We start from the raw sequence: 57,671 nt of genomic DNA on the forward strand, positions 1-57,671 counted from the left end.
CCCGGAATGTGCAGCCTGTTCATATCTTCTTCCATTATTCCATCCACGAAGGTAGTCAGACCCGCACTGTCATCAAGATTCCCTGGTGCTTCAATCTGATGCACCTCTGGCTTGGCTTGAGCCGTTTCAGCCGAGGCCAGTTTCCCGGATAACATCAGGGTTCCCCCTAACCCGGCACCTAGAACAGCCAAGAGGGCCAGACCAGCGATTAGCCTTTTTTTCATCATCGTAAACATCATTTATCCTCCGTATCATCATTTATTGGGATTGGATAAGCATCCGCCCTAACACTTATAGAGATTATCAAAGTATTATGAATGGAACGTTAACAAGCTATAAAAAAACAAACAAGACTGCTTTGCCGCCGCCAAGAGCGACAGAAAGCAGTCTATTTACAGTTACCGGGATTCAATTTATATGGCTAGCTATTTCAATACCGATGCGCTAAACATCTGTTACGGCTCAATCTTTAAAGAATAACGGTAAATAGTCCTTGTTCTTGAGCAGCATTTCTTCAAGCATCTGCTCCGCTACATTGACGGAATCTACCAAGGGATGGTTCGCCAAAGCCTGCAGAGCCAGCCCTCTGTCTCCAGTAACAGCAGCTTCAATCGTAAGCTGCTCATAGGTTTTCACCGCATGAATCAGCCCTTTGGCAGCCACAGGCACCCGGGATACAGGCAGTGGAATAGGCCCTTGGCTAGTGACGACGCAGTTCACTTCAATAGATGCATCCGCCGGGAGGAAATCCAATACTCCCTGATTGCGCACGTTGAGGGTCTGAATATCGCGAGTATCATTGTAAATGGATTTCATCAATAGTACTGCGGCTTCAGAGTAGTAAGCCCCGCCCCTTTTCTCCAGCTGCTTAGGTTTCTCCGACAGATTGGGGTCCAGATATAGCTCGAACAATTCATCCTCCAGCCGCTTAACCACCTCGGCCCGGGTTCCTTCATGCTCCAGGGCATGCTGCTGCTCCTCCAGCAGTTCCCTGGTCAGATAGAAATATTTTAAGTAATAGGATGGAATGGCCCGGAGCGATGAGATAAAGCTGGCGTTCCATTGGAATTGAGGCACGTTCTTGGCTGAATAACCGTCACGGTTATCCAGTAGCTCCTGCAGCTTATCCTCTCCTTTAATGTGTACCTGAGTAATCCAGTGCAGGTGGTTGAGGCCTACAAATTCGCAGTAAATGTCTCTGGCTGGCGTCTCATACAACTGCGACAGCCACTTATAAGCAGCAATCGGTGAATTGCATAGCCCGATGGATTTGACCTTGGTATGCTTCAGAATGGCTTCGGTAACCATCCCTGCCGGATTCGTAAAATTCAACATCCAGGCCTCCGGGCAAATCTCCTCAATATCCCGGCAAATGTCCAGCAGCACCGGAATTGTCCGCAGCGCCTTCATCATGCCACCCGGTCCGGTTGTCTCCTGGCCGATGATCCCGTACTTCAGCGGAGTGGTCTCATCCCAGATCCGTGCTTTGAGCAGACCTACCCGCATCTGGGTGGTCACAAAGTCCGCTCCCACCAAAGCTTCGCGTCTGTTCAGCGTCTGCTCCACCGTAATGGGCAGACCCGACTTCTCAATCATCCGCTTCGCCAGATTGCCAACAATTTTTAACTTCCCCTCTCCTTCGGGGATATCCACCAGCACAATTTCGCGGACAGGAAAGCTCTCAAAATTGAGAATAAACCCTTCGATAATCTCCGGCGTATAGGAAGAACCGCCGCCAATCACAACGACCTTTAAGCTTTTATCCATGCTGTATTCGCTCCTTCTATGGAAAGCTGCTGTTCAAGCGCTTCATATACTTTATCCGCTATGGTCAATCCCGATTTCTCCATCGCGCGCAGGATCGCACCGCCCACAGGCTCCATCCTTAATACACGTATCGTGCAGCCTTCTGTCAGCTGCCCCGTGATGGCCGGTGCCATGTATTTCCCGCCGTTGCGGGTCAGCACACTGCCGACCAATACTACATCAAGTGTAGCTTCCTCCATTCCAAGCTTCTCAATGACGGCTCTCGCCGAAAGACCCAACTCAAGCCCTTGCTGCTGAAGGATCCGAAGCGCCACGCGGTCACCTTGATCCGCCGCTGGAAAGAGAAGCTTGGTCAGATCCACAGGAATATGTCTGCCATGATCGAGATAATCATGAAAGAGGCTTTCTACAGAGTCATATCCGAGCGTACCCAGCACCGCTTCCGTCAGCAGTGTCCGTTCCTCTCTGCCTTCCCAGGAGCGGATCACTGAACGGAATACCTCGACAGCCAGCTCGCTTCCGCCGCCAAAATCTCCGAATGCATAACCAAAGCCACCGCACTGCAGTTCTTGTCCCTCAGGACTAATTCCGAGGCAGTTGGTTCCCGTTCCGCAGATCAACACCACACCATACGGCTGTCTTGTACCCGCCCGCAGGCCGATAACGGTATCGCAGACAATCTCATAATTGGTGAAGCCCAGCGCTTTAATCATCGGGCGCAAAACAACATAATCTGCTTCCCGGTCCGCTCCGGCCAGTCCAAATGACGCGAACGCAATATCGCTGCGGCTTAGCCGCGCGCCTTGCAGCGCCTGATCGACCGATTCGGTAATGCTGGTCCGGGCCAGCTCCACATTGACTTGATGATTACCGCATCCACTCATTCCACTGCTTACAATCGTTCCTGACTCATCTGTAATTACAGCAATGGTCTTGCTTCCACCTGCATCTATCCCCAGATAATAGTTCAATCCCTAGTCACCCCTGACTAATGTCGCCTTTATATTTTGATGTAGATTTCCTGTAAACCAGTTCAGGCTTTAGCTGCACCCTGGTATGGCTGACCTCGCTGCCATTGATCATGTCCAGCAGGATCTTCACTGCATGCTGTCCCATCAGATCCGCCGGTTGACGGATGGTCGTGAGTGCAGGATGAACTTCCTGGGCAAAAGACTGGTCGTCATACCCGATGACCGATACATCATCCGGCACGTTGTAGCCCGCTTCCTTCAATGCCCGGATGACGCCAAGTGCAATGACATCATCGGCGGCGAAAATGGCAGACGGGATGTTGCCGCGGGCAATCATGTCCTGCATGAGGCCATAGCCACAATTGGTGCCGAACCCCCCTTCAATAATCATGAACGGAGACAGTCCGGCTTCGTTCATTGCATCTATGAAGCCCTCTTTCCGCTGACGGGCGCTGAGGAACACGCTTTGTCCGGTAATATGGGCAATACGCGTATGTCCAAGCGCAATCAGATGTTTGGTCGCTTCATACCCGCCCAAATAGTTGTCAACGTTGATCGTCGTAACATTACTGTGCTCCCCATGACTGTCAATCATCACAAAGGGGATTCGCTTGCGCTCCAGCTCAGTGACATAGGCCTCTTCTTCTAATGAAGAAAGTACGATGATTCCGTCTACACGATCTTCCTGGAACAAGAAATTACTTGCTTCTGAGAAGCCATTCACAGGCTCGGAATCAATGGATAGCGCCAGAAAGTAGCCGCTTAGCTTGAGACTTTCAAAGACCGATTTCACGACACTGTCGAACACCGTATCATTCAGGGCCGTCAGCGTTAATCCGATCACCCCCGTCTTCCCTCTGACCAGGGTTCGCGCTGCTGAGTTCGGGCTATAGTTCAATTCTTTAATGGCTTCGAGCACCTTTTGTCTGTTTTTCTCCCGCACCGATGAGACATTGTTAAGCACACGGGAGACTGTCACGACAGACAATCCGGACTTTCTGGCTACATCGAATATATTAACTTTCATAGGTAAACTCCTAATCTGATTTGGTTCTTTTTAGTATATCATGAGTGTCGCCGGACTCGATGTAGGAGTTTGCTTGCATTATTTGTTCAAATTCTTCAGGTTTTCCTGCCATCTTTCTGTCTTGTACTTCAGCAGCTTGGCATATCCATTCTTCTGGGCATCCACTTCAGCCTGATCGAGAATTGCCAGCACTTCTTCATCATTCTTGGCACTCAGGATGGCTTTGGATTTGGCCTTGTCGAATACATCCTTCACACTCTGAGCAATGATTCCCTCTTCACTGTCGCCTGGCGGGTCCAGATTAACGAATTCCGTCGTATTAAACTGTGTCTTCCAGGTGATTTCGAGCTGCCAGCGTGTCTCCCAGCTACGTTTGTCCTCCGGTAGCGTCTGTTCAAATTTACTCTTCGACTTATCCACATAGACTGTGTTTCCTGTCCATTGGAAGTCCACGGTGGAGTTCATCAATTTGCTTAGGCCTTCAACATCACTTGTATATTTATCTGTGAAAATCGGAGAGTCCTCATCATCCGTTCCGTCCCAATACAAACCTTCCGGACCCCACATCGTTACACGCTGTCCTTCTGGTCCTGTCATCCAATCCAGGAAGGCAAAAACCGCCTCGGGATCTTTTGCAGCTTGTGTAATGACATTTACGTTCCAGCCCAGCTGATTGTAATCGCCCGGGAAGATTTTGTTACGATCCAGACCCGCTTTATGTATAGGCCAGACCATAATATACCCTGCCTTCGGATCTGCCGCCTTCAGCAGAGCATCCCCAGCAGCCCCGAATTCGGTTGGACTCGATGATGCGAACACGGCAATACGTCCGGTGGTCACCTTCTCCGATACCTGCTCCCGCTTCTGTGTGAACGCATCTTGCGTCATCAGCCTTTCACGCATTAATTTACTCGAATATTGCATGGATTCACGGTATACCGGATCTTTAAAGATGGACGTCAGCTCATTGCCTTGCGGTACGGCCATAATCGAATTAAAGCGATAAGGACGGTTCTCCGCAAATGCCGAGGTTAAAATCTCAATTCCATCGGCCTGCCCGACTTCCAGCGGGATGACGTTCGGATACTTTTCCTTCACTTGCTTCAAATATTGATATAGATCCTCGGTAGTCTCTAATGAAGGCGAGCCCAACTCCTCATAGATTTTCTTGTTGACCATATATCCGGCATTGCCGTTAGGCTGCGAGGTATACCAGTTCGGGAATTGATACAGCTTGCCATCCGAGGAGCGCAGCATATTGAGCGTCGATTCTCCGGCCCATTTTTTCAAGTTAGGGTATTTGTCCAGATAATCGTCCAAGGGCACCAGCAAGCCGTTCGCACGCAGCTTCTCAATATCGGAGCCTCGTTCCATCCACATCACATCCGGTAAATCGCCTGAGGCAATCATGGTGTTCAGCTTCTGCTTGGCATTCCCCCCGGAGTTGATAGGAACGACATTGACTTTCTTAGTATTCTTTATCCATTTCGTAGCCGGATCTTCTCCCCAGGCTGGCATGGAGTACCAATCGTAATGCCCATAGAATGAGAACTCCAGAGGCTTATCGCCAAGGGCAAATCCCCCTTCCTTGTTGTTCCCGGTTGACGTTTCTCCTGAAGGCTTGTGGGTTGAGTTCGTGTTGTTGCTGCTACAGGCGGCCAGCATCGGCATCACCATCAGTGCAGTGGTCAGAAGCATAAACATGGATCTCCTCAGTTTTACCATCTTAAAAACTCCCTTCAATATTCTATCTATTGGTCAAGCATGACGCTTTGAACCCGGAAGCAAAGACCAGAGGGCCACTGGGCAACAGACTACTCTTTTAACGAGCCTACCAGCACACCCTTCACAAAATACTTCTGAACGAAGGGATACACACACATGATCGGGACGGTTGCAACCATCATCGTCGCCATGGACAAGGATTTGCTCGTGACGGTCTTCATTTGTTCCATGTGGCTTTTGGCCGCTGAATCCATCTGGCTCATCTGCTCGCTCATAATATTGGAATTGAGGATTTGCTGGAGCTTGGTCTGAATCGGCAGCAAATCAACATTGTTGATATAAATGCTAGGCATGAACCAGTCATTCCAATGATAAATGGCTGTGAACAGTGACAATGTCGCGAGCACGGGACCAGATAACGGAAACACGATGCGGAACAATACTCCCCAGTTACTGCATCCGTCTATTTTCGCGGATTCTTCCAGGCCCCCGGGAAGCCCCAGGAAAAAGGTTCGGAAGATAATCATGTTCCACACGCTGATGATCCCGGGAATGACCAGAACCCAGAACGTATTCATTAGTCCCAGTTCCCGAACCAGCAGGAACGAAGGAATCAGACCGCCGCTGAAATACATCGTAACGATGCACATAATCATGTAATACTTGCGCCCTATCAACTCTTGCTTCGTCATGCCGTATGCCAGAATAGCCGTAGCCAGTATAGATAGCAACGTTCCGACTCCTGTCCGAAGCAGCGTGATCACAAAGCCGTTCACAAGCCTTGAATCCTCGAACACAATTTTATAATTGTCCAGTGTGAAGTCGCGGGGCCAGAAGGTAACCCCTCCCATAACCGTATCCATTCCGTTGTTAAATGAAATAACTGCCGCATTCCAGAAGGGATAAAGAGTCACAAACGCCAATACCGATAGCAGAAAATAGATACTCCAGCTCAATATCTTATCTCCAAAACTCATCCTGTGCATGATGCAGCCGCCTCCTTCAAGTCATATCCCCGGATTACCATAAGCTGTTTCCCGATCTTCGTGCGAAGAGATTGGCCATAGTCAGCATGCCTACGCTTATGATCGCCTTGAACAGTCCAGCCGCCGTCGCATAGGAGAATCTTGAATTCTCTATCCCTATCCGGTACACATACGTGTCCAGAACTTCGGAGACATCACGCAATACCGGGTTGGAGCCCAAGAGCAAAATGTCCTCAAATCCCGCACTTAGCAAGTTGCCGATAGCCAGGATCATAAATATGGTAATGACAGGTAGAATGGAAGGAATGGTAATGTGGAAAATCTGCTTAAATCTGCTAGCTCCGTCAATGGAGGCTGCCTCGTAGATATGAGGGTCCACACCCGCAATCGCAGCCAGATACACGATGGACGCAAAGCCGATTTCTTTCCAGACATCTGTCGTTACGAGAATCGTCCAGAAATATTCTGGTATTGATAGGAAGTTAATAGGCTCATCGATCAGATGCACACTTTGCAGAAGAATGTTAATGCTGCCGTTATCGGTCGACAGGAGGGAAATGACAAACCCCGAGACAATGACCCAGGACAGAAAATGCGGCAAATAACTGATTGTCTGAACGACCCGCTTGAATGCAGCCTTTTTGACTTCATTTAGCATGAGCGCCAGAAGGATCGGAGCCGGAAAACCAACGAAAAACTTGAGCAGGCTGATCACCAGCGTATTACGCATCACGGTCCAGAATTCAGGAGCATTGAAGAACATCTCAAAATGCTTGAATCCGACCCAGGGACTATGTAGAAAACCTTTATAAATGCTGTAATCCTGAAATGCCATCAGCACCCCATACATCGGAATGTAACTGAAAACAAAAACGAACAACAATGCGGGAATCACCATCAGTTGAATATCCCATTGCTTGAAAAACCTTCGTGCCAGTGAATCCTGCTTTATCTTATGTTCTTTAGTAACTGAGACTGGAATCATTAACATCCCTCGCTCCCATGTGCTGTAAAATTAAAACCTTTTAACTTTAGTCCTAAAAAAATATCCACATAATTAAAACCTTTTAACTTTCGTCCTAAAAATAAAAGCCTCCTTCCATGCCCGTGAACATTTCATACAGTGAGAGGACCTTTCCTTAAGGGGATTGTAAGCGCTTTTATCGCGTGTGTCAATACCATAAATTTGTATCTGCTATAAATATTAAAACTTCCTCCCCTCTTTAATAATGTTAGTTTATATCACACAATAGACGACTTGTTAGTAGGATTATAAAACATTGATATGAGATTGTCGATACTTTTTGATGTTTTTAATTAAATTCTAGAAAAAAGTGAGTGTTAAACCAATGAAACCAGAACATTCGCCTAACTGACGTTATGTATTATTACATATAACTTATAACTGAGGAGTATAGCAAATATCCATTGACGTTTCGAATTTCCGCGTAGAGCTTTCTGCCGCTGTCATTGCAGGATATTGGTTAGATAATTGATATAATATTATATTTGTCCAAAATGCGTGTAATCAACCTTTGAACATGCCAAGCTTAAGATGATGAACGCATCCTAAGCTTGCTTCAGTTACCGGCAGCCCAGCACCTTCCCGGTGCGGGATCGTGCTGGGCTTCAGAGCATCGCACGCTAAGCCGAGTATTCCTCAGCCTCATCCCTGGACGGGGCTTCGCCCGACATTTGCTTCAGCAGCTTTTTCATCATGACCGAGGCCTTGACCTTGGTGTGCAGGCAGGGAGAAACTTCTATGGAATAATAGCCCTTGCGCACTGCTTCTCTCAATTCCTTCACCGTGGAGCAGGTGCACTCGAGCTTGTTCACTACGCTGCCATATTGCAGGCATTGATGGCTGTCGCTTCCGGCAATGACCGGAACACCCAGCTTGGCAGCAAAAGGAGTAATCAATGCACGGTATACCTCCGCTCCCTGCATGTAAATATCCTTGGCATTGAAATCAAAAGCATCCAGCCGGGCCAGCTGCTCCGGGTCCAGATGATGCAGCGGAGTGGAGCTCCGGAACGGGTGGCCTCCGATTTTCCACAAGTCCCGGGAATCAGCCAGATCCAGCAGCTGACGGAACGGTATGAAATGCCCCTCTTTGGTGTAGCCCTCAAGACTGAAACGGACATCCAGAATATGCTCCTTAAGCCCGATCAGCAGAATATGGCCCGTCTCGGCAATATCCACTTCCATTCCCGGGAAAATCTTTAGGCCGTCCGCCTCGTAATAATGGCCGTTATAAGGATACATACGGTCCAGCGTCTCATACATAGCGAAGAAATTCGAAGTGTTAAAATGTTCAGTCAGGGCGATGGCATCCAGACCGTTCGCTATAGCTTCCCTGACCATCTCCCGGAAGTAATCCGGGGAGAAGCTTGATTTCTTGGACAGCTTGCCATGGGTATGCAGATCTATATTCATAAATGGATTTCTCTCCTTTGTGCTTGAGGGTGAGATTAATAGAGCAAATTCGGATAGGCAGAACCCGCGAGAAACAGCAAACCTATATACACGGCAGAGCCTGCAATAAAAGCCCAGTCGGTTCGTTTCATAGCCAGATATGATAGCTTCATCTTTCGCACCTGCGGATTCTTCACTGCATAAGTATACCCTCTGGTCTCCAGCGCTTCGACGGTTGTCCGGGAACGCTTAGCTGTATTCAGCATCAATGGATAGAAGACCAGCACGATAATCCGCAAATAATAAGCGGCAGTGTGCCAGTACAGGATTCCATGCTTCAGCGGCCTTTGGCCTCTTAATCTGAACGAGAGCAGGATCTGGTGAAACTCTTCCAGCAGTGTGGGCAGAATCCGGTAACCGTAAGACAAGCTGAAGGCAAAAGCATCCGGTACCCCTAGAGAAGACAGTCCGTCACTCAACCGCTCCGGGTCCAGACTGGAGAAGACAGTAATGCTCGCCAGTGAAATGACGGAGAGCTTGAGCGTCAGCGTCAGCATGGGCAGCAGCGATTCCGCCCCGCCCCCGAAAAACAGTGACACCAGGAACATCCAGCCGATCTGGCTGATCAGCCCCAGGCAGAGAATAAATATGATATAGGGACTCACCCGGGACAGGATCGTCGTGATGACCATCAGCACAAACATACCGAGCAAAATCGTCCGGTTGTACACAAACCAGGGCGCAATCGCGAAGAATACATACCAGATCAGCAGCGTGCGCGGGTCCAGCCTTCCGAGGAAAGTACTGCTGCTGTTGTAAGCATTGCCAAGCAGCTCCAGCTTGATCTGCTCGACTGAAATCCGGTTAAGTGCCCGTTTGACTGTTTCCACCATGCGTAACCGCCTCCTTTCTCCATTCCACATTCCGGGTAAATTCTTCCAGGCTGCAGCAGCTGCGGGGCAGCCCCAGGATCCGGCTCAGCTCCATGAGCTGGGTTTCAGCCAGCCCGGCGCGGCGCAGCAACGCGCCATCGGAGAATATTTCATCCTTGCTGCCGTCGGCAATTATCATCCCGTCGTTCATTACGATCACCCGGCTGGCCCATTCCGCTACCAGCGCCATGTCATGGGTGGCGATGACCACAGTCTCCACGTGACTGCGCAGCGTCTCCAGCACCTCTACCATCTCCTGCTTCGTTGAAATATCCAGGTTGGCAGTAGGTTCATCCAGCAGCATCACTGCCGGACGGACAGCCGCGCCAATCGCCAGCGAAACCCGGCGCTGCTGCCCGCCGCTGAGCAGGCGGGCGTCACGCTCGGCCAGCTCCTGCAGACGGAAGGCCTCCATCATCGCTTCTACCGTTTCATCCGTATCCACGAGCCGTCTTGCCTTCAAGTAGTAGGCGATCTCTCCACGCACAGAGTCGTCGATGAACATATCCTCCGGGTTCTGGAACACATAGGAGGCAATACCGGAGAGGCGCTCCGGCGGCAAGCCGTTCACCTTCATTCCCTTGACATGAACGGTTCCTCCGGTTGGTGTGGTGATGCCGGCAATCAGCTTCATCAGCGAAGACTTCCCTGCGCCGTTGTTGCCGATCAGTGCAACCGATTCCCCGGAGCGCAGCTCCAGGTTAATTCCTTTCAGCACCGGATGAACCGTTTTGTGGATGGTCCGGTAGGAGAGCAGGACCTTATCCATCTTGACAATGGCCTCTCCCTTCCGCCCAACGGGTGCGGGAAGCTGCTCTGCGGCAATGGCGGACCATTCGCTGCCGCGGCGGCGCATGAAGCAGCCGCCGCTCTCCCCGGTGTTCAGCGGATAAAGCATTCCGCTCCGGGGTCCGGGCTGCAGCATCCAGGCTGCCCGGGTCACATCGGGCGGATAGATGCCCAGCGCCAGCAGTTCCTCCACCGAAGACAACGCTTCGCGCACCGGCTTGTGCCAGCGCAGCCTGCCGCCGTCCATCAGCACAACCGAATGGCAGTATTCCGCAATGAACTCGGCATGATGCTCGATAACGATGATGGTTTTGCCGTGCTGTTCATTCAGGCGGCGCAGGATGTCGTAGATTTGACGGGCATGCTGCGGATCAAGCTGAGCAACCGGCTCGTCAATGACCAGAATATCCGGGTCCATAGCCAGCGCTCCGGCCAGTGCAAGCAAATGCTTCTGCCCGCCGCTGAGCTGCCAGATGGATTCGCTGCCCATGCCGCTGAGTCCGGTCAGCGCAAGGGCCCGTTCTCCCCGCTCCCGGTAATCGGCCAGGCCGTAATTCAGCGGGGTGAAGCATACATCATCCAGCACAGTCGGACGGACCAGCTGATTCTCAAAATCCTGGTAGACATAGCCCATATGTCTGGAGAGCTGGCTTACGCTTTTCCCGGCTGCAGATTCTCCACGCAGCAGAACCTCACCTTCAAAATCACCAGTGTAATAATGCGGGATCAGACCGTTGAAGCATTTGCAGAGCGTTGATTTCCCCGAACCGTTGCTGCCCATCACCGCAATGAAGTCACCTTCCTCAAGCTTGAGCGATACCTCCTGCAGCACCGGCTGCTCGGCACCCGGATACGTAAACGTTACTTCCTTCAGTTCAAGTACCGGCTTACGCATCAAATTGGCCTCCCCCCTGCCGCCTGCGGGCAGCGCGGCGCAGCATCACAATAATCACAGCTGCAGCAACAACCGCAGCGGCCAGCATACTCAGCCAGATCAGACTTCCCTCATGAGATTCGGCCCCAGGCAGCTCGAACTCACCGATGCTCCAGCCGGATTCAGACAGCAGCTCCGCACCAAGCGCCAGCAGTGACAGGATAATTCCGCCAATGATGAGCTTCGGTGACAGCCAGGCACCGCTGGCGTATTTCATATTCCGTTCGCGGGGTTTCATTCCAAGCAAGGGTTCGATTTTTCCGTATAAACGCGGCACCAGGTATAACGTCGGCAGCAGCGCAAACAGGATGCCGGAGAACAGCACATCATTCAGAAAACCCACACCCTCAATGATTACAATACTTTCGGCCAGTCCTTTAACGGCTTCCAGCTCCTCGACCCCGACCCATACCTTGACGATGTCGATGACCGAGCTGAAGAACTGGTGGATGGCCACCCCGCTGATTGCCGCCACCCCAACCTGCCTGCGGTTCTTGGGATCGGAGACCATGCGGCCTGCCGTGTACATCGCCAGTGAGAAGGTAATGAATTTCTCCAGCTCTCCCAGCCCGCCGAATTGGCCGAGCATCAGTTCGCCGAAGATTACTTCACCAACAGCGGCACCCACGGCGGCATACAGCGGATGAAACAGCATGCAGAGCGTGAGCGGGATGAAGGCGAAATACTCGACAGACAGCTCAATCGGCCCAAGCTGCAGGCTTGGAATCAGCTCCGTGAACATGTTGGACAACCCGTACAAGGACATGGACAGCACAAAAATCATCATTTTTTGCGATTGGGTCAGCGTATAACGGTTTTTTAACGTACTCATGAACAATCGGCCCCCTCCAGGAAATTACCTTAAGTATAGAAAGTGCGTGTCAGCACAGCTTTTCCCGATTGTTAATGCAATGTAATGTTATTTTCAGTTTTTTTAACGGTGTAAAAATATTTACAACACACTGGGACCGTATAGTGGAAGCAGAATCTTCTAATCAGGAGGCCTTACCGCTATGTACAAAGACTGGAACCGCCGCCCCTTTTCGCCGAATCAAAGGATCCTTGCCGATTTCATCCCCAAAAATGAGCAGCGCGTCTTATACATGACCGAGCAGGAGATCGCCAACGAGCTGGGCTTAAGCATCGCTTCGGTCTCCCGGTTCTGGAAAGCCGCCGGGTTCAAGCATGCCAAGGACTTCAAAAACCGGCTCCGTTTCCGTTTTGAATCCACTCCGTCCGAAAAAATGCGCGATGTGATGCAGCGGACCGGAAGCGGCTCCCTCCCGCAGAAGCTGCTGGAGATCAGCTCGCATCATCTGGAGGAGACCAGCCGGTATTTGAATGACGCGCTGCTGCAGCGTGCGGTAGAAGCCCTGTCTGCGGCCAGGCAAATCTATGTTTACAGTCCCGGACCCTGTGCGGGCCTCGCTGAACTGATGGCTTACCGGATGGCCCGCTTTGGAATTTCGATCAAACGGATGGCCCCGAGCGGTCACGAGCTGCTGGAAACGTTGATGCATGCCGGGAAAAAGGATGTTGTGCTGGTGTTCGGATTTGTCCAGCTTTTGCCGGAAACGGAGGTAATTCTCGATTACGCGCGCGAAGCGGGGTATGTGGTCATCCTGATTACCGACAGACTGGTCTTCCCCCGTTCCTATGATGCCGATATCGTGCTGTACGCGGGACGCGGCGAAGTATGGGAGTTTCACTCCATGGTTGGCCCGACCTACATTATCGAGAATCTGATCCTCGGTGTGGGGCTATTGAGCAAGGAGCACAGTCTGCGCAAGCTGGATAAGCTTCAGCAGCTGCGGGCTAGATACGGCAGTAAGCTTCCGCGGAGCTGAGCCGGTTGAGCCGGAGCTGAGGGCCGATATACCAGTCAGGTTAGTCTCGTTAGTCTTGTTAGTAGTACTAGTCACGCCATCACGCTGGTATCGCCACATTAAGAAAGTCTAAAGTTACAAAAAACCGTCTAGTCAGAGGTGTGAAGTGCCCCATTAGAGTAGACATTGGAAATGACATTGAAATAGACATTGGTATAGACAGTGGAATAAACCTTGGTCTATCTGGTGCCTCTGCTTCGGTTTTTTCAAGGTACCGCATATAGTTTGTCAGGATTTCAAAGGAACCCGTTAAATCCAGATTAAGAGTCCGACAGTTGGGGTAGAGGTTCAGTCCAGCCGCGTCAGCGCGCAAAAAATCTTTGGCGCAAAATGGAGTAGGCCAAGCCGTTACACAATCAAGGGGCTGTCACAAAAGCCATGAAATGGCTGCTTGGGACAGCCCTTGTTTTGTAGAAAGATAAACTTGAGCACTTAGAGTGGACGCTCCGCGAATGGACCGTTGTTCCAATCGCTGTTGTCCCCAGATTTTTTTGATTCTCCTTAGCTGTGAAAATCCGGGGACAAAGGCGACCGCTACCGCTTTTCCACAATCAGTCCGTCCTCTCCACTGTTTAAGCGGAAATTGTTTCTACATCTTTTAAAAAAACAACAAAGAAATCGCCCATCGGCTGGACGACGCTCTTTGACGCTGTCTATCCTGGCGGCGGCCGCGACAGCTACCACCCTAAGATGCTTACCAAAGTCATTATTTACGCCTATACTCAGCGAATCTATTCGTCTCGTCAAATCGCTAAAGCCGTGTGAGAGAACATCCCTTCATGTGGCTGGCCGGACGGCAGCGACCCGACTTCCGCACTCTTAATCGCTTCAGTTTCTGGTTGACGAAAAATACGTGTCTTTGGAGCATTACTTTGTGGATGGCACCAAGATTGAGGCCAATGCCAATCGCTACACCTTTGTTTGGGGCAAAGCGGTCAGCAAACACAAAGCGAAATTGCAGGAGAACGTCCATGCTCTGTTTGCGGTACCAGAAGCAGGCTCGGAACATCCTGCGAAGCGAAGAAGGCTATGCCCTGGCCGTGTGTTTGGCCAACTGAAGAACAACCGGGGCTTCCGGCGATTTCTGCTACGAGGAATGGAAAAAGTGACCCTCGAAGTCGGGTGGCTTTCCCTTGCCCACAATCTACTGAAGCAAGCCACAAATGACCTAATTTGCATGCTTATCGAAGATCATCAGTGCACTTTCCCCTTTTAGGTATCCCATAAAGCTAGATACGCTCATTTTCGGTGGGATACTGACCAGCATATGGATAGGGTCTGGCATGAGGCGTCCCTCGATAATCTCTACTCCTTTATATCCGCACAGTTGCTTCAAAATGTCTCGTATACTTTCCTTGTATTGATTGTAGATCACCTTTCTTCTATACTTTGGGGTGAATACGATATGGTATTTAGCTTGAATACTCCTATTTTAACGCTTGCATCAGGTGGTTTTTTGCTATAAGCATTACTACACCACCCGCATAGCAGGTGTTTTTTTGTTTTCCACGCTTCACGTACTCATCTGGCTAAAGCCACTAATAAAAAAGATCGCATAGCTCTCAATACTACATGAGGGCCATGCGATCTTCTCCACCTTTCCCCCTATGGAAAAGGATCATTTAATCATACTTCCTAATTGCTCCTATCATCTTTTTTCTTATTAGCTATTGTGATTACACTTCATCATATTTAAATGTTGTACATGAGCCGCCTTGATTAAACGATAAAAGGTTCAGTTGAACCTGTCTCGTTTACGCAAAAAATAGTAGTGTTATAATTCTTTAAATTTACGTGCAACTCGCAACTCGTAGTCTCATGTTGCCATGAAAGCCTCAACTCGTCACTTTGGGCAGTAATGTCTGAAAATTTGCCATTGAAAGCATTGTGATTGTTACGAAACCGAATTAGCTTTAGTAGCCGTTGCACAATAGGTTTCTCAACAGCTAGCTCAATCTCATCGAGCGAATAATTATGACGATTGATGTCCCGGCCCTCTCCAGTGAGGTTTGCCAGTTCGTAGTCATTCTCTCCCGCAAACAAACCGACGTAGTAGACCTGCGGTACGCCTGGTGTAAAGAACTGGATCGCCCTTGCTGCAAGATACGCATCATCATTCCGGTCCAACGCATCGTAGAATGTGCAGCGGATCTGATGGACATCGAAACCGTCTTTATCCTTATGCTCATCGGACACGATAAGACTTAGGTTCGCGCCTCGCTCCACACAATGGTTCACCAATTTTTTTGCCTCATTTGTGTCGATTAAACCATCCATATCCGGTTTTACCGGGATGCCGTCATGGCAATCCAGCAGGGTGAATTGCTTATGCGGACGACTCCTCAGATATTCGCTTAACTCCTCGCTTGAACGATTGATTAATGCTTCCAGCACCCGATACGGCAGAATAAAATCGTAGATCCAGAAGCCATGCTTCGCCAGTTTATGCTGAATGCTGTAATGCGAATGGACTTCAGGCAACAACTCGATATTCATCCTTTTTGCCATGTCCATGATCCAATCTAAAAAACTGTAAATGTCAGGCTCCACGAAGAAACAACTTGTTCCTAGTTTTTTTATGACGTAACCGACTGCATCCAAGCGGACAATCTTAATATTGTTTTTCTGAAAATTCTCGAAAAATCGGGTCAGAAGTTCCTTTGTCTTTTCGGATCCAATATCCAAATCGATTTGTTCGGACGGATCAGTTTTACCAAAAGTAGTCCACACTCGTTCTTCCTTGCCAGAGCTACGAATCGCAAATGTGGAATACGGTAAGGGACGCCTTAAGAACATTTTTTCGATATCCTGCTGAAGAGGCTCTCCATCCTGCCAGATTTTATCCAGCGTTAGGAAGAGATCGGTGTATTCGGAATCGCGTCCTTTTTCGAGAAAGTCTTGAAAATAAGACGATTGCTGCGATATGTGATTAACCATTAAGTCAACGAGAATATCATAGTTCTCTCCAATTGCTTTGATATCCTCCCATGAACCAAAGGATGGTTCAATTTCCAGATATGTCAGAGGAGCAAACCCCCTGTCACCCGAGGATGGAAATGGCGGAAGAATGTGTACTCCACCTTCGAAAATATCCGAGAAATACTTTTTGAGAACATGATGCAGAGTGTTTAAATCCCCGCCCAAAGAATCGGGATAGGTAATCAACTGTACTTTATTTTTGACGCCCATTGCGATCCTCCTAAATCGAGTATAGTTCTTTAATGGCCTCCAGCTTAGGTAAATCTACGACCGCACCTGTAAATTTCAATTTATAGGCGCTGACAGCAAACCCCAGCGATAAAGCTTGCCGAATCGTGAATCCTTTAACAAGCGCCGAGTAAAACCCTGACCAGAAAGCATCGCCCGCTCCTGTTGTATCCACTACTTCAGTCGCAAGAGTGCCGAACGTTACAGTCTCTTTACCATTGGATACGATTGCTCCGTTCTCCCCCAAGGTCATGATAACAAGTTTTGCGCCTAGGTTTAAAATCTTATGAACTTGATTTTCTGGCGTATCTCTGCCAAATAACCGTTCCGCGTCATCCTCCGACGGCTTAATAATATCTACCATACCTATGATTGACTTCAAATACTCAATACCATCTTCATTTCTATTCCAGATCATAGGATGATAGTTAGGATCAAATCCGATTAAAATCTGATTTTTTCTCGCTGTTTCAATCAATGACTCCATTGTATGCCGTGAAGGCAGCATAGAAATTGGCCAACAGGAAAAATGTAATATTTTTGATTGCATTAACGCATCTTCCAGTTCAGCTTGGAAGCTAAGATGATGGTCAGCACCCCTGTAAAAAATGGGGATGGGTGAAGATTTGCTCTTCGTGACCAGCACCATACTGGTTGCTAGCGGTAATCGTTCCACCAAATGCGGCTCAATGCCAGCATTACGCAGTTCATTGACCAAAAAAAGACCCAATCCATCTTCTCCTACCGCTGCGGCTACCTGAGAATGAATGCCCAATTTACGTGCATTCATGGCAATATTAGCGGGTGATCCGCCAAAAAACTTATGATAGGTTGAGCTTTGGAACTCCTCATCATAGTCGTCCGATATGAGATCAACAAGTAATTCGCCAACAGCTAATACGTCGTTAGCTGCTGCTGAGAAATCAATTGCTTGGTTAAAGTTAAACGAGTAGACCAATAGCTGGTTGCTCCTTCCATTCCTTTACTCTACTTCATTTTATCATGTGCATATCTGCCTCGCGTGTACCTGATCAGCCAAGCTGCAGCTTGATTAGGCCGGAAGGAGGGACTGGGATAAGATGAACTCCGCGATTTAGTAGAGTTTGCTGCTCATTGACAATCTCCCCCTGACAATTCCGCACGATTAACCGTGCCTCTATCTCATGATCCACAATAATCGTCACTTGATCGCTAGGAGTGCCGTTTACAATGTAATAATATTGCTCCACCTTGAAGCTAATCCGTACTAACGCATCACTGTATACGGCTGCTAGCCACTGCTTCTCATTGTATGCATAGATGACCGGGTACAATAGATCCGGTGCCGTGGGCATAAGCGTTCCGTCCAGCAGTAAATTGCGATGCTCACGCCAAAACCCTAACCAGAACCTCGTCACGGCAACATGCTCATCCGGAAGCTGGTCAAATAACACCGAGACTTGTGGTACCGAAAACAATGCATGTATGAATTGCAGTGCAACGTTCTTCGGCTCATCTTTACCATTCCACATCATCATATCGGAATGCACGGCCGTATTGCCGCATAACAGCCGAATGTCGATCGACCCGATTCGGTTCTGACTGTAATTGTTAGGACAATCTCCTACCCGAAATATATTTCCATATTTCCTCATTAATGGACCGATATACTTCTGACGAAATTCAATCATAATGTCCGGCTTCATTGCGCGCAGCCGGAACATTGTGTCTGTCAGCAGCCGGTCAACGGCCTCTGGTACGGAGTCGTAATCCCTCCCGCCGCCATGAGAGTTTTTCTGCTCCTCCGACAGATTGAACGAATCCACGAAGTCCAGTTTAAAGCCGTCAATTGCCCATTGCTGCAAGGCCTGTTCATAAATACCGATTAAATACTCCCGTACCTCCGGGTAGCGAGGGTCGAGGACAGCGGTACCATCTTCGTATCGATTCATAAACATGCCTTCAAAGCTGTTCCATGCTTTTGAATGGATTCCCACAAAGGGGACCGAATACCACAGCAAAAACTTCATTCCGAGCCCATGCACCTTCGCAACAAGCTCCTTCATATCCGCTATTCTCTCGCTGGATACCTGCCAATCGCCGCAGTAGGCATAACCACGTTCCGAATTAGATGTATGCCAACCATCATCGATAATGACCGCTTCACAGCCCAAGCTCTTGGCCAATCTGCACTGCTGCAGGATCTGTTCCGGAACAAGCTGCTGATGGAAGCTATACCAGGTGGAATACATCGGAAGTCTGGCTTCCTCTGGCACAGCAGAAGGAGCATATCCGGGTTGGGAAGACCACCACTCGCCGACTTCCTTCAGGCATTCCGAATAGAACCGTTCGCGTGTGTCGATGCGAAGCATCACCTCGTAATGAGCGATCGGTGAACAGGCTTCCGTGAATAATTCCACCATCACATCAAATTCCGCTGATTCTTCGTGAATTCCTACTCGTATTTTGACTGGATTTAGTGCATCGGAAAGAGCGAACGTGAGCTTATTCCGCCCGAGCGCATTGTAAAGAACGGCCACTGGAGCCAAAGAAGTCGCCTTCGAAAGAAACGGCTCGTTAAAGTCAACGCGAAGCCCTCTCTCCCGATTGACTCCGGGGTCCCAATACCCGGCAACATCGACTGCTGGGTGACGCCAGGAGATTACAATATCACTTGGATCTTGGGGCTGATCGGAATCCATCACGAACCGGATAACAGAAGCCCCTTCATCTTCGGATAATAGCTCCATACCAAAACGAAATCGTTCTTCGCCCCCCCGGATGTTCAATCCATATGACCCTGCTTGCAACAACATATCGTATCACCTTATCCTTTCACAGCCGAACTTACGGTAAGCGATTTTTCTACCTGTTCAGAGAACAACAGATAAATCAGAATCGTTGGAATCGTCGATATTACCATGACGGCTCCCATGGCTCCCCAATCGGAACTAAATTGGGTTTGGAAATACAACAGGCCAAGCGGCAAAGTTTTCAACGCATTGTCGCTGATCATCACCAAAGCGACCAGAAATTCGTTCCAGGCAAATAGAAAGACGAAAATACTCACAGAAGCGATGGCCGGCTTCACCAGCGGTACCATGATCCTGAAAAATGTCGTATACACACTGGCCCCATCAATGGCAGCCGACTCTTCCAGCTCCGGAGGCAACGAACGGAAGTAACCATAAAACGCAATCGTGGCAAAAGACAACTGGAACGCCACATAGGGCACAATCACCGCCAAATAGCTGTCTTGCAGATGCAGATTACGTTCAATCACAAGAAGTGGGATCAGAATGATCTGCATCGGAATGAACATTCCTGCGGTCATATAGATCCGGCTAGCACCCGCAAACTTCCACTTCATTCGCGCTACAGCATAAGAGAACATCAGTGCTAGAATCAGGGTTCCCGCCACAGTGGCCACCGATACAATGAGACTGTTCTTGAAATACATGAAAAGATCGAAACCATTGAAGGCATTACGGTAATTTTCTATTCTCCACGGATGAGGAGGACCAAAACGGTTCGTAAAGAAAATTTCTTCATTATTTTTAAAGGAATAGAAAAGCAGCCATAGCAACGGATACACGCTGACCACAAGATAAAGGGACAGCATGATGTATAGCGGAGACTTTTTCAACTTGCTACTCAACACTTTCTTGGCCTCCTCTCTTAGATGTATTTTTCTTTTGCCACAAATTTGTTGATCAGGATCGTAAACAGCAGGCACTCAATTACCAGGAATGTTGCCGCGGTCGACCCATACCCGTATTCACCCGACCGGAATGCAGCTTTATACATCATGAAGGTGAAGGTGTACGAGATGTTGCCGGGTCCTCCGTTGGTCATAACAAACATGTTCTGAAAAGCGTTCAAGCCACCTGTAATCGCCATGACCAGTCCGAATTTATATGTCTCGCTCAGCAGCGGCAGCGTGATTTTCCAATGTGTTTTCAGATAAGACGCCCCGTCGATTTTGGCTGCCTCATAGAGCTGCTCGGGAATTGATTTAATCGCCGTATAAATCAGTACAAGTTGAATACCCATATTCTGCCATGCATTTGTGAAGGCAATGGCCCAGATAGAGGTGTGGGTTCCACTCAGCCATGATTGCTGATAGTTCAGTCCTAACAGCGAGAACAAGCTGTTGAGCAGCCCGCCATCAGTATTATAGATAGCAACCCACAGTTGTGACACAACAACCCCAGACAAGACAACCGGAATAAAGTAAGCCGTTTTGAAAAACCGGTGCCCTTTTAATCCAGGCGTGCTCAATACGATAGCCAGCACGGTTCCGATACCAAGCTGAAAAATGACGAGCACCAAGGCAAAGATCAGACCGTTTTTTAGGGAAACCCAAAAATCGTCATCCTGAAACAAGCGAACGTAGTTATCCAGACCAATTAAGGTAGCTTTCCCAATTCCGTCCCACTCGTAGAAGCTTTTCTGAAAGGTTTGCAGAATTGGAAAGACAACAATGAGTGTGAAGAAGATCAAGGTAGGAGCAGTAAAAACTAGCAAGGCTATATTGTTTTTTTGTTTGGCTGTCATGGGGTCCTCCTTTGCAAAAAAACAGGATATTCTAGAAAGAATAACCTGTTTCTCTGCCGGTTACTTTCTATTTGCGAGCGTTTTCCAAAGCCTTGTTCATATCATTTGTGAAACCATCCACGCTTTGACCGTTGAGCAGCTTCTGTACGTTGTCCTCCAGGGAGGTCTTGAATTTGGGATTTTCCAGCCCCCATGGGAAGACGGTCATCGTTTTGAAGTTGACGGCATCCTCTTTATACTGTTTCTGAATGGGGGAGAAGCCGTTCTTCGGCTCGGGATTGTCAATCTGAACCGGGTTCGGATCGCCGAGGAGGTAGACACGCTGCTTCCCATATTCAAGGGAGAAAAGCGCAGCATATTTCGCCGCAACTTCCTTGTTATTTGAATTCTTCGATACGGCAAACCCCCCGCTTGCGCCGCCGCCGCTTACATTCCATTTGTGATCCGCAATTTTATCCTCATCGGTAAGCGGCGTATAGAGGATGCCAAACTTATCGCCCATTTGCTTGTAGAAATCGTTCATAGCCCATGCGCCGTTTAAGATCATAGCCGAATTTCCGGAAGTAAATTGAGCCAGAGCATCATCCCAGGTCATGGTAAAGGCATTCTTCGATAACATACCGGCTTTTACAAGTTCAGATATTTTTTGCGAGGCACCTTGGTAGGCTTCATCCGAGAAATCGCCTTCCCCGTTATCCAGCCTCTTGATTCCTTCTGGCTCCGACCCCACCACGGCCATATCATATAATTGCACGCCTGGCCACTTCTCTTTGGCAAACAGCGAGAGCGGCGTAATCCCGGTTGAATGAAATGCATTTACGGCTTGCAAGAACTCCGTATAATTTCCTGGAACCTTTATGTTGTTTTTTTGGAAAAGCTCTTTGTTGTAATAAATGACGGCTGACCATTGCCCAACTTCCGGAACGGCGTAAATATGACCGTCCTTGTTACGCAGTGTCTTCTTGGTAATATCATTGAGCAAGTCCTCGATTTGATTTTCTTTCACCACTTGATCCAGTTCCATCAGATTGCCCGAGTTCTTCAACACTTCAATCAATCCGCTCGAAGCGTTGAAAATGTCAGGCAGACTTCCCGCCGCCGCATACGTCTTAATCTTCTGGTCGTCATCCTGGGCAGCCACCTCGAATTCCACATCAACCTCCGGCATCTTCTCTTTCATCGCCGCCTTGGCCGCATCATACACCTGAATGTTCTCTCCGCTGTACTGGGCGTAAAACTTCAGCTTGATCTGTTTAGCCTCAGCTTGTCCCGATTCGTCATTGGCAGCGTTATCATTTTTGGGGCTGCATGCCGTCAAAGCGGCGAGTAAAGCGATTACCAAAAATACAGTTGAAGACCTTTTCATTGTTTTGAACATCCCCGATCCCTCTCTTCTCGCAAGTTGACTTAACATAGGTAATTGTATTAAAGATCATTCTTAGGCAGAAGGGACGAATCGGAACACATATGGACATTTCGGACAGAATTTCTACTTTCGCTTGATGACCTCATATTCGCTGGGCGATAATCCGGTATTCTTCTTGAAGCTTTTGCTGAAATGGCCTGGGTCGCTGTAACCTACCATCTGTGAAATGTCAGCCAACCTCAAATTTTGTCCAGAGACGAGCAGTTCCTTCGCTTTTTGCATTCTGATTTCGGTAATGTATTCACTTACGCCCATTCCTAGTTCCTGATTGAATATCTTACGAAGATATCGGGACTGGACATAAAGTTGCTTGGACACTTCCTCCACTTTAAGCTGGCTGTCCTGAAAATGGGCATGAATATAGTCACGAGCAGCCTCCAACAATTTTCCTGATTTGGAGTGTTTCATGTTCTCTGACTTCTCAATTGTCATCTGGTACAACTCTCGGATCCATTCAAAGGCAGCCTCCAGAGAAGGCTTTCTGGTGATTTCCTGAAAGGGGGAAAAACCATCAGGAAAAATCTCCTCAACCGTTTTACCGATTTCATAGATATAAGTCAGGCATAGCGAAACAAGCCCTGCTAAAATCATATGGATATAATCGCTCGTCAATTGATGACTGCGAATAAATTGCTGGATGGCACTTAGGCTTTTGAAAATCTCATCCTGGTCATGAAGCCTCAAATACACGAGTAGCTTCTCATTCATTTCACTGGGGTAAAATCCGATATTGCCGAAACGCAAAGCAATCTGTTCATAGAACACGACATCTTTTTGCTCCATCGAAATCTTATTGCTAAGGACGATGACCGATTCCGTATAGGACTGGTGAATGGATGAGATCCCCTTCCCTGGCCGGCCAATCCCTACTTTGACGCTAAACCCGAAATGTCGCTTAATCAACTGGCAAAGTCGTGAAAAGTATTCCTCCAACCGGCCCGGATCGTCGCTGCCCGCAAGCTCTAAAATCGTAACCACCCGGTTTTCTGGCCCTTCAAAGATGTAATAACTTTCTTCACTCGTTTTCAAGTCATTTAGGATGTTCGAAATGATGAGTTTCCGCAGACTAATCTCATCTGCATCCGCATAATCCTGATATTGGTCATCCATCTCAACGGCAACCACTTGAAACGCTGAGTTCAAATCCTGAATATCTAATATACTCAATTGATTCAACATTTTTTTGTCCTCATTACCTACCCCTTTGCTGATCAGTTGGTTAAGCAAGCTCTCCCTCCAGATCGACTTTTCCTTCCTAGTTTGATCCTGTTCAAGCCTGTACTTGTCCGCTTCACTTTTCATCTTGATGACCGCCGCGAGTAGTTCCTCTTCGTCAAACGGCTTTAGAATGTAATCCGACACCCCGATTTTGATGGCTTGCCGGGCATATTCAAACTCACTGTGGCCCGTTACGAATAATACAATTGTAGAAGAATGCTTCTCCTTAATAGCAGTCGCAAGCTCAATTCCATTCATATATGGCATATTAATATCAATGAGTGCGAAGTCAGGGGATTCGCGCTCAATCAGCTCAAGTGCTTCAACTCCGTTCTTCGCTTCACCGCAAACGCGAATGCCGTGAGTCCCCCAATCAATCGCACCTATCAGGTATTTTCGAAACACCGCTTCATCATCCGCTATGATCGCTTTATACATTCTGTCCATTTCCTTTCATATTTAAGGGAATATGCACTATAACATCAGTACCTTCCCCCACTTTGCTCGATACATTAACTCCGTAGGGTTCTCCGAAATACAATCGAATCCGCTCTCCCACACTGCTTAAACCGAAGGAATTCTTATCCGTATTATTCAGGCTCAGTTGCTTCAATTCAGGAAGTGAAAATCCGATGCCGTCATCGGACACTTTGATACAAACGGTCTCCTCCTGTTTGTAACCGGTAATGATAATATGCCCAAAATCTCCTTTTTCTTTAATCCCATGATAAATGCTATTCTCAACCAATGGCTGGAGCGTGAGCTTGGGAAGCTTACAGCCCAGCAGCTCATTGGGGATTTCAATGCTAAAATCGAACAGATCCGCATAGCGGATTCTTTGAATTTTCAAGTAGTTTTCCACGTTTTGAATCTCTTCCCGCAGCGTGATGATATCTTTGCCGTTGCTCAGTGCAATGCGGTAAAAGTCAGCCAGCGCCTTAGTGGCCCTGCCCGCTTCATCACTCTCACCAGACCGGCATAAGACGTAGATGAGATCCAACGTATTGTAGAAGAAATGAGGCTTGATTTGCTCTTGAATCAGCGCCAGCTCGAATTCTCGTTTTTTCTGTTGCTCATTCTTCACTCGATTGAGCAGCTCCTGAATTCTACCCATCATCTTGTTGAGACCGGCAGCTAGTATCCCGACCTCATCACCTCTTCCTACTTCAAGGGGCTTATCGATATTCTCCTCGTTAATCCGCTTCATATATTGGGCCAAAGACATGATAGGGGTTGCAATCGATTTGGACAGGATCATCGCTCCGAATACGGCCAGCAGAAGGCATATGAAACCAATGACCAAAATAACGATTGATACCTGCCTCGAATCTCGGGTCAGTTCCCGAAGAGGTGTCTCATTGATCAGCCGCCACCCTTGCTGTTCAAAGCCAGTGGAAGTATACAATATTTTTCGCCCTTCAGAGTATCCAATCTTCTCCACGGTCCCGGCTGCAGACACCTCACCTCCAACTTCTGCGCCCTGCTCCGCAGGAGTCAAAATCCTATTCTTGTCTGAAGAGGAGACAATATTCCCCCTTTCGTCAATCACATAGTAAACGCTCGACTGAAGCGAGCCTACGGATCGATAGACCGACTCAAATGTTTTTTCGTTAATATTGACCAAAAGATAACCAAGGGTTTCCAGCGTCTCTAAATCCAGTATCTTTTTACCGATCGTATAGACAGTATCTCCCTTGCTCATCACCCAAAAAGACCTGCGCTGCATCGGAAATCCGATATTTTTTCCATTGCTTTGCTGAATTACCCGAAACATCGGGCTAGTCAACCCTTCCCGGGTTCCCGTAATCAGGGCTGGATTTGTGCTGTACACATGCATGCTCCGATCGATAAATATCGCAGAATCCACTTCAGGGAACAGCATCATGGCAATATCCAACCTGTCCTCAACCCTATTGAGGAGATCGTAATCCGAAGTCTGCAGTTCATCCTGCCAAGATTCATTCGGTTCGATCAACTTTAATTTTGTTTCTTTATTCAAGTCCTGCATCAAGATGTTGGCGGAAGCATTGGAACTGGACAAAACATTCTCTATTTTCATGACGATCAGCCTGGATTCATCCAGAACATTCTTCTTTGTATTCTTAATGATTGCATCCGTATTCATGATGTAAGAAAAGAATCCAAGAGCAATAATTGGAATGACAACAAGCGGAAAATAAACAAGCATGATTTTCTTTTTGATACGTTGATTCTTTATCCATATCCTGATCCTGTCGATATTCATATGATAAAAGTCCTCCTCTCCTTACTACAACAAAGGGTCCAGAATTCAATCGTTGTATAGCTATAAGGGCTTGCCCGGCTAAATTAACAAAGTAACTGCTGTGATCAAAACGATGCATAGCTAATATGAGTTCAAGCATTAATTGCTGCTTGCAATCTTCGTTCAGCTTCCCAACCTGTCGCGAATAATTGTGAATTAATGGATCGTATCTGTGGATATGCTCGACTACAGCTTGTTTATCGCCTTTCTAAGCGAGCTGATCTAGATCAATTACTTCGCACATTGGAATACCTCATTTTATTTTCCCAATATTAAAAAGATATAGGTAGCAGACTTAGAACTGTTTCGCTGTCTTACCTTGCATTTAATTCAGGTACAGTACTTGTTTTCTTCTGGGCTTAATGTATTAATAGCTTCTGGTAAAATAAATAATGTAAACACTGAAGCCCTTTTCAACAGCAATCTAAGTCATAAGTTCAGAACCCATTATAACATCCTCATTCTTTTGTTGTCCCATCGGATAAATGAGAGGAACGTTGTATATCAGCAACTTGGGATGACAAATCCCTTAAAAATATCCCTCCAGAATTCTAAAACCTGAATTATATAAACTTCTGAACCTTTCCAAGAAGAATCCTTCTTTATCAAACCATCGAGTAGGGATAATAAAATATGCTTCTCCTCGCTGATCCTTTTTAATCCAAGTTGAAACTCCGATATTTTTTTCATTTTTTCAATCAGAACTTTATAGCCAAGTCGATTGCTTGGTAGAAGGAGAGCTTCTCTTATGTCTGTGATGTAGACTGTTCTTAATTTATTTTGAGTATCATAATTACTTGGATTCTCTAACACATAAAAAATTCTGTGGCAGCTTCCCATATTGACAACAATTCAGGTTCTGAAAAATCATCGGACTCTAGTGCAGCAATGATACCGTCAAAAATAGTCTATATCCATTGTGAATCCCAGTTATCTGAGCTATCGCGCCAGATGTAGCGATTCCAACTCCGCTTATTACACCCTAGGAGAAGTTTTCCACATGGTTAGTGAAACGGGCAGACGTAGAAAAAAATCACCACACCCGAGTTGTTACTCCCGAGTTTGGATATGAGCCCCCTGGCCCGGTGTTCAGCGTGACTTTAACCCACATGATGATCGTGCTGCCACGCACGCACTATGAGCCCCTCGGACTCCCTTCCTGCATACGATTCACTTCGTCTTCGGGACTTATAGAATGCCTCCTTCATGTTGCGGCCTGGGTTGTCGCTCGCCCGGTCTCTGACCGGTACTTTTGTCGATGCGCTTTTACACACAGATTTCGCCATGCGCAAGCATCCTAGCTACAAAGGTGGCATGGCCCCTCCTTTGGTTGGACTTTCACCAACTAGATAATGCGTGCCTCTGGGCACGCAAACAACAAAAAGAGGAGCGCAGTTCTTCCTGCGCTCCTCTTGATTTACATAACGGTTTATTGCAATTTCATTCTGCCTATTGTCGTACTACCAGCAGCTCCTTGATCGCCTCAGGGTTAACCGGCTGGCGGCAGACAAAGTTCCGAGGTGTTTTTTTACGCTTGCAAGTGTTTTTTGAATTCCGCCTATTTTTATGCTTTAGCCAGCGTGAAGGTCGGCTTCGTAAAGCTAAGCTTCAAACGGTACAGCAGGTCTAGTGCTCCCCGATCCGAATACCGGATATCCCACTTTTGTTCGATCCATTTTCCGAATGTGTGGAGGTGAGCGACCCATGCTTCAACTGACTATTTTATACGAATAAAAAAGTTATATAATTGTAGGTCATACCTAGCAAACAATGTAACAACCAAGTCTTTGACTTTAACACAACACTTCTGTAAACCAGTCCGTTATCATTGTAATAACTTCAGTTGCATGGTTGGTTACGCAGTGGTTTCCATCATCCCATAGTTTAATTGTTTTATTCATAGAAAGAGACTCATCATAAATTCTTTGAATACCGGATGCTGAAAATAAGGGGTCAAGTTTTCCATGATTCAAAAAAAGCGGACATTTGATCTGGTTAGCATATCCTTCCATAGTCATGCCATTAATAAACAGTTCCAAGTCTTGATCCTTTTTATTAGTCAAAGCAGAGAATACATTTGTAAAGTGTGGCAAGAAGGACAGTATTTCTTTGGGAGAGTATGAGCCCCCATTAACAACACAAGCATCCAGCTTGTCACTAATGGCTGCCGTTCTGGCAACCAAGTATCCTCCAAAACTGTAGCCAATCATCCCGATTTTCTCAAAACGTTGATCTTTGGATACATACTCAATTATTTCATTTAGAGCTTCTTCATTGTTCAATTCCATATACAGTTTATTGAATAATCTTGTTTCACCTTGGCCGGGCCCATCAATCATCAAATAGGCTATTCCTCTTTCGGAATAAAAATGGCTATAATTGTGATGCTCTTCTCGCCATCCATCAGCACCACCGATAGAAATAACCACGGGTACCCGAACGTTTGTTTTTTCAGGCATTCTCAACCAACCTACCATTTGGCATCCCTTGTATGGAATTTTAACTATCTCGATTTGTGGAGTATATAATTTTGCCGCTTCGCTGTAGCAGGTGATTAATTTACGATACATATCCAGCTTTTTTTCCGTGTCATGAATTATTGTGTATTGTCCGACTCTATATGCTGCCGTTGCATTTAAGAAAAATGTTCTTGCAGTAAAAATACGGCCATCTTTTAAAGCCTTCTCCGCAAGCGATTGAGCAGTCTCTGCGATCTCTAAACATGTGTCAACATAGTCTCTACCCTTCCGGTGTTCTTCCATAAGCTTCAAATAATCAATTAAATCAAATCCATTGGGAATTGCCCTGTCTATGGGTACAGTTCGAATCGTGTCATGAAGCATCTGCTGATTTTTATCCATATCATTAACCACCTCTTCAATTGATTAGATATTCCCGATTCTATTTGTTCAGTTCATTGCAAGGTTGTGTTTAAGCCAGTCAATCATTTCAGGGAACACTTCATCCAAATAATTCATGGTGCAATGTTCCCCCTCTTCGTAATATTTAAGCTGCTTGTCTCCCTGTGCCCATTTCATTATCTTTTCTGAATGAATTTTTGGCGAGGGCATCACTTCATCCTTCCCTGCATGATAAAACAATAGAGGGACTTGCAGATTCGGAGCCATTTCAATGTCCCAATCAAATTGATGAACAGCTTCTTCCAGTGTCAAACATCCAGTCATATAAGTGACACCACGCTGCCAGATCGGATTTAATTGCTTTAAACCTTGGAGACCCCCGATATAAACCAGCCCGCTGTTACCTACCACGCATTTTACTCGTTTGTCATACGCTGCAGACACCGGAGCTAAATATCCTCCTAAGCTAAAGCCTGTCAAGGCGATTTTTTGAGTATCCATTTGATAGTCCTGTTGCTTCTCCACCCAGTCGATAATTGCTGAAACTGCTTTGTGATATTCTTTGACATCAAATTTCATGTCCTTCCACAGTTCTCCCTGCCCGGGGCCATCAAAAGTAATAAAATTGAATCCATGCTGTTTATAAAGAGTGCCCTGGGAATGGCCTTCAGCTTCCTTAATGTTATCCATTCCATTCACAAAAATGACCAATGGTTTGTTCGGAATTCCTGAAAGCCGTAAATAAGCAGGAATTTCCACACCTTTAAACGGAATCTCAATCCGGATTGGTTTGTCTTTGTCTTCATATAAACTGATAGCCTGTTTGTAGCTTCTTCTTGCCTTCTCTTGAGATCCTTCTTTCTGGCTGCAATCAATAAAGAAGATGTGTTGGCCAACATGATAGCAACCTACTGCCTCATGAAACAATGCTTTGGCCTTAGTACGATAACCTTCAGTTAGAGCCTGTTCTGCTTTTCTATGTAGTTCATCTCCTTCTTTCGTCCATTCTTCACACCACTGCATCCAATTTGGAATTCTAGCGACGACTCTTTTCAATCTTCCGAAATCAATTCCGAAAGACAAGAATCTTCCGTACCATCTGTGATACACCTTCTTTTCATTAAAGATAAACTGAAATGCAAACTTCTCTTGCAGGGACAGCTTCACCATATAAATTCCTCCTCCAATATTTTATTAGCTTAATCTATTATAGCTATAGCAACTATTTAACAAAAAAAATCATTCGGCATTACCGCTTATTTTATCAAGCACGTTCATAAACACTTCGAAATCTTCGTCTGATATGCCTTTTCGAAATTGTTCATTAATAGACTTCACACAAGGAATCAGATCGTGAAACATCTTTTTTCCTGCATCAGTCAAGTAAATTCGGGTGCTTCTTCTGTCTTTATCATGGGTCTCGCGTACAATATAACCTTTTTTAGAAAGAACATCCAGAATTCTGGTCAAATTTGTTTTGTCTTTGTAAGTTTTGATTGCAATTTCAGTTTGAATCAGACCCGATTCTGTATAAAGTACATTAAGAACTGTCCATTGCTCAAAAGTGATATCATATCCTTTATCTAAGAAGGCGCTTAGAAGCTTTCTCTTTATGAGAACTTCGCCCTTAATAATTTTGAATCCGATCAATTGTGTGTAGTCATATTGAATGCTCATTTGTATAACCCGCCTTATTTTCATTGTCATAACTATAGTAGCTTTAACAACTAATCTTGTCAAGATTTGTCTCTATCAAAAAATTCCTGCAACCCATCTGCAAGAACTTCTTTAAATAATGACTCACACGAACCTCCTATCAATGACAGGTACGTGTGAATCAACAACTAGCTGTACCCAATAGAAAGGAAGACAGGCTTGTTGTCACGCTTGGCGACTTCAAAAGCCTCTTCCGACCAAGGGAACCAGTTCACCGGATTATGTGCATGTTGCAGCAAATACGGCGACTTTTCCTTGGCTAATCTATTGGGTACTTTTTGAGTTGTCATAGGCATCACCTCTTTTCGTGTGGACCCAAAATAGACGGGGAGAGCCGCAGAAGTGTAGAAGGAATACCAATACAATAATAGATTAAACTAATAACATGCTACATTCTTTTGTATATCTTTGCGGTATACGCATTGATTTTTTATTATTTTCGGATCGTGTATGTAAGACACTAGCAGGGGGCTAGTGCCTTTTATTTTATACCCTTATTTTTTAGCAGGCTTACAAATAAATGGACCAACCGGTTTGTTCGTCAATACTCTAGATGCTTCACGCACGTTCTTAGCAAAAACTAGCGGACGCTGAATTGCCTCCCAATGGATATACCATATATTTGGATTTGTGAATAACCAATGATTATGAAGAGCCGTTACTTTAATTCCTGATTTTCGAAGTCTAGAGATAAACGGATTTATTTCCTTAGTGAGTATCACTGACTCTCCAAGACATAACCCCCTGCCATCTGCACCCACACTCTCGAAGGAAATACCAAAAGGAAGTGTGAATAGGCCCTTAGAACGTCTGCCCAAAATTTTCACCTTAATATTTGTACGCAACTTAGTGGCTACACATACTCCGTTTATGACTTGTGCTTCACCGCCAAAAATCTCGGCAAACCTTTTACACTGTGGATTTATACTCATATCTTATCACTCCCCATCATTAGATAAGTTATAGTATTTTGAAGTGAAAACTTTTGTAACGGTGTTTATCATTTAGTAGTAAAAATTTAGTGGATTAACCAGTTGAATTCAGTTACTTTGATGTTGTATTAGTCAGGTCCATCACTGTAGATACATCGGATGCCTTGCTGTTAATCTGATACCAGCGGGCGAATCCACTCGCCTGTATGGTAGTTGACGGAATCTCAGCTTTAATTGTTTGTTGATCACTTGTGCAGTTGCAGCTTCTACGACTGAATAAATCCATTTTCTTTTGAAGCAGCGTTAACTTATTCTTTTGATCAGCTTCAGCATTACTTTAAATTCTTTGTATAGCCATACTAGTTGAGGTGAATGCAATAGTAATTACTAATGACCAACCAGGCTGGGTCTTAATTTCTTTCCTGAAATTAATATAACTTGGCTTAGACAAAAAAACCGAAACGAATCTATCTCGCCCCGGTTCTCTAAAAAAAGTATTCATCTCTAACTGTCACTTTGATTCATTACCTAAGCTCCGATAGCTTCCCAACTGCTCCCATAGCGATAGCTTCCTTAATTGCGGGTACCCAGCTCAGAGATTTGCTTGGAGTACAGTGCATATTTGGGATCGCTAGAATAGCTTCGTTCACTTGGGCTGATTTTTCCATAATACAAATCCTCCAATAGACTCACCTGCCTTCCCTTCCTTAATGTTCTTTTTAACCATATTAGCGGATTTATAATTGGAAATTTTCATGTTGTTTAATTATATCGAGATGCTCCCGTGCCTATGGTTACGAGAGTAGATTTCATCATTTAAAATAATAAAGGCGTACTATCCATTCCTAATAAATTTTAAAACTCCTTTGTGCAATTCCACCTCTGATTTCAAACAGCGCCTCATTAATTGCGCCGCCTGCAATTGGAATCATTGAAATACCCGCTTTTGTCAAACCTATCAAAGATTCATATACAATTTTATCCACACAATGCACTTTATTGCACTATACATTTTTCCCAAAAGTAATAATCCTTTATAGTCTACTTGAGGATGCTGCTATAAACAATTTATTCACACGAACATCTCATCAATGGAGGCTTCTTCACCCCACGGATACCAGTCACTGGATTATGGACGTGCTGTAGTAAGTATGGTGATTTTTCTTGTAGTAATCGGTTAGAATTTTCCCCTTCTCTGTTCTCCAATATATACCTCCTTTGACTCAAATGTATATAAATTTATATTGCTCAATGGGAATGAAAAAGACACTACAGTAGTGTTAGTGTCTTTTGGGGTGAAACAATATTAAGATAAATGGATACGAAATGCTTATCTCATATACGTTCGTGAATATAATGCTGAAGGTCAGGGCATAGAGGTCAAATCCCCCCTCTTTGCAACGACAGCTTGAGTCGATCTTATCACCATGCTCTACACTACAGGCTAAAAATGCTTGATATTATTGGGTAGTTTTACTTCGTACACTAGTTGGCTCTCTTGGACTGAAATTATTTTCCTACATACTCATCCATAAAGCGGTCTACTCTTTGGAAATATTCAGTCGGGTAGTGGTTGAGAGCATCGATATGTTCCGTATTTTGCGGGTACCATACTTCTGCATTTGGGTTATCTGTTAAGGACTCGTAGATAATTTCTGTATTTTTATAACTAATTTGCTGATCTCCAGTACCATGAATAAGCATAACTGGCTTGTCTTGCATCTTTTTCACCGCATCCATAGGAGATATGGAATCAAGATCAACCTTAAAGGCCCAATTTGCCATCCAAGTCGATGTATAACTGAAGGGAAACGCAGGTAAACCTGAAAAGAAGGGCAAACCCTCTCTCAGAAATAGACCGGCATTACGAAAAGAACTATCTGCAATTACGGCCTTGATATCATCACTCTCACTTGCGGCTAGCAAAGAAGTAGCAGCACCCATTGAAAAGCCGATCACTCCAATGTTATCACCTGTATGGTCTCTGGATTTTAAATAGCTCACCGCTCCCAGCAAATCGTACTTTTCATTGCGGCCCAGGGTAATCAAATCACCATCGGATTTACCTTGCGAGCTGAGGTCAAATGCCAATACATTGTAGCCTTTCGGGACGAAATGCTCTACTAACTTTCGAGTCCGTCCTTTGACTAAACGATTACTAGTGTATCCATGGACGACAATAATCGTCTGATCACTTGCTTTACCGGAAGGAAAAAAGGTCCCTCTAATCGTATTATCATTTTTCAGACTCTTGAACTCGACCTCTTCGTAGGGAGTTTTAGTGATATTCAATTCGTAGCTGACATTAGTGTCTTTAGGATGATGCAGCAAGGTGTCTACTACTTTATAAGATATATAAAACACAAGAGCTATCACAAGCAAAAGCACGATCCCCAGACTCCATAAAATTTTCTTCCGTCTTTTCACACGAACGTTAAATGTCAGATCGGGTTGTAATGATGTTTGACTCATTTAGACTCCCCCAGTTTTTCTTTAGATTGTATGGGTGCGAACAAATAAAAGGCATGCCCCTTCAGATTTTCCCACTCGGGATGATTAAGAATATTTTCTCCAAGAGTTAAAGCCACTCCATTTAAGAAAGAGATATAAGCACGGGAGATCATTGCCGGAGAAAAGCTTTTGTTGAATTCTCCCATGGACTGTCCCTTGGCATAAACAGATTCGATCTTATCTGTCATTACCTTTATACTTTCAAGGACCTTCTCTGTAAGTTCAGGGAATCTTATTCGTTGTCCTAAAACAGATTGAGTAAGCCGTAATTCATTTGTATAGAAGTAGATATGGTCAAATTGTTCTTTTACCATGTTCATGATCAATACCCCCGGCGTCCCCTCTTGTTGTAGACAAGCAAGTGATTTCACCTGAATATCAGCAAGCGGCTCCATGACAGCGGCGTAGAATAAAGCTTCTTTACTAGGGAAATATTGAAAAATGGTTCCGGGAGTCACTCCCACACTCTGGGCAATGCTAGCCGTTGTGGTATTTGAATATCCACTTTCTGCAAACAGGACTACAGCTTCTTTTAGGATACGTTTACGCCGCTCCTGTCTTTTTTCTTCATTAACGGGTCTGGCCAAATATATTCTCCTCTCTTTAAACAAAACCCCAATTAATTAAATGATCATTCATTTAATTAATAATATATCTTTAATTACAACTAATAGCAAGAGTGAATTTATCTTACTTACGAGCAGGATGAACCTCAACAAATAAAAACAAGCTGGAGTGCCGCCCAACATGCGCCTCCAGCTTGTTTACATTAGATTCCATCAGCAAATGCTGCAAGAGATTCAACAATAATTGATTCACACGAATATCTCATCAATGACAGGTACGTGTGAATCAACAACTAGCTTATAAAGGAAGATGGGCTTGTAGTCGCGCTTGGCGATTTTAAAAGCCTCCTCCGACCAAGGGAACCAGCACCGGGTTATGCGCATGTTGCAGCAGATACGGTGACTTTTCCTTGGCTAATCTATTACTATCCCCATTAAACACTTCAACCATCATTAATGGCCCTATTTTATATCCTTGAATAAACGATTAAGATGATTGCAAGGAGTTGGAATCAATCAATAAATCGAACAGCGTTTCGACTTGCTTAAAATGAAAATCCTCTAAAATGATTCATTAGGCCTCCTTTCGCAGACTATCAATCTTTCTATGTATAAATTTTATGCGAAAACCGCATAAATATCATTATGCATTTTTCGCATAAAGTAAACTTGGCTTGGGTGATCACATTGTACAAAAGAATCCGCAACTTACGCGAAGACAAAGATCTAACACAGCAACAAATGGCTGAGCTATTACATATTACACAAGCCACTTATTCCCGCTATGAGAACGGAAATTTGGATGTCCCGAGTACCGTTTTAATTACACTGGCCAATTTCCATAAAGTAAGCATCGACTATATTCTGGGTCAGACAGACAACCCCAAGCGTTATCCCGGCAAAATAGAATAGTCCGCAGCAAAAACAAGCTCCTGTGACGAACCACGGGAGCTTGTTTATCCGTTTACCAATAAGTATGTGAGCTTGATAGGACAATCCGAAAATGGTAATTAAATAGCCTATCCCACTGCTTCCTCCATCCTCCCCAGCATCCTCATGCCGATAAAAACAAACCATGCAGCGAAAGCCAACTGAGAAACAAATACCATAGTAGTTCCAACTATCCACGGATAGGCTCCGATAAGATCCAATACCCCTACCACAAATCCAAAATAAGCTGCAGACTTGCCGAGCACACTTTTTCTTATCACGAGACACAATATGATGGTTGCCATGCTCAGTATGATCGCTACAGAGTGCATACCTCCATAGTATATGCTGATTACCAGCTTGTAGATATCAGGTGAGAGTTCAATATTATAGACGGGATAGACCAAACGCCCCAAGATAATGACCAGTAAGATATTAACCGATATGATAACAGCCAAAAGATTGCATCCCAGCGATGTTTTGATCTTGTCTACCTTCACCAATATCTGGTACAATGCAACGATTGAGGGTATCAATAATAATGTAGCAAAGAACAAAAGTTCGTCTGCCATCGAGAGATTGAACCGCCATTCCTGCAGCCATGTCACCAGATCCGCATCCGAGAGCGGAGAACTGGGCATTGGTAACATAAATAGATATTGTACAAAAAAGAGAATCCCCGAAAGGATCAATGTAATTCCACCAAACTTAATAAGGGCGAATTTGGGTTCCATCGTAATCCTCCTATTCTAATAATCTATCAACAGGATCATTACATGCTCAAAAGTTCGGTTTCATATTTTCTAAGCTTCTCCATTACACCGTCAACCCATTCCTGGTCATCCCATAATTTAGGATTATCAAGTTTTCTTCCCGCTGGGTGACCTGTTGCCAACGTATCTACACCATCTTTGTTTCCAAAGTACACATCCGCTATTGTTAATGACTTGTTAACAGATTGAATTAACAGCTTGCAGCTCATCCCAGACCCCTGTTTGAAAAGGGGAACTCTAAATAGTAACCGAATATTATACCATTACCACGACCTTTACATTCCGGTTTGTCCGCCATCAAAGCATTCCTTAGGTCAGCGGGTTCTCTCCAAATCTATCCCATAACAATGGGTACATTTCTTCCAGGTCTTCTTCTTCCCAATCATTTTCAATCTCTATTACTTCAAAATTGTAGCCCCGAGCTTCTAACTCATTATAAAATTCAGTGTTTATGTCATCGTTATACTCAAACGTACCGGTTTTTAGATAAATGTACGCGTCTGAAGCAACTGATAGCATCTCTTCCAATTGGGGGGCAAAAACATCCTCTTGCAAATTTTCTTCAGATAAATATTCTGCCAGAAATTCAGGATTCTTTATTACCTGATGGAATACTTCTTCTCCTCGGGAGATTAACCAACCTCTAAAGTAATCAAATCCATCATCTGAACATCCTCCCATTACTACAAAAGCTGCCGCCCATAATGAAGATGTATAGGATTGTTCCATCTTATTCCTAAATTCTATTTCAAATTGAAGGATCTCTTCTTTACTAGACTTTGTTAATTCTTTGGTTAACCATTCAACTTGTTCTTCACCATACTTTTTTGAGTTGTTTATCATTTCCCAGAATAAATCAGTCGTCATTGCATAGAACCTCCGTTATTATGTTTTTTATTGGTATTACTTAATTTTAAATTCATTTGTTTTATTACTTTCATCTCTTAGGATACTGTAAACCATAGAATTCAGTGTCTCTTTACTTATCGGATCGATGTTAATTATATGTTTCTCTATATCCAATAAACTAAATACCTTCTCTTCAATATCAGCCCTTTTATAAAAGAACTCCATTAAATCTTCCCTATTTTGGACATTATTCTTCTCCCCATAGCTAGAATTCTTTACATATTCAATCATCCAATCAATCCAATCAGGATATAAATCATAATTATCTGACAACCGTTCAGATGCAACTTTATCTATAATCCCTTTAGTATTATCAGTGCGCAAATGAAACAATATGGGGTTCAGTGGTTTTAAAATATTTGTCAATTTCGTTATACATTCAGAAATATATGTTTCTGATAAGTTACTGAAACGCAATAATTCATTTATAATGTGTTGAAATAAAACACTTTCAAAAATATAAACAATATCATCCTGCACTGCGTTCTCAACAAAATCATTAAACTTCATAAACATTATTCTTACAAAAGTATCACTATTCAATCTTCCTTCATATGCCTGATAAGACTTTAGTTTGTCTAATAATTCATTACAATCATCACTAATGTCCGGATAATAAATTTGATAGTATTCATCATCAATTTTCTCAACTAAACTTTCAATTAAGCTGGATTGTTCAGGATACTGAATAGTCAGATTCTTATATTCTTCTTCATTTAATAAAGCTAAAAATCTAAGGTCACAGGGATTTCTTTGAGCATAGTCCATGTCCACTTCAAGATAGACTCTCGAGTTGAAGCCTTGCTCCCTCAATTTTTCATTTAGCTTCCATGCAGTTGTTGATTTCCCACAGCCATGTAATCCTTCAATGTTAATGAACTTTGTTTTCATTTCATACCTCTTTCGTTAAAAAATAGTCCCCAACTTCATACCAGTGGTTAACTCGCACAAAACCTGATTCATTGACATTGTGTGGAGCAGAAATTTAGCGTAGCCTCCATAACCTTGTGCCTTGGAAGTCCTCAATAGTTAAAGATTCAATAAACTTGTTTTAATTATACTATCAAATGGAAGAATATTACGATTTCAAAATACACTTAGAAGCTAAAAAGCTCCCACCCAACTCTGGAGGAAGCTTCCTAGAATAATTTAATCTTTCGAATTCCAGAACGGATTCGTTAAAATGAAATCAAATGAGTAATCGTTATGATGTCATTTCATCGTTTTTTGTTTATTGATAACACATTTACTGGCTGTTTAACTCTCCTGCCTCATCATGATGAATAAGACATGCTGCTAGCAACCCAATGCACAGAATACATGCCAATAGAAGAAACGTAATTAAATAACTTGCATTATTCATCAATTGAAGCGAGATAATCGGACCGAAGCTTGTGCCTGTAAACAATATAAAAGTATATACGGATACAGCTATCCCGCGCATCTTGCCGCCCACTTGCCCAACAAGCGAAACAAGTGAAGGAACGGCTAGTGCGATCCCCCCCACAAAAAGGATGCTCATCACAATAAGAAGTGGCAGATTAGAAATCATCCCCATAGACGCCAAACCAATGATCGCTAGCAACAATCCACCGCGAAGCGTTCTACCTAAGCCGACATGCTTAGATATTCTTCCCGCGAATGGAGAAACGAGCATGCCTACTATGCCGATAATACGGACAGAAAGAATTTCTTGCTTGCTTAGCTCATATGGAGCTGTACTTAGATAGTTACCCAGCACTGTATACATGCTTACAAAAGACATAAGCAGAACGAATGCCACTAGATAACATAACACCAATTGTTTTTGAACAAACACTTTGCCAATTTGCTTAATAGGCTCCCAGATATTAGCGTGTGCCTGCTGGATACCTCCTTTGGGAAGGAAGAAGAACACTAATATGGCGGTCACCGCATAAACAACGGCAAGACTATAAAAAACAGCGTTCCAGCCATAATGCTCACTGAGTATACTACTAACCACTTGACCAACAATACCAGCAATCAGAAATCCTGTACTGATAAAACCAATGGTAGTTACCCGTTTTTCCGCTGGATACATCTCAACCGCATAGGCAAGTGCTACTGGAGAGAAGGTTGCTGCTGCTGCTCCCTGTAGTCCTCTTAATCCCAAAATCAATGCAAAGCTGTGAACGGTTCCCAGAATTAATGATATCAATGTCAGGAAAAGGAGCCCTGCAAATATAACGGTCTTACGTCCGTATTTATCGGATAGCGCGCCATAGATTAAGCAACCAATGGCAAAGCCTATCGAAAAAGTACTTCCCGCAGCGGCAGCATTCGTCGTGGAAATTTCAAAAAGCTGTGCAAACAATGTAATTAGCGGAATCGTTGCGTATAGACTGGACATGACAACAAGGCCGGTCCAGCAAAGTATAATGGTCATAAGCGTATAATTTCTAGTTGCACCCGTAGCATTGATTGAATTGTTCATATTACACCTCAATTATAAAATTTGTTCGAAGTTAGATTTCGTTGCGAAATGGGAGTTACATGGAAGCCGCAATTGAAAGTTTCATCTCTTTAATGTAATTAGATTATCTAACTATATGACCAAAAAAATCATCTGCCTGATCCAAGTCGTTTTTCTAAGCTTGCATTTAGTTTAACCAACACTTTTTGGAACACCGCTTGCTCCTCTTTATCTAATTCATCAACTAGGGATGCGCAAGTAGACCAGAACGTAGGTAATATTTGATTCACAAGCGTACTGCCTTCAGCGCTAATACGAACGTGAGTCATGCGACCATCCTTGGCATACGGTTCACGAACAATCAAGTTTTTTTTCTCCAGCCATATTAACAAGGCCGTTACAGACGATCGGCGAATCCCCAACCGGTCTGCTATGGATGAAGGTGTCACCAACTCCTGATCTGCGTGAAGGGATAATAGGAGTAATAGATCCAGCTTGCTCTCCGTGATGTCAAAAGCAGCTAAATCAATATCCACCATGTCTAAAATGTTATCTCCCAGCCAGAGCATAATTAGTCCCAGATGCGCTGAATTTAGATTGGTATCGGATGAGGCTGTTCGCTCCATCAACTTCAAATAAGGTGATGTTCCAAGTCTCGGCAATTGTTGCTCAGTTGTATATTCCTTGGCAGGCTTTCTTTTCAATTTGTATACCTCCTTACTCCTATAGTTAGATTATCTAATTACTTTGAATATAACTGATTTCTTTTATTTTTGCAAACCAGATTAGAAACCAAAGGTAATCCTAAAGGCAGAGTTACCTAACATCATGTATTCGAGAGTTGTACAGAATTCCGAAAATTCGAAGCTTGCTCTTCAGCTCGTGCCCCTCTTCGACCTGTCAACTATGCGCAGGTAATGACAGGACAATATGAAAGAAAAACAATATCATAGTACTTATAAAATTTCCGAAAAAATCTGAAAGAAGGCGCATAACATGTCAAACCAGTTCGTTAGCTTTTCTAAATTCGTCTCAGAGGGCAGCCATTACGAGATTGGCACTAAGCTGGCTCATACAGTCAGAAACAACCCGGAGCTTATGAGTATCAATATACAAGGTGATTGTATGGATAGTTTTTTATTAAGAAAGAAACAAACCCTTTTAGATGAATTTTGTCCCGGAGTAAACGAGGAAATCCTTGGACTTTCAGACAGCTTAAAAATCCCACTGGGAGAATTGGCTGTATTTGCGGATGATGTAATAGAAGCTGGAGCATGCAGTCAATTCGCAGCTTTGCCAAGTATTACATCTAATGGGCACACTTTAATCGGCAGAAGTTATGAATTTTCTACTGAAGATGAGATGTGAGGATGCCATATATCTTTTGAAGAATATGCCTATACGAAGCAATGTAAACCTGCTAATTGCTGATACTTACGGAAATGCCACAATAGCTGAAACTGTCTGTTTCGGAGACGATAGGAAAATATCTTTTAGAAACAGTGAAGATTTCCTTGTTGCAACAAATCATTATGAGAGCAACGAAATGTTGCCTTATGATAATAACCGGAGAAGGCATTCTGTTATTCGATATAACACTATAAAAGATTACTTCTCAAAAAAGAAAGGATCTATTTCTGTAGAATCAATAAAGACAATACTGGAGGAAAAAGTGCCAAAGGGCGTATGTTGCCCATTTTATGAAGATGGTTTAGGAACCTTGCATTCAATGGTTTTTGACACGACGGAGATTAGCGTACAGGTGTGTTTTGGGGCAGCATCCCCGCAAAAATGGGAAACAATTTCCTTTAATAGTCCATGTGAAAATTCTAAAATACAAGTCCCCATAAATAACGAGTTCCCCCTAAACCCCAAAACCTTTTGGGAGCACTTAAATCCTGGAAGTATGGAGCAGTATCGTCTTCATCGGTAATCGTAGCCGCATATCACTTTCATGCAACCTGATGCCCTTCTGGCCGTATGAACTACAGTAAACTTGGCACATACAATACTCTAAAGGAGTGACGCAAATGAAGAAATATGGCTTAAGTCTGCTGCTACTCATCTTGCTGGTTGTACCGGGTTGCGGGATTGCGGAAAAGGTAGGAGACAGCGTCAATTTCACCGCCGATACAGCTTCTTATATGCAAACTTTGACGGAGTTCGGACAAGAGATGGGGACCTGGGCTACAGATGCTGCCACAGACCCGCAGGCCAGGGATGAATTAAAGGATAGGCTGGTTGCCCTCAAGGAACAGATCGTCGAATATGCCGGGCTTCAGGTTCCGGAATATGCGGCAGACCTGCATCAATCTATTGTCGGATACAATGAAACACTGCAGCAAGGACTGGATCAGGCCATAACTAACCTGGAAGAAGGAAAAGCCGCCTTCGAATCGACAGGTATTCCCGAGACTATAAACCAAGTCAACGAGCTATTGAACCAGATCACCCAGGTTATCCCGCAGTAACAGCCTAAATAAGCGCTCGAGGTATGGGAAAACATACCTCGAGCGCTTTTTCTTTTGTCCGCCGCATCTAAGGAAGCACGTGAAAAAGAAGTGGCAGGTTTCTCCACTTCTCTCAAATATTCATTTACGATGCTATTTCTGTTTTTTGTACACTAGTTACAATCTCTTGGCTGATAGGAATGACTGCCTTTTTATCCTCCTGCTCTTCAAAATTCCCATGTTTATCTAGCGTATAACAACTCTTTATCAGGTAGCCCTGTTGACAATTGGGACAATGACCAAACTTAAATCCATATTTAACATTAGTATCTGAAGCCACATCCTCACAAAGCGTCTTTTGTTCTGTGATATAATTTGTTAATCCTTCACCGTTGTTATTTTGTATGTATTGATTGATTTCACTTAATACCGGTTCTATCATTTCATCATTTACGTCCAAAAGTTTATGTTCCTGTAGATACGCTTTGTTACATGAAGAACAATGTGTCTTACCACTTGTCACCAGCAATCCGGCACTTAGACCACCTATTAATAAACCAACACATTGTATGAGGAATTTGCTGATGTTCACCCACTTATTGGGTTCAATATCTATGGCATTGCTCACATGCCCTCTTGAAAATATGCTTAAACTGCTATTATTAAATTTATAATCATAATAATTCAATAGAGTTATAGGTTCATCTGATTCTCCAAACACAAAATTGCTTATATGCTCCCCCTCAAACTTATAATTAATTTCATTGGATGATGAGACATATGCCATTTGATATTCTCCATACATAAACCCGCTAAATGAAAGTAATATGAAAATAAGCGAAATTAAGTAGCTGTTTTTATTCGGCTTTAATCCCTGTCTCACAGTTTTAGAAAAATATCCGAAGGTGGCTATACCTCCGAGAATAATCCCCCCTACCGGAATAATGAATAACACAGAAAAGCTGAAAAAGTTAAAACCTAAGAGACTCAAGATAAGCAATTGCACAATTACTGATACTGCCGCTGTTATTACTCCCCAAACCCATTTCATAAATAGTACTTCCTCCTCTTTCTGAATAAGATATATTTTAACATCTGATGCAAAATGCCCCAATAATAAAAATTACATCATTTTTCGACAGTTCAATCTTGTATTCCTGCCTGTTCAGCTGGCTTGGGCTGCGAGAAGATTTTGAGAATACGGCTGCCAGTGCTAATCCGCTTTATCGGCAGGGAAATGGGGATAAACACATTCTCTCTGCAAAACGCAGATAGGGTTGTTACCGCGCTACGCGATAACAACCCATTTTCAAACCAAGGAAATCAGTTGATGCAGTTACTTTTAAACAAACACATATTCACCAGCACCAACTTGAATCGTCTTCCCTTTTAACCCGATGGAATCTGTTTCAAAAATGACCTGTTTGAATTGGTTCTCATCCCCTTGCATAAAAGCAAAAGAATTATCTCCAATCTTAAGGGTGAAGGTGTTATTAACCTCTGACTGTTCAATTGGCAGTCCAAATAACTCTCCCCAATGTTCAGCGGCGGCTGCAGGATCTGAGACACGGAATACCGCCCTCACGATTTCCGCATGTCCCGCAGGATGGGATTGAATGACTCCGGATGCCGTTAACCGTTCCAATCGCTCTTCATCCGTCCCGTTCCATTGAATGATAAACGGATAGACCAGTCCTTGAAAGTCTCCATCAATGGTCATCATCCGCCACTCTATTAATCTTCCTTCATTATCCAGACGTTTACCATCGATTATAGGAGATAATGATAAGCCTGCCGCCTTCAAGGAGGCAGCGATTTCTTCAATATCATTCGTCCGGATCACAACTCTGCTTAAGACTTCCTGCTCTGGAAGAAGGTTAACCGCATCCCTCACTACAACATTGTGTTCGGTTGCCTTTGCTAATTCCAGATTCTCAATGCCGAGAAACTCAAGATACGTTAGCCCAAAATAACTTAAGGCATTATAGGTTCCCCAATCCTTATGAGAACCTCCCTTGAAAGCAACCAAACCATAGCCGCCGAAGATTTCAACCGGTTTATCCAGATCATTCACATAGTGTACTAAATGATCCCATTTCAAGGTTGCCATTATTCCTTCACTCCCAGCTCAGTAGTGCGCTTCACGGCTGCCAGAACACTTCTTTGCAGTCCGGCCGCGAAATCACTGTTGTTCAGCTCGTACAAGCCGTGAATACCAACACCGCCAGGCGAATTATTAATATCAAGCAATTGTCTTGGATGTAGACCTGTCTGCTGCAGCATCACAACCGCTCCCATAACATTCTCCAGCGCTACCTTCCAAGCTTGCTCCCGTGGCAGTCCGGCGAGGACACCCGCATCCGCAAGAGATTCAATGAAATAATAGATATAATTAGGTCCAGCCACACCGAACCCAGTGAAGATATCTATATATGACTCCTCCAGATATTGTACTTTGCCGAACCCGAGCAGGAACTTCTCAACTTGATCACGAGTGGCGTAGGCATTTAAGGCTACACCACTATATCCGTAACCCGTATCAGTCAACGTATTGGGAATGACCCGAATGATTGGGCGTTCAGCTCCAAAATATTGTCCTAACTGCACAATCGTTACCCCCGCCACAATCGATACGACTGCAGCAGCAGGTGAAGCGAATTGTTGCACAATTTGTCCGAGTGCAGTCAAATCATCCTGTGGGCGAACTGCAACTACAATCAACTCTGCTGTTGAGAGGCCATGCTCCTGCGAACTATCCGTATTTACGCTGTATTTTGTATTCAACAACTGAAGACGGGCTTCATTAATATCGGATACACTGATTTGATCTGCAGACAGGCTATCATTGGCAATACTTGCGCGGATGATAGCTTCCGCCATCTGTCCTCCGCCAATAAAATGAATCTTTTGCTTGGTCACGTACGTTCACTCCTTACTTAATTATTTTTCCATGCTTCAGGCAAAATGAAACCATCATATTTCTCGATTCCAAGGATATATTCTTCAAACTCTTTGGATTCATAGGCAGCCTTCAAGTCCTTGGCCCACTGGGAATCTTCATCCTTTTTGTTAACCGATACGATGATTCTGTGCTGCATTGGCGTGTTTTCAATCTTGAGTGCATCCGTAATCTTTCTGTCAGGTGAATTCGCAATATAATTACCGTTCACAACACCATAATCCACATCTTGAAGGGAAACCAGAATTTGCGCCGGGTCCAAAATTTTAATATCAATATTATACTTATCCGGCTCCATGCTGTTAATGTTGAAGTCCGCTACACCTGCTCCTTCTTTAATTTTGATCCAGCCCAATTCCTCCAGAATACGAAGTGCACGCTCCTGGTTAACCGGATCGTTGGGAACCGCCACCGTTGTACCATCTTTAACATCGTCAAGAGTAGTATGATTTACGGAATAAAGACCTTGTGGAGCACCTGGTACATAAGCAATTCCTGTCATGTCTGCGTTAATTTCTTTATTAATGGCTTCCATGTAAGCTGTACTTTGGAATATGCTCGCGTCAATGGAGCCTTCCTTCATCGCCGGATTAACCTGCATGTTTTGCGAGAAGGTTTTAATGTCAACTTTATAGCCTTGTTTCTCCAGGATCGGCAGAATCGACTGACGGAATTGTTCCTCATAGGTTCCGACACCGAATCCAACGGTAAGCTTCTTCTTATCTCCAGAACTTTCTGCTTCCTTATTGCCGCAGGCCGTTAACACCGCCAGAACACCTATCAACATTACTAACATTAACTTTTTCATTACCTTCATCTCCTATTCAAATACTGAGTTTTTTAGTTGTTCTAACGCCTCATCTGTAACATTTAGCGGGATCGCACAATTTGGCGAGAGAATAAAAGGCTGGTTTTTCATTAACGTCAAAGCTTCCTTCGCCTGCTTTTGAATTTGATCTGTATTGTTTACTGCAAACAATCCATGATCAACGCCGCCTACTTTAGTAGCTTTAAGATTCGCTTCTAAACCTGGATTGCCTTCGGCTATAGTATCCCAGCTGATTCCATCAATACGATAATCATTGAATTTCTCCGGCTTTGCATGCGATCCACAGGTATGAAGGATGTTTTTGCCATAGCTTGCGGCCTCCAACACAATAGAATCATAGGGTCTGGAGAACTCATCGAACATCGCTTCATCAAATAATCCCGGATGTGCTGTACCTGTCACCGCATAGAACAAACCATCTGAACCCGCTTGCTGCAACTCTTTCACATAATCGGCTAAGGTTAAAGAAATTACATGTAATGCATGGTGTGCTGCCGCTCTATGCTCTTTAAACAACGATTCCAAAGTAACAGGCTGCTCAATGCCAAACACAGTTTTTGTTACATAAGCAGAACGCCCAACGATAAACAGCAACACCGTTAATGGCGAAAATATCGTTTGGATCAGCGGGGTGTCAGGTAACCCTTGACGAATTTTTCTGACCGCCTCTAAATGCTCGATCAGAGAAGCAGTCTGGGTTGCCTTTTTCACTTCGAGATCCCAAAGGTTATCGGCGGTAGGAATAGCAGTCGTCTTTTGTCTTGGAAAAACGGTCTGATAATCCGTAAAGTCATATTGATTTCCCCAAGCTTCAGCTAAATAAGTTGCTCTAGGATTAATTTTGACCCAGTCCCAATCATATTTTTGCGTAAAAGAAATCGTTGTTGCTGCTAAATCTTCTGCATTTTGTTCCTTGTCAATAAAATGACGCCATCCGCTGACAATGTGACGATCCGCCTGTTCTCCGGATAATATAGCCTTAAACCGGTCCTGCTTACTCCATTCACTCATCTGCCGATCCCTCCTTGTATCTGTAATAACTAATAGCGGCGAATTTTTCTTGCCAGCTTGTTACCTAAAGATTGAATGCCTTGCACCAAAATGATGAGAATAAGAACAGTGGCTACCACTACTACAGTGTCAAATCGCTGGTATCCATAGACTATGGCCAAGTCTCCAACTCCGCCGCCGCCTACTGTTCCGGCCATTGCAGTTGCACCAATCAGCCCGATCGTTGCTGTTGTCAATGACAGGATTAAGGATCCGACCGCTTCCGGCAACAGAAAGTACCAGATAACTTGAAAGGGAGTAGCTCCCATCGCCTCTGCGGCTTCCAGAATTCCCGGGTTCACTTCAAGCAGCGAGTTCTCTACCAAACGTCCTATATAAGGTGCGATATAGATAATTAGAGGTACGATCGCTGCGCTTGTCCCAATCGAAGTATGCACAATGGCCCGTGTAAACGGAACAATCGCAACCAACAAAATAATAAAGGGTAGAGAGCGAATGATGTTGATCATCGGATTTATGATGGCGTAAAGGGCTTTGTTCTCCAATACACCGCCTGGACGAGTGATTACTAGCAATATCCCGATTGGAATCCCGAGCAGGGAACCAAGAAACAAGGAGAACCCTACCATTTGAATCGTTTCTATTATGGCCTGCATAAATTGTTCACTTGTTACTGTGGTCGAAAACATAAGATTCTACCTCCTCTACACCGACTCCGCTTCTTTTCAGGAAAGCTAAAGCATTGTTAATCTCTGATTGCTCTCCATTTAATTGAATGATCACTGTTCCGAGTGTCGTTTCTTGAATCTCCGTCATATTCGCAAATAAAATATTGACCTTTATCTCGGAAGAACGAATCATCTCATACAGAACGGGCTCAGATGCATTTTCACCAACAAAATTAAGTTTATAGAGCAGACTTCCATGTTCTGCTTTTATTGATTTTTGAACGCTGGACGTCATGCTGTTTTGAATAACGGTTTTCACAAAATTTTGCGTGGTCTCATGTTTGGGTTGGCCAAATACATCCAGCACGCTTCCTTGCTCGATGATCCGCCCCTCTTCCATCACAGCCACCTTGTTGCAAATCTCTTGAATGACAGACATTTCATGCGTAATGATCATCACCGTAATGTTGTATTCCGCATTGATTTTTTTCAAAAGCTGTAAAATAGATCGTGTTGTCTGTGGATCTAAGGCAGAAGTCGCTTCGTCACACAGCAGGATAGACGGATTCGAGGCAAGCGCTCTGGCAATCCCGACCCGCTGCTTCTGTCCACCTGATAATTCACTCGGGTAGCTTCCAGCCTTGTCACTTAATCCGACAAACTCAAGCAGCTCCTGTACCCGCTTGCGGATTTCATCTTTATTCTTTTTCAGCAGAACGAGAGGAATCGCGACATTATCAAATACTTTTTTAGATTCTAACAGGTTAAAATGTTGAAAAATCATGCCGATATTTTTCTTGGCCGCCCTCAGCTCTTTGTCGTTGTAGGTTCCTAAATCACGCCCGGCTACTAGAACCTGGCCTTTTGTGGGTCTTTCCAAATAATTGACTAAACGGATTAATGTGCTTTTTCCCGCACCACTATAGCCGATAACCCCGAATATATCGCCTTTTTCAACCTTTAAATTGATCCCTTGCAGAGCATCAATCGTAATATCCTTGCGAGTGAATGTTTTGTACACATTCTTTAATTCAATCATGTTCATTCCCCTCAATCATATTGTAGATTTAAGATTTAGGATTAAGCCCTCTCTAGCAGCTTCTGAAGTGCTTGCTCTGACAATGAAGCAAAATATTTAGCGGCAGGCAGTATAGCTGCCTCATCCACATCGAAACGGGGGTGATGCAAAGCATAGGCCGGGCCTGTTCCGATATTTACAAATGCACCCGGTATCTGCTGTAAATAATATGAGAAATCTTCTCCCCCCATTTGCGGCGGGATATCATGCACATCATATCCGGCTCCTATGGCGACCTCTTTGGTGAAGTCAGCCCAGTCCCCATGATTAATAGTTGCTGGCGGGCCAGGATACCAGTGCAATTGCGCCTCAGCCCCGGCTCCTGCAGCAATCCCTTCGATAATTCGGGTCATTTGTATAGGAATCTGGCGGCGGATCTCTTCATTGTAAGTACGTACCGTACCTTCTAATTCAACTTTTTCCGGCAATACATTCCATGTGAAGCCCCCGTTAATTCTGGTAACACTTAACACAACCGGCTCTAAAGTATTATTTTGGCGGCTTACGACGGTTTGCAGCATTGTAACAATTTGCGCAGCGGTCACAATCGAATCCACACCTTTTTCCGGAGTAGCAGCATGAGCGCCAACGCCTTTTACAGTGATTTCAAACCGGTCAACACCTGCCGTTAAAGCTCCCGACCTCGTTCCAAAAGATCCTGTTGGCAAGTCTGGTGAGTTATGTAAACCGAATATAGCAGCTACATCCTTGAGGCCTCCTGATGCTAAGACACTTTCCGCCCCGTGTCCTGTTTCTTCTGCCGGCTGGAACAAGACTCTAACTCTTCCCGGCAATTCACTTTCACGCTCTTTCAGCAACAAGGCAGCGCCTAAGATGGTAGCGGTGTGAAAGTCATGGCCACATGCATGCATTTTTCCTGGAATCTCTGAGGCAAAAGGTAATTCCGTTTGTTCTTCTATCGGGAGTGCATCAATATCACAGCGAATGGCCACAACAGGCCCGTCACCTTGTCCAATCTCTGCGATAAGTCCCGTCTCTAAAGGGAGGTCTAAAATATGTATATTGGCAGTTGTCAGCCATTCCTGCAGTTTCTCTGTTGTTCTGAACTCTTCATATGCCAGCTCTGGTTCTCGATGCAGGTTTCTTCGAACCTCTATTAATTGACTAGCTAAAGCTTGATCAATCTTATGCAGTGGCTTCATAGGTGAAGTAATCCCCTTTCGTTATGGGCCGATATGGTCTATCTCGTTTTCTTCCATCCCTTTGATTCGCGCAAGCGCAGTAGATAAGCTGCTTAGAATATGATCCCGCATTGCTTTTTCTGCACCATCTTCATTTTTGTCAGCGATCATTTGCAGGATATAATTATGTTCTTCATCCGCCTGTGTGTTCCAATCTCCATGCATGGAGACATAGCGACAGTAGCGAAGCGAATGATCTCTTAATTGATTCAGAACTTTCTCAAACGTTCTAAGTTCACTGATTTCAGATAAATAATCATGGAACTCAAAACCATAGGATACAAAATCCTGTTTATCACCTAGCTGGAAGGAATGTTTGATTCGCTCCATCATCGTTGTTAAATGTAGAATATCTTTATCTGTAGCATGCTTAGCTGCACTTCTAGCAATATAGCCTTCAAGCATGCTGCGAATCAGAAAAACCTCTTCCACCTCTTTGATAGTTACGGAGGCTACCCGCAACCTGCCATTTGGCTGACGAACGAGAAAATCCTCATTCTCCAATCTCTGAATGGCCTCTCTTAAAGGAGTCCGGCTGACCCCGAGCAACGCCGCCAAATTTTCTTCATTTACCGCTTGATTCGGCTCTAACTCACTATCAATAATTTTTTGTTTTAATGCATAGTAGGTATTATCCTTAGACAACCTTCGTGATCGTATCACCATACCTATATTGCTCCTCATCGATAATTTGAGAATGGCTTTAAATTTATTTGTATAATTGTATACAATTATTAAATTAATAGATTAAATAGATGATTATTTCAAAACACGTCTTTGTTTTTCAAGCTTTTTTCATACTATAAACCTATTATTCCCCCTAGTCAAGTGGGTATTATGGGTGAATAAAAGCTTTTATTGTATAAGAGGAACAGAATTCCTATCAAACAACCCAGTACCGCACCGGCACTGGGTTTGTTGTATATTTGAAGGGACGTTATGGAACAGCCCTTTTACTATTTTAAGGCTCAATCCCCCATACTAAAGTATCGTTTTGGTATAGTGTAACTTTCTCCCAATCGATGAAGGCGTTTTGAGCTCCGCCAAACGAGTAGTCGTCCACTTCATTAAAGTTTGACCAGTCGCTTTTCGCAGCACGGAATTGAATGTCACCACTCTGTCCTCCTGCTGCGATGGAGCCTGCATTTGCGCTAAAGGACAACTCCAGGTAAGTGTCAGCACCGGTTTTCGCCTCACTTAAAGGTGTGAAGGTTCCGGTTACATTGCTGTTTCCAATCTGCGCCCAATCCGTCCAGAAGTTCATTGCTGCGCTTCCTTCTTTCGTGAAATAATAACGTATTTTGAGAGCATTCAAATCTACTGCAGCTGTTCCTGTACTTACAATATTGAATGAAGCACTGATCGAATTGTCTGTTGCACTACTGTTATTTACTTTGTATTGAACCTTGAGTGAGCCTGTAGCCGGAGCCTGTGGAATTACGCTAACTTCAGTAGAGTTAACGCTGGTTCCTACGCTGTTTACCGCATTCACCACATAAAAATATGCAGTACCATTCGTAACATTGTTGTCTGTGAAGCTTGTACCCGTTACATTTGTTGCCACAGTCTCATAAGGCCCGCCGCTAACTGCTGCACGTTGTACCGTATAACCAGCCGCACCACTGGATGCTTTCCAGCTAATTGTGGCTTGATTATCGCCTGCCTTTACCGCTACATTGCTAGGTGCCTCCGGTGCTTTATCGGGATTCGTCGGATTATTCTTCCAATCCGGTAATTCATCCAATGTCACCACGTATTCGTGATTATATAGCTTATTCAGATGAGCCAATGAATTTGTTATTCCGTCTTTTAAGTGCTCTCCTTCCCAAGTACAGAACCAACTCCAATCGGCATTATATAGTTGTAATAGCTCAGGATCTGGAATGGAACCGTTTTCACTTAACGCTACAAGTTTATGATCATTACCCAGTGCTACAAGTTGATCGAATTTTCCGATCTGTGGACTGTAATCCCCTTTGCTTGGATAGGAATCGTAACTTACAATATCTACAACGTCATCCCCCGGATACCACTCTTCGGCAACGGAGTTCCATACCCAAATGAGGTTATTCAAGTGGTGCATATTCGTTAAACGATCATACACAATACGGTATAATTCTTTAGCTGGCCCTGGACCTTTTGCTCCCCACCAGAACCATCCGCCTTCGGCTTCATGCAATGGACGGAACAATACTGGAACATCCGCATCCTGCAATCTTTTTAATTGGACAGCTATGGCATCAATATCTCTTAATAACAGCTGATAATCTTCAGAAGCTTTATGTTCAAGAGCATAACTTAGGTCGAATGTGGTTGAGTCTGTGTAGAAACCTCTCCACCATTCTTTTCCTGGCTGATCAATGAGGTCTTTGGGTGCGTTCCAATGCCAAGCAAAAGTCACAATCCCATTTTGGCCGTCCCATTGGATGGCTTGATCAATCTCGTTAGAGGTAGTCCCCCGCTCGACTCGTGATGGTGAATAATCCATCAGATCAAATCCGACAACTGCCGGTTTCTTTCCGGTATTGGCTTGCAACCAGCTCACATTGTCATATTCCTGCTGTCCTGAAAGAATGGCTTTGCCATAATTATCAACAAGATAGCCCATCAATGCTTTAGCTTCCGGTGTTGCAGCCGGATTGACTAAAGCGTCCGTCACTTGGTGAGGGGCAGGAGCAGCTGCAGGTTCTACTTTGACATAATCAATTAGATACCAGCCCCAGTGATTTTCAATTCGAATTGTATTCTCTCCTGCATTTAATAACGCTTTTGTCACTGGAATTTCAGTAAATTCAGTCGTTTCCGCAAAATCAGCCACTCCGGCGGGCACTCCGTTTATAGACAGATTAGCCTGTTTATAGCCGTAAATCGCATTGTACCTGATATAGATTTGATATAGCCCCGTCGTTTCCACCATTGTCGTAACGGTTACAGAATCGCCAGCGGTGTCAAACCCTGTAACATACCCTGTGCCGGAAAAGCCGGAAACTGCCGTGTCGACAGTAGTTCCACTTAATATACCATCCTCTGCTTCATAAATCTTAGTCTGGGTGTTTGCGGAAGCTACTGCCGGAATAACGGATAGAACCACAGATAGCAATATGAATATGATTCCAAGCCTTTTCATCATAATTCCCTTCCTCCCATTAATTTTTTTAAAAGTAAGCGCTTTCTATATTGATCTATCCCCTCCCTTCAAATGCTAGACTCCACTCTATTTTAAAACAAAACAAGAACAATATCATCATAATTTTGTATTTTAGGATATATTTGGTATGTAAAATATGGATTTGCCCATTAATCCGGGACTTCACTTCCTTCTCAGCCATTGGAACAGCCCCTGCCAATTCCAGAACCCTATATTTCTGCGATAGTTCCCCGAAGACCTGATCAGTAAAAGAAACTAAAAGACACTAACGCAGGTTAGTGTCTTTGTCTGTTCATAGCTTGCAATTTTATCATTACATAGAAATAGGACCCACTACCGGATGAGGAACATATGGCTCTTCCAGCGACGCAATTTCTTCAGCTGTTAACGTAATGGAAAGAGCGGCTACGGCATCTTCAAGGTGAGACATTTTCGTGGCACCGATAATCGGGGCTGTTACTGGTTCTTTCTGCAACACCCAGGCAAGGGCAATTTGAGCACGGGGTACACCACGTTGCTCTGCGATTGCTGCAACTTTCTCTACAATCAATCGGTCCGTATTTGCAGTCGCATCATATTTAGATTTCTGGACTTGGTCGGTTTCGGAGCGATGTGTGGTTTCCGACCAATCACGGGTCAATCTCCCTGAAGCAAGTGGGCTATATGGAATCACAGCGATTTTTTCTTCCTTACAAAGCGGCAGCATCTCTCTCTCCTCTTCACGGTATACGAGGTTGAAATGATTCTGCATGGATACAAACTTAGTCCACCCATTGTTCTCAGCTACATGTAATGCCTTTAGAAACTGCCAAGCATACATGGCAGAAGCACCGATATATCTTGCCTTCCCGGCCTTAACAACATCATGCAAGGCTTCCATCGTTTCTTCAATGGGAGTATTGAAATCCCAGCGGTGAATCTGGTACAGATCCACATAATCTGTTCCCAGTCTCTTAAGACTCTTATCTATTTCACTCATGATCGCCTTTCGGGACAGTCCAGCACCGTTTGGACCTTGATGCATCCGGAAATAAACTTTCGTCGCCAGGACAATTTCATCTCGATTGGCATAATCCTTTAAAGCCCGCCCAACGATTTCCTCGCTTGTTCCGTCTGAATATACATTCGCTGTATCAAAAAAATTGATCCCATTCTCCAGAGCTTGTTTAATAATGGGACGACTCCGCTCTTCATCAAGGACCCATGGATGGACCCATCGTTCTGCTTCACCAAAGCTCATACAACCCAGACATAGCCGAGAGACATCCAAACCAGTATTTCCGAGTTTCATATATTCCATTTGATTGTTCCCCATTTCCACATAGATTTTGTTTCCTTCAAATGTAGCTTACTCCTTGGAGTTAACTCCAAGGCAAGCGATTTTATTAAACGCTGCGAAAGAATAGATGTCTTCATTGACCATAGCCGCTAAGCATGGTAATCGTTACGCTCTTAATAGAACAAAAACAATATAGAGAGGATGAACCTGATGTTGGAACACCATAGACAGACAATGGAGAATTTCGTGAACAAGCTGAAGGTTGCCCCTTCATGTCTGGCGGTCATCACCTCTGGATCGGTTGCCCGGGACCGGGCGAAGGAAACTTCCGATGTGGATGTCCATCTGGTAGTCACAGATGAATCCTACGAGGTACATGCAAAAAATAACAACCTGTCTTATGTGGACCGGGAGGCCAGCACATATGAAGGCGGGTACGTAGATGTGAAGGTGACTAATCTCCGCTTTCTGGAGCTGGCCGCTGAGCGCGGTAACGAGGCGACACGGTATGCATTTACCGGTTCGCAAGTGCTTTTCTCAAGAATACCTGAACTGGAGCGTATTGTAGCTCGAATCCCCATTTATCCCGAAGAGAACCGTGAGTGCAATTTGCGGGACTTCAGTGCACAGATTCACCTGCATGCTTTTTATTTCGCTAAGGAAGCCGCCAAAAATAACGATGCCTATCTAATGGCGCATACAGTAAGCAATCTGGTATTTTACAGCGGACGGATGATCCTGGCTTATAACCGTATGCTCTTCCCCAGCCACAAGGCCTTGCTGGATACGGTCGAGACCGCGCCGCACAAACCGGAGGATTTCAAACAGCGGGCTACAGAGCTTCTACTCCATCCGAACGTCAATAAAAGCACACGCTTTGCAGCGATGATGCTCTCTTTCCACAACCCCGGGCTTTCCTCAGACCAAGCACTGGGGATCTATGTAAAGAACAATGAGCGCAACTGGATAGACCAGCCTCCTCCCTTGTCAGACCGTTAATCCGCACAACAAAAACAGTCTGATCCCTAGACCAGCAACTCTGGCCACCGGATGCAGACTGTTTTCTTATTTACCTATAGCTCCAGGCCTGTTGGGCCACAGCCATCATTCGCGCTTGAAGAGTTACCCGTTCCAAGGAACGTTCCAGTCCAGCTTCACGGGTCCCATCCATTATTTCAGCGAAAGCTCGAAGCTGGTTCACGTAATAATTCATTGGCTCAAAATTTTGAACTGTACTGCGGTCATCCGGCAGATCATGGCGTATTTTCATAGGATAGAATCCTTTGAGCGGCCGTAAAAAATCGGGTACCGTCAGCACCGTCTGATCAAAATAAAGGGTATGCGAGGCGCGGTAAGGCAGCTCAAAGGAGATCAGACATTCCGTATCCAGCCCGCTGTCATACTTAAGCGCAGCCTGAAAGGTCCAGTCGCAGCCGTCCGGACCGTCAAATTGCGACTGCCCGGAGATTTGCACATGTTGAAGCCCCTCTATGTTCGCCACGAACTGTAGCCAGTAACAGCCCAGGTCAGCAAAGGCACCGCCGCCTTTTGACTTGATGCTGCGGTAATTCCCGGAATGTTGGTCCTTGGCAGGAATGGTTATACGGGTCTTCAGACTGCGCTGCCCCGCCTTCAGTCCTCATACATGTGTCAGTGCCGAATAGGTATTCAGGTACAGCACATTGCACTTAGAGCAGGCCGGGGACAACCCTTCGTCCAGAGTCCTCCGCAGCCGGTCATAACGCTCGGAGTTCCAAATATCCGTTAGGGATTGTTCGTTTACATTGCCAATAGACAACTCGGAAAAGAACTTGCAGGCGCTTACATCGCCATTCGGGGCAATATCGACCCGGGTGCTAAGCGCCAGACATTTCGAGCTGCTGCGGGACGCCATCGGCTTGCCGGCCACGAAATCCTCGATCTCATCGAAGTCCAGTCCCGGCTGGTAACGGATGCGGGTATTTTTCCAGGTGTGGGCATTGATCCGTTTCAGGTCTTCCGTCAGCCTGACCACATTGTCAGGTTTGATATGATACTTGAAGGCATGCCAGCTGCTGCGGTGGTCCGGGCTCAGCTCGGCAAGCCACTGGAAGTGTTCGTCATAGAACCGGTCCATTTCCAGACTGGTCTCTGTGGATATATACCAGGGGAAGCACAGCAGCACCAGATCGACACCCTTTTGCTCGAAGAATTCCACCATTTCGTACAGCTTGCCGATCATATTGTCATTGATCACATTATGCACTGATATTCTGCCTCTGAACTTCCCTTGCTCCCGCAAGGCAAGCAGCCGGTCCACAGCCTCGACCACTTTTTGAAAAGAGCCTTTTCCCCGCAGCAGATCATGTTCTTCCTCGAAGCCCTCAATCGGGATCAGCAGTTCCAGATTGTCCGAGATCGCACACAGCTCCTCTTCATATTTAGAGAGAAGAAGGGCATTGGTGCAAATCGTCGTATCTCTGGGGTGCGCCTGGAGGAGCTCCAGAATTTGCTGTGTATCGCGGTGAAACAACGGCTCTCCGCCCCACAAGTACAGTCTGGACTGTGCTTCATCGGTCTCCTCCAGCAGTTCGCGGATCATATCCAGCCTCATATCGAGATTCTGTTCGGTCTTGTCCATATCATGGTGATAGCCGGATTCATTCCACTGATAACAATGCTTGCAACGAAGATTACAACGGTTGGTCAGCTTGAGCGACATAATTTCCGGCATCACTGTCTTGAAGCCGGGATCAAGCTTCCGCTCTCTATGCGGAACGACGACATTTTTGATGGTGCGTTTCAGCGCTTCAAAGGACTTGGCGTCCAGCGCGACTTTGCTGCTTGGTTGCATTAGCTTCTCCCTTCTGCTGCATACAGACGTTCTGCATAGCTTTTGGCATAATCAGGATACTGTTCTCTGGATGTTAGGATGTTCTCCGATAACCCCCGCAGCAGTTCACGGTCAAAGCCAGCCTGCTTCCACTCTTCATAATGGATACCGAAGCCAAGCTCGACCCAGAGATCACTGTTAATTTGCTCATGGGGACCGAACGGGTCCAGCAGCACGAGCGGAGTCCCGGAAGACAGTGAATCGACCAAGGCACCACCACCCGGCTTACTGATGACTGCGGAGGCCTGGCGGATAACACCATACATGCCTTCTGGATAATTATGACAAGGAGGGAACCGGTTCTCCCCGCTGCCGCTCACCTTGGCAAAGGGAGGAAAGCAGTAGTGTCCGCTGCTGTCACGGAGCCATGTCCTCCACTGCGGGTCATTCATATAGTAGTGTCTTCCGTGGATTTCTTCGCCAATCTCCTCATTGCTGTA

Annotated in this window: 55 protein-coding genes and 5 pseudogenes (2 of these 60 only partly in view); 8 read left to right on the top strand and 52 right to left on the bottom strand. The window is 44.9% G+C overall.

Features of this window, described 5'->3' with window-relative positions; all coding sequences use genetic code 11:
* The 11 genes from NST07_RS20900 to NST07_RS20950 form a co-directional block, all read right to left on the bottom strand.
* On the bottom strand, positions 1–227 hold the start of the coding sequence (locus NST07_RS20900; protein ID WP_342480102.1) for a serine hydrolase domain-containing protein. Its footprint begins 1,732 nt before the window's first position; only the first 227 of its 1,959 coding nucleotides appear in the window; it begins with the start codon at positions 225–227; its stop codon lies beyond the left edge, outside the window.
* 235 nt (positions 228–462) lie between these two features.
* The gene (locus NST07_RS20905) at positions 463–1,767 is read right to left on the bottom strand and encodes a 6-phospho-beta-glucosidase (RefSeq protein ID WP_342480103.1); all 1,305 of its coding nucleotides are present in this window, start codon (positions 1,765–1,767) and stop codon (positions 463–465) included.
* Positions 1,752–2,738: a BadF/BadG/BcrA/BcrD ATPase family protein gene (locus NST07_RS20910; protein ID WP_342480104.1), complete on the bottom strand. Its 987-nt coding sequence runs from the start codon at positions 2,736–2,738 to the stop codon at positions 1,752–1,754. The genes NST07_RS20905 and NST07_RS20910 overlap by 16 nt, the downstream gene beginning before the upstream one ends.
* 7 nt (positions 2,739–2,745) lie before the next feature.
* On the bottom strand, positions 2,746–3,765 hold the full coding sequence (locus NST07_RS20915) for a LacI family DNA-binding transcriptional regulator (protein ID WP_341094116.1): 1,020 nt from the start codon (positions 3,763–3,765) through the stop codon (positions 2,746–2,748).
* 78 nt (positions 3,766–3,843) lie between these two features.
* Positions 3,844–5,490 (bottom strand): extracellular solute-binding protein, encoded by a 1,647-nt coding sequence (locus NST07_RS20920; RefSeq protein ID WP_341094117.1) that lies wholly within the window; start codon positions 5,488–5,490, stop codon positions 3,844–3,846.
* Between the two features lie 89 nt (positions 5,491–5,579).
* Complete coding sequence (locus NST07_RS20925; RefSeq protein WP_341094118.1) at positions 5,580–6,476, bottom strand: carbohydrate ABC transporter permease; 897 nt, start codon at positions 6,474–6,476, stop codon at positions 5,580–5,582.
* Between the two features lie 34 nt (positions 6,477–6,510).
* A complete protein-coding gene (locus tag NST07_RS20930) occupies positions 6,511–7,461 on the bottom strand; it encodes an ABC transporter permease subunit (protein ID WP_341094119.1) in 951 nt (316 codons plus the stop codon).
* Between the two features lie 659 nt (positions 7,462–8,120).
* Positions 8,121–8,912 (bottom strand): PHP domain-containing protein, encoded by a 792-nt coding sequence (locus NST07_RS20935; protein ID WP_341094120.1) that lies wholly within the window; start codon positions 8,910–8,912, stop codon positions 8,121–8,123.
* A gap of 35 nt (positions 8,913–8,947) precedes the next feature.
* On the bottom strand, positions 8,948–9,784 hold the full coding sequence (locus NST07_RS20940) for an energy-coupling factor transporter transmembrane component T (protein WP_342480105.1): 837 nt from the start codon (positions 9,782–9,784) through the stop codon (positions 8,948–8,950).
* Entirely contained in the window at positions 9,756–11,507 is a 1,752-nt protein-coding gene (locus NST07_RS20945; RefSeq protein ID WP_341378977.1) for an ATP-binding cassette domain-containing protein, read from the bottom strand. Before NST07_RS20945 ends, NST07_RS20940 begins: the two co-directional genes overlap by 29 nt.
* On the bottom strand, positions 11,500–12,378 hold the full coding sequence (locus tag NST07_RS20950) for a cell division protein FtsQ (RefSeq protein WP_341378978.1): 879 nt from the start codon (positions 12,376–12,378) through the stop codon (positions 11,500–11,502). The genes NST07_RS20945 and NST07_RS20950 overlap by 8 nt, the downstream gene beginning before the upstream one ends.
* Positions 12,379–12,559: 181 nt before the next feature.
* Between NST07_RS20950 and NST07_RS20955 the strand changes: the two genes are divergently transcribed.
* The 3 genes and pseudogenes from NST07_RS20955 to NST07_RS20965 all read left to right on the top strand — a co-directional run bounded on the left by NST07_RS20955 (position 12,560) and on the right by NST07_RS20965 (position 14,648).
* The gene (locus NST07_RS20955; protein ID WP_342480106.1) at positions 12,560–13,393 is read left to right on the top strand and encodes a MurR/RpiR family transcriptional regulator; all 834 of its coding nucleotides are present in this window, start codon (positions 12,560–12,562) and stop codon (positions 13,391–13,393) included.
* 678 nt (positions 13,394–14,071) lie between these two features.
* Positions 14,072–14,393, top strand: a pseudogene (locus NST07_RS20960) (transposase); the annotation flags it as partial.
* On the top strand, positions 14,388–14,648 hold the full coding sequence (locus NST07_RS20965) for a transposase (RefSeq protein WP_342481961.1): 261 nt from the start codon (positions 14,388–14,390) through the stop codon (positions 14,646–14,648). The pseudogene NST07_RS20960 and the gene NST07_RS20965, both read left to right, overlap by 6 nt.
* Here NST07_RS20965 and tnpA read toward each other — a convergent pair.
* From tnpA to NST07_RS21070, 21 genes and pseudogenes are all read right to left on the bottom strand, one after another.
* A pseudogene (gene tnpA / locus NST07_RS20970) lies at positions 14,604–14,855 on the bottom strand (IS200/IS605 family transposase); the annotation flags it as partial. The gene NST07_RS20965 and the pseudogene tnpA overlap by 45 nt on opposite strands.
* 296 nt (positions 14,856–15,151) lie before the next feature.
* Positions 15,152–16,621, bottom strand: a complete 1,470-nt coding sequence (gene gtfA, locus NST07_RS20975) for a sucrose phosphorylase (protein ID WP_342480107.1) — start codon at positions 16,619–16,621, stop codon at positions 15,152–15,154.
* A 10-nt stretch (positions 16,622–16,631) separates the two neighbouring features.
* Positions 16,632–17,597 (bottom strand): sugar kinase, encoded by a 966-nt coding sequence (locus NST07_RS20980; RefSeq protein ID WP_342480108.1) that lies wholly within the window; start codon positions 17,595–17,597, stop codon positions 16,632–16,634.
* A 73-nt stretch (positions 17,598–17,670) separates the two neighbouring features.
* A complete protein-coding gene (locus NST07_RS20985; protein ID WP_342480109.1) occupies positions 17,671–19,368 on the bottom strand; it encodes a glycoside hydrolase family 36 protein in 1,698 nt (565 codons plus the stop codon).
* 77 nt (positions 19,369–19,445) lie between these two features.
* Complete coding sequence (locus NST07_RS20990; RefSeq protein ID WP_342480110.1) at positions 19,446–20,276, bottom strand: carbohydrate ABC transporter permease; 831 nt, start codon at positions 20,274–20,276, stop codon at positions 19,446–19,448.
* A 20-nt stretch (positions 20,277–20,296) separates the two neighbouring features.
* Entirely contained in the window at positions 20,297–21,175 is an 879-nt protein-coding gene (locus NST07_RS20995; RefSeq protein WP_342424016.1) for a sugar ABC transporter permease, read from the bottom strand.
* A gap of 67 nt (positions 21,176–21,242) precedes the next feature.
* The gene (locus NST07_RS21000; RefSeq protein WP_342480111.1) at positions 21,243–22,541 is read right to left on the bottom strand and encodes an ABC transporter substrate-binding protein; all 1,299 of its coding nucleotides are present in this window, start codon (positions 22,539–22,541) and stop codon (positions 21,243–21,245) included.
* Between the two features lie 123 nt (positions 22,542–22,664).
* Entirely contained in the window at positions 22,665–24,257 is a 1,593-nt protein-coding gene (locus NST07_RS21005; RefSeq protein ID WP_342480112.1) for a response regulator, read from the bottom strand.
* Complete coding sequence (locus NST07_RS21010; protein WP_342480113.1) at positions 24,250–26,064, bottom strand: sensor histidine kinase; 1,815 nt, start codon at positions 26,062–26,064, stop codon at positions 24,250–24,252. Before NST07_RS21010 ends, NST07_RS21005 begins: the two co-directional genes overlap by 8 nt.
* 543 nt (positions 26,065–26,607) lie before the next feature.
* Positions 26,608–26,916 carry a hypothetical protein gene (locus tag NST07_RS21015; protein ID WP_342480114.1) on the bottom strand — a complete coding sequence of 103 codons (309 nt, stop codon included), beginning with the start codon at positions 26,914–26,916 and terminating at the stop codon, positions 26,608–26,610.
* Between the two features lie 754 nt (positions 26,917–27,670).
* Positions 27,671–27,787: pseudogene (locus NST07_RS21020) on the bottom strand (winged helix-turn-helix domain-containing protein); the annotation flags it as partial.
* Between the two features lie 109 nt (positions 27,788–27,896).
* Positions 27,897–28,964 carry an alpha/beta hydrolase gene (locus NST07_RS21025; protein WP_342480115.1) on the bottom strand — a complete coding sequence of 356 codons (1,068 nt, stop codon included), beginning with the start codon at positions 28,962–28,964 and terminating at the stop codon, positions 27,897–27,899.
* Between the two features lie 48 nt (positions 28,965–29,012).
* On the bottom strand, positions 29,013–30,134 hold the full coding sequence (locus NST07_RS21030; protein ID WP_342480116.1) for a dienelactone hydrolase family protein: 1,122 nt from the start codon (positions 30,132–30,134) through the stop codon (positions 29,013–29,015).
* Positions 30,135–30,203: 69 nt separating this feature from the next.
* The gene (locus NST07_RS21035; protein WP_341094140.1) at positions 30,204–30,641 is read right to left on the bottom strand and encodes a MarR family transcriptional regulator; all 438 of its coding nucleotides are present in this window, start codon (positions 30,639–30,641) and stop codon (positions 30,204–30,206) included.
* Positions 30,642–30,811: 170 nt separating this feature from the next.
* Positions 30,812–30,970 (bottom strand): annotated as a pseudogene (locus NST07_RS21040) (DUF255 domain-containing protein); the annotation flags it as partial.
* A 204-nt stretch (positions 30,971–31,174) separates the two neighbouring features.
* Complete coding sequence (locus NST07_RS21045) at positions 31,175–31,612, bottom strand: DUF1259 domain-containing protein (protein WP_341094141.1); 438 nt, start codon at positions 31,610–31,612, stop codon at positions 31,175–31,177.
* A gap of 573 nt (positions 31,613–32,185) precedes the next feature.
* Entirely contained in the window at positions 32,186–32,305 is a 120-nt protein-coding gene (locus NST07_RS21050; RefSeq protein WP_341378995.1) for a DUF6809 family protein, read from the bottom strand.
* Positions 32,306–32,457: 152 nt separating this feature from the next.
* Positions 32,458–32,598 (bottom strand): hypothetical protein, encoded by a 141-nt coding sequence (locus NST07_RS21055; protein ID WP_341378996.1) that lies wholly within the window; start codon positions 32,596–32,598, stop codon positions 32,458–32,460.
* 523 nt (positions 32,599–33,121) lie between these two features.
* Positions 33,122–34,084: an alpha/beta hydrolase gene (locus tag NST07_RS21060; protein WP_342480117.1), complete on the bottom strand. Its 963-nt coding sequence runs from the start codon at positions 34,082–34,084 to the stop codon at positions 33,122–33,124.
* The gene (locus tag NST07_RS21065; RefSeq protein ID WP_341094146.1) at positions 34,081–34,710 is read right to left on the bottom strand and encodes a TetR/AcrR family transcriptional regulator; all 630 of its coding nucleotides are present in this window, start codon (positions 34,708–34,710) and stop codon (positions 34,081–34,083) included. The genes NST07_RS21060 and NST07_RS21065 overlap by 4 nt, the downstream gene beginning before the upstream one ends.
* Positions 34,711–34,992: 282 nt before the next feature.
* Positions 34,993–35,140, bottom strand: a pseudogene (locus tag NST07_RS21070) (DUF255 domain-containing protein); the annotation flags it as partial.
* 236 nt (positions 35,141–35,376) lie between these two features.
* Here NST07_RS21070 and NST07_RS21075 point away from each other — a divergent pair.
* Positions 35,377–35,601, top strand: a complete 225-nt coding sequence (locus NST07_RS21075; RefSeq protein ID WP_341097714.1) for a helix-turn-helix transcriptional regulator — start codon at positions 35,377–35,379, stop codon at positions 35,599–35,601.
* A gap of 107 nt (positions 35,602–35,708) precedes the next feature.
* On the opposite strand, the gene NST07_RS21080 is transcribed toward NST07_RS21075, so the two are convergent.
* From NST07_RS21080 to NST07_RS21105, 6 genes are all read right to left on the bottom strand, one after another.
* A complete protein-coding gene (locus NST07_RS21080; RefSeq protein ID WP_342480118.1) occupies positions 35,709–36,353 on the bottom strand; it encodes a hypothetical protein in 645 nt (214 codons plus the stop codon).
* Between the two features lie 38 nt (positions 36,354–36,391).
* Positions 36,392–36,601, bottom strand: a complete 210-nt coding sequence (locus NST07_RS21085; RefSeq protein WP_341094149.1) for a hypothetical protein — start codon at positions 36,599–36,601, stop codon at positions 36,392–36,394.
* A gap of 100 nt (positions 36,602–36,701) precedes the next feature.
* Positions 36,702–37,259, bottom strand: coding sequence for a DUF4240 domain-containing protein (locus tag NST07_RS21090; protein WP_342480119.1), 558 nt, complete (start codon positions 37,257–37,259; stop codon positions 36,702–36,704).
* A 36-nt stretch (positions 37,260–37,295) separates the two neighbouring features.
* Positions 37,296–38,192 carry a hypothetical protein gene (locus tag NST07_RS21095; RefSeq protein WP_341379002.1) on the bottom strand — a complete coding sequence of 299 codons (897 nt, stop codon included), beginning with the start codon at positions 38,190–38,192 and terminating at the stop codon, positions 37,296–37,298.
* Positions 38,193–38,547: 355 nt separating this feature from the next.
* On the bottom strand, positions 38,548–39,756 hold the full coding sequence (locus tag NST07_RS21100) for an MFS transporter (RefSeq protein ID WP_341379003.1): 1,209 nt from the start codon (positions 39,754–39,756) through the stop codon (positions 38,548–38,550).
* A 128-nt stretch (positions 39,757–39,884) separates the two neighbouring features.
* Positions 39,885–40,439, bottom strand: coding sequence for a MarR family transcriptional regulator (locus tag NST07_RS21105; RefSeq protein ID WP_341379004.1), 555 nt, complete (start codon positions 40,437–40,439; stop codon positions 39,885–39,887).
* Positions 40,440–40,731: 292 nt separating this feature from the next.
* Between NST07_RS21105 and NST07_RS21110 the strand changes: the two genes are divergently transcribed.
* The 3 genes from NST07_RS21110 to NST07_RS21120 all read left to right on the top strand — a co-directional run bounded on the left by NST07_RS21110 (position 40,732) and on the right by NST07_RS21120 (position 42,206).
* Complete coding sequence (locus NST07_RS21110) at positions 40,732–41,103, top strand: hypothetical protein (protein WP_342480120.1); 372 nt, start codon at positions 40,732–40,734, stop codon at positions 41,101–41,103.
* The gene (locus NST07_RS21115; RefSeq protein WP_342480121.1) at positions 41,093–41,668 is read left to right on the top strand and encodes a carcinine hydrolase/isopenicillin-N N-acyltransferase family protein; all 576 of its coding nucleotides are present in this window, start codon (positions 41,093–41,095) and stop codon (positions 41,666–41,668) included. The genes NST07_RS21110 and NST07_RS21115 overlap by 11 nt, the downstream gene beginning before the upstream one ends.
* Before the next feature lie 97 nt (positions 41,669–41,765).
* Positions 41,766–42,206, top strand: a complete 441-nt coding sequence (locus tag NST07_RS21120) for a DUF6376 family protein (RefSeq protein ID WP_342480122.1) — start codon at positions 41,766–41,768, stop codon at positions 42,204–42,206.
* Positions 42,207–42,330: 124 nt separating this feature from the next.
* Here NST07_RS21120 and NST07_RS21125 read toward each other — a convergent pair whose 3' ends face one another.
* From NST07_RS21125 to NST07_RS21175, 11 genes are all read right to left on the bottom strand, one after another.
* The gene (locus tag NST07_RS21125; RefSeq protein ID WP_341094157.1) at positions 42,331–43,236 is read right to left on the bottom strand and encodes a hypothetical protein; all 906 of its coding nucleotides are present in this window, start codon (positions 43,234–43,236) and stop codon (positions 42,331–42,333) included.
* 291 nt (positions 43,237–43,527) lie between these two features.
* On the bottom strand, positions 43,528–44,295 hold the full coding sequence (locus NST07_RS21130) for a VOC family protein (RefSeq protein WP_341094158.1): 768 nt from the start codon (positions 44,293–44,295) through the stop codon (positions 43,528–43,530).
* Entirely contained in the window at positions 44,295–45,104 is an 810-nt protein-coding gene (gene proC / locus NST07_RS21135) for a pyrroline-5-carboxylate reductase (protein ID WP_341094159.1), read from the bottom strand. The genes NST07_RS21130 and proC overlap by 1 nt, the downstream gene beginning before the upstream one ends.
* A 17-nt stretch (positions 45,105–45,121) precedes the next feature.
* Positions 45,122–45,952, bottom strand: a complete 831-nt coding sequence (locus tag NST07_RS21140; RefSeq protein WP_341094160.1) for a MetQ/NlpA family ABC transporter substrate-binding protein — start codon at positions 45,950–45,952, stop codon at positions 45,122–45,124.
* 12 nt (positions 45,953–45,964) lie between these two features.
* A complete protein-coding gene (locus tag NST07_RS21145) occupies positions 45,965–46,984 on the bottom strand; it encodes a uroporphyrinogen decarboxylase family protein (protein ID WP_342480123.1) in 1,020 nt (339 codons plus the stop codon).
* A gap of 29 nt (positions 46,985–47,013) precedes the next feature.
* Positions 47,014–47,673 carry a methionine ABC transporter permease gene (locus tag NST07_RS21150; RefSeq protein ID WP_341379012.1) on the bottom strand — a complete coding sequence of 220 codons (660 nt, stop codon included), beginning with the start codon at positions 47,671–47,673 and terminating at the stop codon, positions 47,014–47,016.
* Positions 47,648–48,691: a methionine ABC transporter ATP-binding protein gene (locus NST07_RS21155; protein WP_341094162.1), complete on the bottom strand. Its 1,044-nt coding sequence runs from the start codon at positions 48,689–48,691 to the stop codon at positions 47,648–47,650. The genes NST07_RS21150 and NST07_RS21155 overlap by 26 nt, the downstream gene beginning before the upstream one ends.
* A gap of 41 nt (positions 48,692–48,732) precedes the next feature.
* Positions 48,733–49,893 carry an amidohydrolase gene (locus NST07_RS21160; RefSeq protein ID WP_341094164.1) on the bottom strand — a complete coding sequence of 387 codons (1,161 nt, stop codon included), beginning with the start codon at positions 49,891–49,893 and terminating at the stop codon, positions 48,733–48,735.
* Positions 49,894–49,914: 21 nt separating this feature from the next.
* Positions 49,915–50,577: a GntR family transcriptional regulator gene (locus NST07_RS21165; protein ID WP_342480124.1), complete on the bottom strand. Its 663-nt coding sequence runs from the start codon at positions 50,575–50,577 to the stop codon at positions 49,915–49,917.
* Between the two features lie 316 nt (positions 50,578–50,893).
* Positions 50,894–53,062 (bottom strand): glycosyl hydrolase, encoded by a 2,169-nt coding sequence (locus NST07_RS21170; RefSeq protein ID WP_341379013.1) that lies wholly within the window; start codon positions 53,060–53,062, stop codon positions 50,894–50,896.
* A gap of 331 nt (positions 53,063–53,393) precedes the next feature.
* Positions 53,394–54,380, bottom strand: a complete 987-nt coding sequence (locus NST07_RS21175; RefSeq protein ID WP_341094166.1) for an aldo/keto reductase — start codon at positions 54,378–54,380, stop codon at positions 53,394–53,396.
* Between the two features lie 213 nt (positions 54,381–54,593).
* Here NST07_RS21175 and NST07_RS21180 point away from each other — a divergent pair, with 213 nt between their 5' ends.
* Positions 54,594–55,358 carry a nucleotidyltransferase domain-containing protein gene (locus tag NST07_RS21180; RefSeq protein WP_342480125.1) on the top strand — a complete coding sequence of 255 codons (765 nt, stop codon included), beginning with the start codon at positions 54,594–54,596 and terminating at the stop codon, positions 55,356–55,358.
* Between the two features lie 70 nt (positions 55,359–55,428).
* Here the strand turns inward: NST07_RS21180 and NST07_RS21185 are convergent, their stop codons facing one another.
* From NST07_RS21185 to NST07_RS21195, 3 genes are all read right to left on the bottom strand, one after another.
* The gene (locus NST07_RS21185) at positions 55,429–55,860 is read right to left on the bottom strand and encodes a hypothetical protein (RefSeq protein WP_342480126.1); all 432 of its coding nucleotides are present in this window, start codon (positions 55,858–55,860) and stop codon (positions 55,429–55,431) included.
* A gap of 138 nt (positions 55,861–55,998) precedes the next feature.
* Positions 55,999–57,192 carry a radical SAM protein gene (locus tag NST07_RS21190; RefSeq protein WP_341379016.1) on the bottom strand — a complete coding sequence of 398 codons (1,194 nt, stop codon included), beginning with the start codon at positions 57,190–57,192 and terminating at the stop codon, positions 55,999–56,001.
* Positions 57,192–57,671, bottom strand: the final stretch of a protein-coding gene (locus tag NST07_RS21195) for a UDP-glucuronosyltransferase (RefSeq protein WP_341094172.1). Its footprint extends 639 nt past the window's final position; the window shows 480 of its 1,119 coding nt (coding positions 640–1,119); its start codon lies off the right edge, out of view — the gene reads right to left on this strand; it ends in the stop codon at positions 57,192–57,194. Before NST07_RS21195 ends, NST07_RS21190 begins: the two co-directional genes overlap by 1 nt.

The sequence above is a fragment of the Paenibacillus sp. FSL L8-0340 genome (genome assembly GCF_038593145.1).
Classification (GTDB): domain Bacteria; phylum Bacillota; class Bacilli; order Paenibacillales; family Paenibacillaceae; genus Paenibacillus_AQ.

Coding starts and splice junctions, on each gene's coding strand:
- NST07_RS21120 (WP_342480122.1), top strand. CDS start 41,766: ATGAAGAAATATGGCTTAAGTCTGCTGCTACTCATCTTGCTGGTTGTA.
- NST07_RS20920 (WP_341094117.1), bottom strand. CDS start 5,490: ATGGTAAAACTGAGGAGATCCATGTTTATGCTTCTGACCACTGCACTG.
- NST07_RS21125 (WP_341094157.1), bottom strand. CDS start 43,236: ATGAAATGGGTTTGGGGAGTAATAACAGCGGCAGTATCAGTAATTGTG.
- NST07_RS21060 (WP_342480117.1), bottom strand. CDS start 34,084: ATGAGTCAAACATCATTACAACCCGATCTGACATTTAACGTTCGTGTG.
- NST07_RS21095 (WP_341379002.1), bottom strand. CDS start 38,192: ATGAAAACAAAGTTCATTAACATTGAAGGATTACATGGCTGTGGGAAA.
- NST07_RS20925 (WP_341094118.1), bottom strand. CDS start 6,476: ATGCACAGGATGAGTTTTGGAGATAAGATATTGAGCTGGAGTATCTAT.
- NST07_RS21010 (WP_342480113.1), bottom strand. CDS start 26,064: ATGAATATCGACAGGATCAGGATATGGATAAAGAATCAACGTATCAAA.
- NST07_RS21160 (WP_341094164.1), bottom strand. CDS start 49,893: ATGAAGCCACTGCATAAGATTGATCAAGCTTTAGCTAGTCAATTAATA.
- NST07_RS21155 (WP_341094162.1), bottom strand. CDS start 48,691: ATGATTGAATTAAAGAATGTGTACAAAACATTCACTCGCAAGGATATT.
- NST07_RS21130 (WP_341094158.1), bottom strand. CDS start 44,295: ATGGCAACCTTGAAATGGGATCATTTAGTACACTATGTGAATGATCTG.
- NST07_RS20950 (WP_341378978.1), bottom strand. CDS start 12,378: ATGAGTACGTTAAAAAACCGTTATACGCTGACCCAATCGCAAAAAATG.
- NST07_RS21180 (WP_342480125.1), top strand. CDS start 54,594: ATGGAGAATTTCGTGAACAAGCTGAAGGTTGCCCCTTCATGTCTGGCG.
- NST07_RS20905 (WP_342480103.1), bottom strand. CDS start 1,767: ATGGATAAAAGCTTAAAGGTCGTTGTGATTGGCGGCGGTTCTTCCTAT.
- NST07_RS21025 (WP_342480115.1), bottom strand. CDS start 28,964: ATGGATAAAAATCAGCAGATGCTTCATGACACGATTCGAACTGTACCC.
- NST07_RS21110 (WP_342480120.1), top strand. CDS start 40,732: ATGTCAAACCAGTTCGTTAGCTTTTCTAAATTCGTCTCAGAGGGCAGC.
- NST07_RS21150 (WP_341379012.1), bottom strand. CDS start 47,673: ATGTTTTCGACCACAGTAACAAGTGAACAATTTATGCAGGCCATAATA.
- NST07_RS21030 (WP_342480116.1), bottom strand. CDS start 30,134: ATGGTGAAGCTGTCCCTGCAAGAGAAGTTTGCATTTCAGTTTATCTTT.
- NST07_RS20940 (WP_342480105.1), bottom strand. CDS start 9,784: ATGGTGGAAACAGTCAAACGGGCACTTAACCGGATTTCAGTCGAGCAG.
- NST07_RS21090 (WP_342480119.1), bottom strand. CDS start 37,259: ATGACGACTGATTTATTCTGGGAAATGATAAACAACTCAAAAAAGTAT.
- NST07_RS20915 (WP_341094116.1), bottom strand. CDS start 3,765: ATGAAAGTTAATATATTCGATGTAGCCAGAAAGTCCGGATTGTCTGTC.
- NST07_RS21170 (WP_341379013.1), bottom strand. CDS start 53,062: ATGATGAAAAGGCTTGGAATCATATTCATATTGCTATCTGTGGTTCTA.
- NST07_RS21000 (WP_342480111.1), bottom strand. CDS start 22,541: ATGAAAAGGTCTTCAACTGTATTTTTGGTAATCGCTTTACTCGCCGCT.
- NST07_RS21175 (WP_341094166.1), bottom strand. CDS start 54,380: ATGGAATATATGAAACTCGGAAATACTGGTTTGGATGTCTCTCGGCTA.
- NST07_RS21045 (WP_341094141.1), bottom strand. CDS start 31,612: ATGAGTATAAATCCACAGTGTAAAAGGTTTGCCGAGATTTTTGGCGGT.
- NST07_RS21145 (WP_342480123.1), bottom strand. CDS start 46,984: ATGAGTGAATGGAGTAAGCAGGACCGGTTTAAGGCTATATTATCCGGA.
- NST07_RS21190 (WP_341379016.1), bottom strand. CDS start 57,192: ATGCAACCAAGCAGCAAAGTCGCGCTGGACGCCAAGTCCTTTGAAGCG.
- NST07_RS20955 (WP_342480106.1), top strand. CDS start 12,560: ATGTACAAAGACTGGAACCGCCGCCCCTTTTCGCCGAATCAAAGGATC.
- NST07_RS21100 (WP_341379003.1), bottom strand. CDS start 39,756: ATGAACAATTCAATCAATGCTACGGGTGCAACTAGAAATTATACGCTT.
- NST07_RS20985 (WP_342480109.1), bottom strand. CDS start 19,368: ATGGAGCTATTATCCGAAGATGAAGGGGCTTCTGTTATCCGGTTCGTG.
- NST07_RS21005 (WP_342480112.1), bottom strand. CDS start 24,257: ATGTATAAAGCGATCATAGCGGATGATGAAGCGGTGTTTCGAAAATAC.
- NST07_RS21085 (WP_341094149.1), bottom strand. CDS start 36,601: ATGAGCTGCAAGCTGTTAATTCAATCTGTTAACAAGTCATTAACAATA.
- NST07_RS21080 (WP_342480118.1), bottom strand. CDS start 36,353: ATGGAACCCAAATTCGCCCTTATTAAGTTTGGTGGAATTACATTGATC.
- NST07_RS20930 (WP_341094119.1), bottom strand. CDS start 7,461: ATGATTCCAGTCTCAGTTACTAAAGAACATAAGATAAAGCAGGATTCA.
- NST07_RS20935 (WP_341094120.1), bottom strand. CDS start 8,912: ATGAATATAGATCTGCATACCCATGGCAAGCTGTCCAAGAAATCAAGC.
- NST07_RS21140 (WP_341094160.1), bottom strand. CDS start 45,952: ATGAAAAAGTTAATGTTAGTAATGTTGATAGGTGTTCTGGCGGTGTTA.
- NST07_RS21035 (WP_341094140.1), bottom strand. CDS start 30,641: ATGAGCATTCAATATGACTACACACAATTGATCGGATTCAAAATTATT.
- gtfA (WP_342480107.1), bottom strand. CDS start 16,621: ATGGGCGTCAAAAATAAAGTACAGTTGATTACCTATCCCGATTCTTTG.
- NST07_RS20945 (WP_341378977.1), bottom strand. CDS start 11,507: ATGCGTAAGCCGGTACTTGAACTGAAGGAAGTAACGTTTACGTATCCG.
- NST07_RS21115 (WP_342480121.1), top strand. CDS start 41,093: ATGAGATGTGAGGATGCCATATATCTTTTGAAGAATATGCCTATACGA.
- NST07_RS20995 (WP_342424016.1), bottom strand. CDS start 21,175: ATGACAGCCAAACAAAAAAACAATATAGCCTTGCTAGTTTTTACTGCT.